This window comes from Haloferax mucosum ATCC BAA-1512, from assembly GCF_000337815.1.
Lineage (GTDB): Archaea > Halobacteriota > Halobacteria > Halobacteriales > Haloferacaceae > Haloferax > Haloferax mucosum.
On record NZ_AOLN01000018.1, the window covers coordinates 506,030 to 561,716 of the forward strand.

A 55,687-nucleotide genomic window follows, 5' to 3' on the forward strand; every position below is an offset into this window, starting at 1 on the left:
TCATTCTCGCACTGTACCGCAAGGAGTTCCTCCCCGACGTCATGATCGTCAAGAAACGACGTCGCAAGTGGGAAGACCTCTACGTCCGCGAGGAAGACGTCGATGGCGTCACTTTCAGCAGCGAGAGTGCGTGGGAACAGGTCAAGCGTGCGGTGTACCCCTACTACAAGCGATAAACCATGAGTCTCGAACGTAAAGACGAATACGACCACAAGGCCTGGATGAAAAAGAAGGACCTCACACCCATCGAGGCGACCTTCCTCACCACGCTCATCTGGCTGGATAAACGATTCCGGATCGTTGACTACCTCGAGCTTCTGGAGACGCTCTACTACCGAGTCAACCTCCAGATGCCGAAGAGTCACACCGAGCAGTACAACCTCGACAACAAGTTCTGGTACTGGTACCCACTGTACACGCTCGGGTTGTTCTCGACGCTTGCGTACGTCGTAGCGGCGATAAGTGGAGCTCTGCTCGGGTTCTACTACTCCCCCGCGACGACCGGCGATCCGACGACCGCGTACAGCCAAATTGAGTTCATCATGCGCGACCTGCAGTTCGGCTTCATGCTCCGGTCCGTCCACCGCTGGGCGGCACAGGTCATGGTTGCGGCCGTGTTCCTGCACATGCTCCGTGTCTACTTCACGGGGTCGTACAAGGAACCCCGCGAGCTGAACTGGCTTCTCGGCATCGTGCTGATCAGCCTGACGATGGTGTTCGGGTACACGGGATACCTTCTCCCGTGGGACCAGCTCGCCTTCTGGGCCGGTCAGATTGGCGTCGAGATGGCTCGTGCTGTCCCGCTCGCCGGCGAGTGGGTCGCACAGCTCCTGTTCGGCGGCTTTACGCTGAGTCAGGCGACGCTCCAGCGCATGTACATCATCCACGTGTTCCTGCTCCCGTTCGTCGTGACGACGCTCATTGCGATCCACATCGGCATCGTGTGGGTGCAGGGCATTGCGGAGCCGCACTGAGGTGACACACATGAGCGACAACGAACCCGAAAACGAGGAGATTCGAACCGACGGCACGGGCATCGTAGCCCCGGACAACGAGACGCCCACGTGGAGCGAACGCAAGGCTCGCAAGACTGGGCTCTCCCGGCTCACGTACGAGTACTTCGAGCGCGCACGTCGTGAAGACCAAGACCTGCGGACGGAGTCCGACTACGTGGAACGCGACGTGCTCGCGTTCCCGACGTGGCCGCACGAGACCGTCCGGAACCTCTCTATCGCGTCGTTCTTCGTCGGGATGATTCTGTTCCTCTCGGCGACGATGCCGCCCCACATCGGCGCGCCCGCAAACCCGTCCAACACGCCGTCTATCATCCTGCCCGACTGGTATCTCTACTGGTCGTTCGGCCTGCTCAAGCTCAACGCGCTGAACCCCGAGCTGGCGATTCTCGGCGGGCAGAAGCTGATGGCCGACCGGACGTACGGTGTGCTGGCAAACGGTGTCGTCGTCGGTGCAATCGCTATCGTCCCCTTCCTCAACAAGGGGTCCGCACGACGGCCGGTCGAACAGCCGTTCTGGGCGGCCGTGGGCGTCTTCGGCGTGGTACTCGCGCTGACGCTCTCACTGCTCGCTATCAAGAACCTCATGCCGATGAACGTCGATCTGCTGTTCGACTTGACGTTCTTCCTGCCGGTCGTCTTCGGGACCGTCACCTACGCGGTGCTCAAGACGATGCGCGAGGGCTACATGTACGACCTCAACCGCCGCTACTACCGGCTTCGACCGCCGAAGTAGAGCGGAACCACTACCAACCGTCCCTTCTTAGGATAGCTAATGACAGACAGCGACGCGACCGGTCGAACGGGTGATTCCGACCAGGCGCGAGGAAGCCGTCGCGGCCGACGAGACATCGTCGTTCCGATGCGACTCTACAAGACGATTACCGTCTTCTCGACGCTTATCGCCGTCGTCAGCGTCGTTCTTGGATTCGTCTTCCTCGACGCCGCGACGCTTCAGGTGAGCGCGCTCAGAGCGGTCATCGCCAACGTGTTCAGCGCCCTGGGTCTCGGCGTTTCGAACGGACTTTTGAGTACGGGACTCGCGGTCGTCGGACTGACCGTCATCGCGTTCGGGGCGGTCGTGTACACACTCGGGACTCGCTTCCGCGCCCAAGGAATGGGAAAGTCTCAAGAGGACTCCGGCGAAGATTCGAACAATGGCTGATGAATTCATCAAGGGGCTGGGTATCCTGTCCGGTTCCGGTCTCGCGTGGATGGTGCTCGCGTCGTGGTACCGGACGAGCAGTTTCGAGAGCACGAAACAGCTCATCGAGCCGCTGTCCTCCGGGGCGAGTGAGGGTATCTTCAACCTAATCGCCGTCTCCCTGATGGACGTGTTCCTCTGGTTCGCAATCCTCGGCGCGCTCACCTTCTGGATACTCATTCCGGCGGGCCGTCAGGTGATGTCCGAACTCGAAAAGCGGCGCAACGCACAATAACGCCCCCACGCGTTTTTCTTCTCATTTCGGTGGTAGTACGTAAGCACCCACAGCATAGCGGTTCCGACGGTGGGTCGGCCCGCATCGGATTGGAAAAACTCTAATGAGTCTCGCACCGACGGTCCTGTATGCAACCACTACAGTTCCTCGTCCCGCTCGACCAGTTGACGGCGGTCGAACCGGTTATTGCTCACGTGGCGTTCGCGTTCGTGCTTGCGAACTTTGCGACGCGCTTCCTCGCCCACCGCGCGCACGTCCGGCAGGCGAAGGAAGGTGGCGACGAAGCGGTCTCGCGGTACCTCCCGCACACGCTCACGACCGGTGCGCTCATCGTGTCTTCGTTCCTGTTCTTGCTCGTCGAGCCGCACGGTGGCATGGTGCTCACCGTGCTGGTCGTCGGCCTGTTCGTGACCGACTTCTTCGAGTTCGAAGCGCGGAAGGTCGAAGCCCGAAACGACCGGTCGCTCGACCGGCCGAACGGTTCGCTCGCCGCATCGGTGCTCGTGTTCCTGTACGCCGCGTACCAGAGTCTCTTCTTCCTCATCGCGGACGTGTGGAACGCCGTCATCTGAGACGGCCGCAACGTTGTTTCTTCTCGACCGCACTTCCCCCGAACAGACGTGGAACTATAGTAGCGTTTGCAACTGGTGACACATCCGATCAAACGACAGCGGTCGGTCGAGAGTGCAATGACTTACAAACGCTACTATAGCGTCGGTATCGAGCGTGCGACGAGGCATTCGTCGAGCACAGAGCGGTAGCGCTCGTGACGAGACGACGCGAGCCGAAGCCTATCCGACGAGAAGAGAGACTGCGTCGCCTCGTTCGACGACGACGGATTCGAACGGTGCCACTTCGCGGGCGATTTCGGTATCGACAACGAGCGAGACCGGGGCGTCGTCGCGTTCGACCGTGAGCCGAAGTGGCGGCTGGAAGGCCCACGAGTTCGTCTGTGTCGCGTACGGGGAGACGGGAACGACGGTGACGCCAGCGTCGGGACCGACGACTGCACCGCCTGCGGCCCGCGCGTAGCCTGAACTCCCGAGCGGCGTTGCGACGACGACGCCGTCGGCGCGGAACTCATCGACCGGCGTCCACGCGTCACCGCCGGGGCCGATGTCGGCGGAGTCAGAGTCAGTACCGTCCGAGAACGGAACGGCTGTACTCGAACGGGCGACGCCGTATTCGGAGATGTGTGCGGGTTCGCTCGTGACGAGCATCGTATCGAAGAGCGCACGGCCGACGCGGTCGCCTTCGACGTGAATCGAGAGCGTCGGATACTCGACGACGCGACCGTTGCCCGCGAGAATAGGAGCGAGATGTGCGTCGAGGTCTCGGTGCGAGACCGACCACGGCGTGCCGCAATCGACGGGGACAATCGGACAGTCCCACGTCGAATCGCGTGCGACTTCGGAGACCGAGGCCTCACCGACCGCGACGACGGCATCGGCATCGTCGCCGTCGGGTGAGACGACCGTCGCGCCGGCGTCTCGAACCGCGGTGCCGACCGACTCGTCACCGACGACTGCGAATCTCATCGTCGTCCACCTCCGGCGAGCACCGGTAACATCGTGCCGTGCTACGCCGCCCCGAATAAAAGCACTCGTGGTTCGCGCCAGCGATGCGCGCAGTTCAGAAGGGCCAGTCGCCGGTGACTTTCATCCCTTCGGCTTGGTCTTCGGCTTCGAGCGCCGCCGCGATGTCGTCGGGGTCGGCGTGCGGAATCTCGCGGTCGTCGCGGGTGAGTTCGACAGTGAGTTCCGTCAGCAGAATCGCCTGCTCGCGGAGCGTCCGCGATTCGAGTTTCTCGATGGTGTCAGCGTGGGTGTGGCCCCATCCGCGGCCGCGACCTTCCTTGACGCTACCCACCATGTAGGCGGGGACGCCGTGGGCGACAAACGACCAGTGGTCGCTGTGGGGGAGTTGCTCAGGTATCGTCGAGATGTCGTGGTCGAAGCGGTCCGAGACGGTTTCTGCGACGGCTTCGAGTTCGTCGAACCCGTGTGTGTGGAGTTTGAGCGTTCGCCCCGCGACGACGCCATCGTTATTGACGATGGCTTTCACGTTCGAACGCTCTGCGTCCAGCCGGTCAGCTTCGTATTCGGACCCGACGAGACCGACTTCTTCCGCGCCGAAACAGACGAATCGGACGCGCGTTTCGAGTTCGTCTTCGCGGGCGGCGAGCGCGCGGGCGAGTTCGACGACCATCGCGGTGCCCGCACCGTTGTCCATCGCTCCCTCGGCGATATCGTGGGCGTCGAGGTGGCTCGTGACGAGGACTTCGTCGTCGGTCTTGGGACCGAGTTCGGCGTGAACGTTTCCGCTGTCCGTCTCGGGAGCCTCACAGGTCACGTCGAGGGTCACCTCGTCGCCTTCGAACCGGCGGCCGAGTCGCGCGCCGACTTCCTTGCTCACGCCGACGGCGGGGATGTCACCGATGGGTGCGTCCGCGGTGCCGACGCTCCCCGTCGGCGGAAGTTGCCCGGGGACGTGATTGGCGAAGATGAATCCCGCCGCGCCCGCTTCGACGGCGTAGTAGTACTTCTCGCGGCGGTGGATGAACCGGTCGTAGTGGTCCGGAACGGTCGACGAGACGACGACGACTTTCCCCGAGAGGTCGCGGTCGAAATCCTCGGGAAGGCCGTATCCGAGGTCAACGAGTTCGCCGGAGGTCGTTCCAGCGGGACTTCGCGGGAGCGCGATACACGATTGGGTCGTGTCGCGGGCGTAGATGGCGCTGTCGCCGCGAACCCACCCTTGAATCTCGAAGGGGTCGATGCGGGCGTTGCGTGCGCCGACGCGTTCGAGCGCGTCGCGCGTTGCTTCCATCGCTTCGCGCTCGCCGGGTGACCCGGCCATCCGGTTGCCGATATCGACCAGCGTTTCGAGGTGCGTCCAACCGACCTCGCTCGTGAATGTGTCACTAATCCAGTCGCTCATACTCGTGGGGTCTCCCGATGCGGTGGTAACGATTGCGGTGACGGAAGGGCCGACCGGATGACCGCAGGGCCGACCGGCGATGCGACGTCGGCGTTGCGCGGCGGCCGCCCTCGTTCGGCAGGTTCAAGGCACATCTATCACGTACGTTCATCCATGAAAGACGTGCGAATCGCCGGGGTCGGACTGACCAAGTTCGGAAGCTACCCCGAGCGGACCGGCCGGGACCTGTTCGCCGAAGCGGCTCTCGCCGCCCGTGAGGACGCCGGTGTCTCCCGGGACGATTACGAGGAAATCTACTACGGCAACTTCATGGGCGAGTTGGCCGAGAGTCAGGGCCACCAAGGACCAGTCATGGCCGAAGCCGCGGGTCTGTCGTGTCCCGCGACTCGGTACGAACAGGCCTGCGCGTCCGCGGGTGTCGCCTTCCGACAAGCCGTCCGGACGATTCGAAGTGGTGCCGCCGACGTGGTACTCGCCGGCGGGATGGAACGGATGAACAATCTCGGCACAGCCAAGGTCACCCAGTCGCTCGCCATCGCGGCCGACGAACTGTTCGAAGTCCGCGCGGGCGTCACGTTCCCCGGGGCCTACGCACTCATGGCGCGCGCCTACTTCGACGAGTTCGGCGGCGACACCGAGGACCTCGCCCACATCGCGGTGAAGAACCACGCCAACGCGATGTCGAACGAGTACGCGCAGTTCCACCGCGAAATCGCCGTCGAAGACGTGATGGAAAGCGCGGTCGTCGCCGACCCGCTTCGACTCTACGACGCCTGCCCCATCACCGACGGTGCGAGCGCTATCGTCCTCGTCAGCGACGACTACGCCGAGAAACACGGTCTCGACGCGCCCGTCTCGGTCGCCGGAACGGGCCAAGGTGGCGACAAGGCGGCGCTACAGGACCGCGAATACCTCGCACGAACGCCCGCGGCGACGAAAGCCGCCGAGGAAGCCTACGCCGACGCCGGTATCTCGCCGGACGACATCGACGTGGCCGAGGTCCACGACTGCTTTACCATCGCCGAGGTGCTGGCGCTGGAATCGCTCGGTCTCTACGACCACGGCGAGGGAATCGGTGCGGCCGCCCGCGGTGAAACGACCCGCGACGGGGACCTGCCGGTGAACCTCTCGGGCGGTCTCAAGGCGAAAGGACACCCGGTCGGCGCGACCGGAACGGCACAACTCGTCGAGATGACAAAACTTCTGCGCGGCGACCACACCAACAGTGACGCCGTCTCTGACGCGGAAATCGGTATCACCCACAACGCCGGTGGAACCGTCTCAAGCGCCGTCGTCCACGTACTGGAGGTGATGAACTGATGACGGACACCGGCTACGACGAATGGATGGCCGCCATCGGCGACGGTGAGGGCTATTACCTCGCCTGTCCGGACGGTCACGGGTCGCTCCCGCCGCGTCACACCTGCCCGCACTGCGGTACAGCAGAACTGACCGAGACGGCGCTTCCGGAGACGGGAGAAATCGTCACGTTCACCGAGGTCAACGTCCCCGCGCCGACCTTCGCGGACGAAGCCCCGTACGTGACGGCGGTCGTCTCGTTCGGTCCCGTCAAACTCACCGGCGTCGTCCGCGACGTGCCGAACGACGACGTCGAACTCGGCGCGACAGTCACCGCAGACGTTGACGTGAACGCGACGACCGACGAGAAACTCCTCGTGTTCCGCCCGGCGGACGCGTAACTCCCGGCTCCGGAGGCGGGGCCGAAGAGAGTCCGAACCCGCGGTTTCGTTTTCTTCGGTGCGACACCGTTTAGTCGATGAACTCGCTCGGCCGCGGCCAGCCGAGGGTGTACACGCCGAGCATCCATACCCAAAACCCGAGCGCGAGAAGCGCGATAGCGGCGTACAAAAGGAGCGATATCGAGTCGAGCATGGGGCGAGACGAGTGTCTGCGTTCGAGAGTCGTTACGCGAGTGCGTCGTTGACGGTATCGACGAATGCGTTCGGGAACTCGACGTGCGGGAGGAGCATCGCGTCGTCGAAGACGACGAGCGTGCAGTCGGCGTCGTCGGCGAGTTCACGGCCGCGCTTCAACGGCGTCACGTCGCTTTCACGGCCCCACACGAGCGTCGTGGGCACGTCGAGGTCCGAAAGCGCCGCACCGAGGTCGATGTCGGTGTTGAGGTACCCTGAGATGAATGACGCCGGTGCGAACCGTGCACCGTCCTGATGGGCCGTCCGCCACTCGTACTCCTGCCACTCTGCGCCCGCTTTCGAGGGGTCGTAGTAGCCGTGGTCGGCGTTGAAGTAGCGAATCGACGGGCGGGAGGCGATGAGATTGAACAGGCCCTCGCCGACGACGGGGGCGCGGACGAGTTCGCGGAGCCACTCTTTCGGGTCGGGACCGCCGCGCACGGTAGGACAGATGAGAACGAACCGCGAGACCGACACGTCGTCGCGGGACGCGGCGGCAACCGTGTACGCCGCGGTGAGCGACGAGGCGATAACGGCCGGGTCGTCGTACTCGGCAAGGAAGTCGCCCACGAAATCCTCGTAGAGCGCCGGTGAGTAGTACAGCGACGGGCGGTCCGAAAGACCGAATCCGGGGAGGTCGGGGGCGACGACGTGATAGTCCTCGGCGAGTTCGTCGAAGATTTCGCGGAACTCACCGGACGACCCCGCCGCGTTGACGCCGTGGAGGAACACGAGCGTCTGGGCGTCTTCGTCGCCCGCTTCGACGTACGAGACGTCCATCCCGCGCCAGCGGTAGGTTCGGTGGTCCCCGTCGAGCGGCGGTTCGAGGGGTCCCACGCGTTTCGAGAGGGCGGCGTTGGTGGCGGCGGCGAGACCGACACCGGCGGCGGCCAGACCAATGGCTCGTCGGAACTTCATGTCACGTAGATAGCGCGCGGAGACCTTAATTCGCCCGCCCGTGGCGGGGTGTGCGAGTCGATTCCGAGTCGAACGTGCGCGCTCGTCTCAGTCTTCGAAACACTCTCGAATCGGTTCGAGTACGTCCTCGGCGACCGCATACGGGTCGGTCTGCTTTTCGACGACGGCGTCCACGAACGCCTCGATACCGCCTCGCCGTTCGAGTTCGGCTTCGAGAAGTTGGTTGACGTCGCTTCGGAGCAGTTGCCGAATCTCCTCGCTCGCGCGCTGACGGGCTTTCACCGTCAACTTGCCCGACTCGGCGAGGTACGCGTAGTGCTCGTCGAGTGCCTCGACGAGCGTGTCGATTCCCTCGCCGGTCGTAGCGACGGTTTGGATGACTTCGGGCGTCCACACGGCGGGCGTGTCGTCCTTCCCGTCTTCCCCCGCCTCCCCGTCGGTGTCGCCGTCGTGGTGTCCGTGACCCGCGTCGCCGCTCTCGTGACCGCCGTCGTGGTGTCCGTGGCCGTTGCCACCGCTTCCGTGGCCGCCCGACCCGCCGAACGCGCCAGCGCCGTGGTGGCCCGTATCGAGATTCGCTCGCGGGTCGTCGCGGAGGTGAATCATCTCCTGTAACTCGGAGACGGTCCGCGAGGCACCTTCCATGTCGGCTTTGTTCACGACGAACACGTCGCCGATTTCGAGGATGCCGGCTTTGAGCATCTGCACGTCGTCGCCGCTTCCGGGTTGGACGAGGACGACGACCGTATCGGCCGTCTTCACCACGTCAACTTCGTTTTGTCCCGCGCCGACCGTCTCGATGATGATGCGGTCTTTTCCGAACGCGTCGAGGGCTTTCACGGCATCCGCGGTCGCGGTCGAAAGCCCGCCGAGTTGCCCGCGGGCGCTCATCGACCGGAAGAACACGTCCATGTCGCCGACGTTCGAAGCCATGCGAATACGGTCGCCGAGGACCGCACCGCCGGTGTAGGGCGACGACGGGTCAACGCCGATGATGCCGACGGTCTCGCCTTGGTCGCGGTAGTGTTTGGCGAGTTTGTCCACGAGCGTCGATTTCCCGGCACCGGGACTGCCCGTGATGCCGACGACTGAGGCGTTGCCGGTGTGCGCGTGAATCTCCGAGACGAGGTCTCTGTAGCCGGGCGTCTGCGATTCGATTTTCGTGATGACACGTGCGAGCGCTCGGTGCTCGCCGTCGAGGAGTCGCTCGACGAGGTCGGATTCGACCGCCCGATTCATCGTCACGTTCGCTCGGGGGCGTTTTCCTTCACGAAGTCGATGGTCTCCTGCATCGGCGTCCCGGGACCGAAGATCGCATCGACGCCCTCTTCGAGCAGTCCGGGGCGGTCTTCTTCGGGGATGATACCGCCGACGATGACGAGCGTGTCGTCGAGTGCGCCGTACTCTTCGAGTCCCGCCATAACCTTCGGGACGAGCGTGTTGTGTGCGCCCGAGAGGATCGAAATCCCGAGCACGTTCACGTCCTCTTGGACCGTCGCTTGAATGATTTCGTCGGGGGCACGGTGAAGTCCGGAGTAGATGACTTCGAATCCTGCGTCGCGGAAGGCACGCGAGATGACGTGCGCACCGCGGTCGTGGCCGTCGAGTCCCACCTTGGCGATGAGACACCGGATCGTTCGCTGTTCGGAGTCCGCGCTCATGGACAGAGCTTCGGTGTGCCGTGGTTTGACTCTAACGGAAGATAAGGAAGTTTCGACCGCTTCGATGCGGTTAGTTCTGTTCGCGGACGACGACAGTTCCAGCGAGTCGGTCGCCGACGCGCTGTCGTTTGTCGCTAATAGCCATCGAAATGAATCCGATGAGGTAGTAGAAGAACCCATCAATGATTCGAAGGAGATTCCGCATCAGCGACGACCCGATATCGCAGGCGGAACCGTCTTCTTTCACGACTTTGATTCCGAAGAGGCGCTTACCAACGGTTTGACCGTCCCACAGCCCTTCGAGCAGGAAGAAGTAACCAACAAACGTCACAAACGCGACAAGAAATCCGAGGAAAGCAATTCCACCCGAACCACCAACCGCACTGTCAACTGCACCGAAGGGTATCAATACGAGATACGAGAGGATGATACCGACGATGGTATCAACGATTTGTGCGCCAATTCTTGAACCGAGGACATCGGTGTCGTCACGATCAGGTCTACGATCATAGCCCTCCATTTGCAAGGGAAAGAGAAATTCACACTAGATAAACATTTTCATCGAATTTCGTCTCTGATACTCACTGACTAAACTGACTCAAGCTGGGCAAAATCAAAGGGAAGAAAATCCCACTTAGACGAACTCGTCGAGGAAGTCGGCGATTTGCGAGTACGCCTCGATGCGATTCTCTAATTTGGAAAAGCCGTGCCCCTCGTCGTCGAAAATAAGTTCGCGGACGTGTGCGTGTTCGCGCGCTTCCGCCACGAGTTGGTGTGCCTCACTGACGGGCACGCGCGGGTCGTTTTCGCCGTGGAGGACGAACAACGGCGCGCGAATCTTCTCGATGTTGTTGAGCGGCGAGATGGATTCGAGGAATTCGCGGTCGTCTTCGAGCGAGCCGTATTCGGCCTCGCGGAGTTCGCGCCGCCAGTCGCCGGTGTTTTCGAGGAACGTGACGAAGTTGGCGATACCGACGACGTCGATACCAGCGGCCCAGAGGTCCGGATATTCTGTCATCGACGCGAGAACCATGAACCCGCCGTACGAGCCGCCCATCGCCACGATTTTGTCTGGGTTGACCGCGGGATGGTCGTAGAGCCACTCGACTGCCGCCTCGATGTCGGCGACCGAATCCATCCGATTTTCCACGTCGTCGAGGTGGCCGTACGCTTTCCCGTAGCCCGCAGAGCCGCGGACGTTCGGTTCGAAGTAGGCGTAACCGCGCGAGAGGAAGTACTGTTTGACCGCCGAAAACGACGGGCGTCGCTGTGACTCGGGACCACCGTGAATGTCAACGATAACCGGCGTCTCGCCCTCAGGTGACTCCTCGGGGAGCGTGAAAAACGCTGGAATGTTGCGGCCGTCGAACGTCGGGTAATGGACGAGTTCGGGCGGGACGAAGGTGTCTTGTGGGATGCCCGCCGTCGCCGCGCGCGTCCAGTGCGTCGTCTCACCGGTCCGCAACTCGACGACGTAAACGTTGGCCGTGTCGGCGCTGGCGGTGACAGTGACGGCCGCTTTGTTCCCGTCCGGCGAAAACGAGACGCCGCCGGCGACGCCGTCTGGAAGGTCCGGTTCGGGGAACGCGTCGATTTCGCCCGACGCGGTGAGTTCGCCGAAGGTGAGTTCGGTGTAGCCCTCGACGTTCCGCGCGTAGGCGAGGCGGCGCGACTCGTGGTCGATGCTGACGCCGTCGAGTTCGTAGTCGCCGCCGGATTCGACGACGGTGAAACCACCGTCTTCGAGGTCGTACCGGACGAGTTCGAGCGTGTCGCTTCCGCGGTCAGTCACCATGTAGACGTGCTCGCCGTCCGGTCCCCACTCGGGACTCTGGAACCGAACGGTTCCCTGATGAGGCGTGATGTGTGTCACCTCGCCGGTTTCGAGGTCGAGGACCGAGACGTCTTGGTCGAAGTTCGAGTATGCTTCCTGGACGATGAGTCTCGAATCGTCGGGCGACCAGCCACCGAGAGTGAGCCACCCGTCGCCCTCGTGGACGAGGTCGGCGTCCGTTCCGGTTTCGTCGCGGGCCTGTACGTACACGTCGAAGACGGCGTTGTCGCGGCGGTTCGAGGTGAACGCGAACCGCTCGCCGTCGTGGCTCCATCCGCCCCACCGGTGTTTGGCGTCGGGGTGTTCCGTCAGGTTCTCGATGACGCCGGTACCGGGTTCGAGACGAAACAACTGTTCGCGTTCGTTGCCGCCTTTGTCCATCCCGAAAAGCACCTCCGCGCGCTCGGGCGACCACGACGCGAACGTGACGCGCTCTTCGTAGAAGGTCCGCTGTTCGGGCCAGACACCGGGACCATCGACCGTCCACACTTGCGGGACGCCCGTCGTGTCCATGAGAAATGAGAGTCGGTCGCCGTCCGGGGCGAATGAGGCACCGTAGGCGCTCCTGATATTCAGGTAGCGCTCGATATCGTACGTTCTCATACCACAATGATTGACGCGGTGACGAGAAATCGGTTTGGGTGTCAGAAGTCCGAGAGCCGTGTGTCTGCTCTGTCGTCCCACCCGCGCATCTTCGCGTACGCGTCGGGGTTGGTGGGGACGCCTTCGGTGTTCAGCAGGCGATCGGGGAACAGTTCGAAGGCGATACCGATGAGTTGGTACTCCAGTTCTTCGAGATACGGGTGTGTGTCGGGGTATGGTCCCTCGGTGCCGACCGTCCACGGCTCGACCCAGAAGTAGACCGGCTCGCGGAGTCGCGGCGGGTCGGTGGCATCGAAGAGTTCCGCGACCCAGTTCGCGTATTTTTCAGGCCCGTCGTCGCCGAAGACGGCCGCCGAGAGGTCGCCGAAGTGGTAGTAGCGTCCGTACCCCCACCGCGCGAGCTTTCCGTTGTTGGTCTCGACGTTCCGGAGGTTGCTGTTGAGGTCGGTCCCCGACGCGCCGAACTTGCCACACTTGCCGATGTATCGCGGTACGACCTCGTCGGCGTCGAGGGTGTACATCATGTAGACGAGTCCCTCGTAGCGACCGTCTCGACGCTCGTGGTCGGTGACGACTGTCCCGCCGGCTTCGCGGAGCGTACGCTCCATCCGTCGGCCTCGGCGGAGGACCGGACGCCCGGAACGGCCGTACTCGATACGTTCGACTGTTCCGTCGCTGGTCGTCTCGAAAAGTGGTGTCGGGTCGGCGGTATCGACGAAGCGGTCGATCCAGCGTTCCCAGAGTGTGCGTTTCGTATCCGTCACGGCGTGGTGCCGTGATTAGAGCATGCCTTCCGCCTTCAGTCCCTCGATGATGTCGTCAACGAGGGTTTCGGCGTCTTCGTACGGGAAGTCCTGGTGTTTACCGAGCTTTGCGGCGAGTTCCATCGCCGTGATGGTGGTGTCACCAGCTTCGAACTTCGTGCCCGGACCGTTCGGGAGCGCGGGGACGAGGGACATCTGGTTTTTGACGGGAAAGCTCGCGTTCGAGAAGGCGTCCATGAACTGTTCGCGGAGTTGAGATTCGGCGTCTGACATACTATCTATCTACGCATTGATGTGGAAAAATATTCCGGAACAACCAAAAACAGATTGGTAGTTTTTCGGCCAACGGCGTTACGGGCGGACTTCGAACAGCGCCGGAACACGAGCGGTGACTCGAGCGGAAGCGATTGCAACCGGCCGGCTACGAGAAACACATTTATGGCGTTGAAGTGTCATTCTTTGGATGTGTCCCTCTTCCGGTCACTCCACAGCACGCTCACGTCTCATCCGTGGGCGTATGCGCTCCCTATCGGCGGCGTCTGTGCGTGGTACGTGTTCGTCACGTCCTGGCAGTCGTCTCCGGGGAGTCTCCCGCTCGGTCCCGTGCTCCTCGCCAGTTTCGTCGGTGGACTCCTGTTCGAACGCGGGTCGGGCAACGTCTCGGGCGTCGGGTTCCGAACCGGGATTGTCGGGGCGCTCCCACTCGTCTGGTATTCGTATCGAGCGTTCCCGTACATCGCCGGATTAGACCAGCCGTCGTGGTTCGGCGTCGTGCAAACGATGCTGATACTCTTCGTCATTGTCGCCATGGTCGTTCTCGCTGGAGTGTTCGGAAAGCTCGGAGCGCTCGTCGGTAGCTGGGTCGCTACCAAAGCGTCTCGGCGCGGTCCCGCCGTGACCGCGGAGTAACCCGATAGACACCCGACGACGGCGGTTGTGAGACAGCACTCGGAGTCACCGTACCGACCGTTCGTCAGAATCGCGGCCACCGCCGTTCCGCGAGAGGCGGCACGGTCGCCCGGGACTGATGGACTTATCTACAACGGCAATTCATGCAAATTCATGGACTTTGATTTCGACCGACTGAAGCAACTCACCGAGACCAGCGGCGTCCCCGGCTACGAAGACCGTATCCGCGCGCTCGTCCGCGAGGACCTCGAAGCGACGACCGACGAAGTTCGCGTGGACGCGATGGGCAACGTCGTCGGCACCATCGAAGGAACGAGCGACTTCGAAGTCGCCGTCGCCGCCCACATGGACGAAATCGGCTTCATGGTCCGCCACATCAACGACGACGGCTTCGTACAACTCGACGCGCTCGGTGGCTGGGACCCTCGCGTGCTCAAAGCACAGCGCGTCACTATCCACACCGAAGACGAGGACCTCACGGGCGTTATCGGCTCTGTCCCACCGCACACGCTCACGGAAGAACAGAAGAAGAAGGACCCGAAGGTCGAAGACGTGTACGTCGATGTCGGCCTGCCCGCTGAGACCGTCGAAGAGACTGTCTCCGTCGGCGACCTCGTGACGATGGAACAGACCACCGTCGAGATGGGCGACCACGTCACTGGCAAGGCCATCGACGACCGCGTCTGTCTGTTCGCCATGCTCGAAGCCGCCCGGCGCATCGAAAACCCCGAAGTCACCATCCACTTCGCGGCGACGGTACAGGAAGAAGTCGGTCTCCGCGGCGCACAAGCGCTCGGTGTTGACCTCAACCCCGACCTCGCGCTCGGTCTCGACACGACCGTTGCAAACGACGTGCCCGGCTTCGACCCGGCCGACTTCGTGACCGAACTCGGCGAGGGTGCGGGTATCAAACTGAAAGACTCCAGTGCCATCGCCAACCCCAAAGTCCACCGTCGCCTGCGCGACGTAGCCGAGGAGCACGAAATCGACTACCAGATGGAACTGCTCCCCGCGGGCGGCACGGACACCGGCGGCTTCCAGAACACCTACGGCGCAAAGCCGGTCGGCGCGGTTTCGATGCCGACGCGCTATCTCCACACCGTCACCGAGAGCGTCCACAAAGACGACGTGGTCGCCTACATCGACCTGCTGACGGCGTTCTTGGAGAGCGAAACGGGCGATTTCGACTACACGCTCTGAATCGAGCGACGGGTTACCCCGCCAAATTGAGGCATGGGTCGCTCCGAGTGGCGGACGCGAACCAAAGTATTCACTACAGGCCCACACTAAGCGGCGGACATGACCGACGGCAACGTGGATATGTCTCGGCGGGCGTTCCTCGGGGCGGCCGCTGGCGGCGCGGCGGTCGCCGCCACTTCCGGCACGGCCGCGGCGCAGACAGAAGAGCCTGACTTCGGCGGCTATCTCGATGGCATCGACGGCGGGTACGAAGACCTCCGCGGCGAAAGCGAGGTCACCATCGAAGTTGGTGCCGCCGGCAACGGTGGGGACCTGGCGTTCGCACCGGCAGGCATCTGGATCGACCCCGGTACGACCGTGACGTGGGAGTGGACCGGCAACGGTGGTGGCCACAACATCAAGATGGAAGAAGGGCCCGCGAGCCTCGACTCCGGCCCGGCAGTCGCCGAAGCCGGCACCACCTACGAGTACACGTTCGAGGAGGCCGACGCCGGCATCTCGAAATACTACTGTTCGCCGCACCAGTCGCTCGGCATGCTCGGCGCAGTCGCCGTCGGCGGCGACGTTGCGACGATTACCAACGAACCAGAGGGCGGCTCGAACCTCCCGCAGGTTCCCGACAGCGCGAAGGCGCTCGGCGTGGCAACGAGCTTTGCGATGGTCGCAACGCTCGGTCTCGCGTACTTCTTCATGAAGTACGGCGGCGACTACGACATCCAAGAGTAAGCTCGCCGTTTCGTTCTCCGATTTTTATCGACGCCGAGCGGTTGCGCTGTCGTTCGAGTGGATTCGCCGGTGTCTGCTGTCACGTCGTCGTCCGAGTGGAGGTTGCGATTTCCGACCGGACACACTGGTTCGGCTCGTATCGTCGGCCCTGTAAATAGCCGGTGGCCAGGGATAGGCAGTGGCCACGGATAGTCGGTGACCGCGGGTGGTCGGCGACCGCGGCCGTCACCGTTCAGAAAAAGCCGTAGTCGTCGATTTCGGCGTCGTACACTGTTTCGTACTCATCGACGATATGTCGGAAGTCGTAGCGGGCGAAGTCATCGTCAATCGTGCAGTGGTCGAACCCGCGTGCGGCGACGATTTCGTCCGCGAGTTCCTGCGGGCTCGTCACGAGCGACCCGCGTTCTCTCCCCTCGACGAGTTCGTGGGCGGACGACCGAGCTTGGTACTCGACGATGCTCACACAACCGCACGCGAGCCCCCAAAGCAGGTTCGTCGCAAACGGCTCCACCGTGGCCGTCTGCGCGAAGACGTGTGCGCCTTTCATAATCGGCACCGCCTCGTCGGCCGGGAGTTCGCCGAGGAACTCCACGCGGTCGTCGATGCGGAGGTCTCGGGCGGTCTGCTCTGCGGTCGAGCGTTCCGGCCCGTCACCGATGACGGCCGCAGACCAGCCCTTGTCGCGGAGTTCCGCGAGCGCGAGCAGGAAGCTCTCGACGTTCGCGTGCTCGTCGAGTTCGCGCGAGTACACCACGTCGGCGCGCTCTTCGACCGAGGAATCCCGGACGAGACCCATGTTGATCGGTTCGGGGACGACCTGCGTCGCGGACACGGACGTGCCCAACTCGCGGACCTGCGTCCGAACCATCTCGGAGGGGACCAAGACGGCGTTGGGCGCTTTGGCCGCGCGCTTGTACGCCCGCGACCCGCCTCGCTTGTCGCGGTTCCACCAGTCGGCGATGACGGGCGTTCGGAGGAATCGCGCCGCGGTTTTGACCGCGGTGACGTGCGACGGCGGATAGCTCGCCACCTGTATCACGTCGGGTGAAATTTCGCGGAGGATGAAGGGGATTTTCGAAGCGAACCGGCCGGACGACGGCGTTTCGGTCACGCGGTAGTAAGTCACGTCGTTCTGTTTGAACTCGGCAACCTCGCCGCCCCACCACTGGGCACAGCAGACGAACACGTCGTGATCGCGCTCGGCGAGGAGTTCCGCCGTCCGTCGCAACCGCCTCGTCGCTCCCGTCTCTTCGTGGTGTGTCGTGTACATCGAGACGAGCGCGACTCGCATAGTCGCCGCCACTACGTGCCGGAATAAAAATCCACAGTTTTCGTGCCCGCAGTTCGAGACCGGAGCCTGGATTCGCGGCCGAGTTCAGATGCCGACGACAGGCGTGACGAGCGCGCTCGCCGCGGAAGCGACGTACTCCCACCCGTAGAGGTGGTTGAGAAGCAGATAGGTCACGACGCCGAGCGCGAGCGAGAGAAGCCACGAGCCGGCCGCGATACGGCCGACCTTCCGGTGTGGGGTCTCGGTCCGGAGTTCACGCTCCGAGTGCGTAAGTCCGAGGACGAGCGCGTAGAGGACGACCGGCACCGACACGATAGAGAGGATGATGTGAATCGCCAGCATCGCCAAGTACGGATAGTACGCGAACGCCGGGCCGACGAACTCCTTGGTGCCGCCGCCGCCGATTTTCGTGAGGTACATCACGAGGAACACGAGGATGAGCGCGAACGACGTGACCATCGCGGCGGCGTGCTTTCGGACTTCGTCGCGTCGAATCCAGCGCCACCCCGCCGCGATGACGAGGACGTTGATGGTGTTAACGACGGCAATCGCGTCCGAAAGGAGGTTCACCTGTTCGAGCGAGAGGTCGGGGAAAATCTGACCGGGGACGAGTCCGAGGAAGGTTCCGACGACGACAGTGTAGCCGACCACCGAGAGGACGGCCGTCACGGCCAACGGGTGTTCCTTCAGCGGATTGTCGGCGCTCGCAGTTGCCATAGCCGGGAGTTAGGAAGACGCTGTATTCCATCTTCGGGTTCCGGACGACGTTCGACCGTCGGACCCTTCGGGGAGACGGAGACGAGAGTCCAGTCAGATGACGCCCGTGATGGTTGCCGCTTCGATAGCCGCGTCTTCGCTCACGCCGTCGCCGAGGATGGTGTAGCGGTCTCGAATCTCGTGTGCCGTCGTCAACGCCTCGATGACGGTCTCGTCGTCGATACCGAGTTCGTCGGCGGTCGTCGGCGCGCCCATGGTCGAAAGCGCGTCGCGGATGTCCATCCACTCGCCGCGTGCGCCGCTGTGGAAGTACTCGGTCAGGATAGACCCGACGCCGACCTGATGGCCGTGGAGCGCGCTTCCGGGGGCGATACGGTCCAACTGGTGCGAAAAGAGGTGTTCGGCTCCGGAGGCCGGCCGTGACGACCCGGCAATCGACATGGCGACACCGGAGGAGACGAGCGCCTTCGTCACAATCCACGCGGACTCTTCGAGACCCGGTTTGATGGAGTCGGCGCTTCCGACGAGCATCTCGGCGGTCATCTGCGAGAGCGCACCCGCGTACTCGGAGTACTCGACGTTCTTCAGGCGGTGTGCGAGTTCCCAGTCTTTGACCGCGGTGTAGTTCGAGATGATGTCCGCACAGCCGGCGGTCGTGAGTTCCCACGGGGCCTCGGCGAGCAGTTCAGTGTCGGCGACGACTGCCAGCGGCGGGTCGGCGGCGACCGAGTGCCGCGTGTCGCCTTCGGGAATCGACGACCGACCGGAGACGATACCGTCGTGACTGGCCGCCGTCGGGACGGAGACGAACCCGCAGTCGAGGTGGTCCGAGGCCATCTTCGCCACGTCGATTGGCTTGCCGCCGCCGAGCGCGATGAGGTAGCCGACGTCCTTCTCGCGCGCGATTTCGACGACGCGCTCGACCGATTCGAAGCTCGCGCGGTCGAGCGAGACCGAAGAGATGCCGTCGAACTGCGCGCGAATCCGGTCGCCGGCGATTCGTTCGGGGGTTGGACTTGTGACGAGAAGTGGGTTCCCCGAGAGGTACAACTCGGCGACCGCGTCCGCGAGGTCGTCGAGCACGCCGTGGCCCTGGAGAACGTTCCGCGGGAGCTTAATCCACGTCGATTTGTCGAACATACGCGGGAATCGGCTACGATGGTTCATAGTGTTTCTCGTCTCGATGGGGCGGCAATCGGGGGCTGTGGGAACTATTCGGCTACATATCAGACCGTAGTTTGATTTATGTCCCCTCGGTGCGCACAAAATCTCACCCGCGACCACGCGGGTTGACAACCCATGGCAAGCAGACGACGATTCCTCACGGCGACAGCAGCAGCACTCTCCGGAGCCTCGGTTTTCGGTGCCGCTCCGGCGACCGCCGCGTCGGTTCCGTACGTCTCGACGCGCGACCACTTCGATGGAAACGGCAACCTCACGTCCGGACACACCGCCCGAGGCTACGACACCTCCGGCGACGTACCCGTCGTTGATACCGGTCGTGTCTCCGACTTAACCGTGTTCGTCCACGGATGGGACAAAAATGGGTCCGACCCCGAACAGCGCGCACTCGACAAGATTTCGAAGGCCGATGCCGAACTCACCGGGAGTGGATACGGTGGGGCGGTCGTCGGCTACACGTGGGACAACGACAAGGGCGGCGGTTGGGACTTCGGATGGGACGTGTCACAGGGCATCGCTCAGCAGAACGGCCGGAAACTCGCGCAGTTCGCCCTCGACGTCAAACAGTCGTCTCCCGGAACGACGCTTCGGTTCGTCAGCCACTCGCTCGGAGCGCAAGTCATCTTCAGTACGCTTCGGACACTCGACGGCCGCAGTGCGTGGACCTCGTCGGGCTACACCATCGAGACGATGCACCCGCTCGGTGCCGCCACCGACAACGAAGTGCCCGGAAAAGAAGAGGGCCGCGCGACCTACGACGCGATTCGGAATCAGGCCGGAGTCGTCCACAACTACCACAACGCCGCCGACGACGTCCTCCAGTGGGTCTACAACACCATCGAGTTCGACCAAGCACTCGGCGAGACCGGCGTCGAAAGCGGCGATACGCCGCCAGCCAACTACACCGACCACGACGTCGAAAATCAGGTCGGCGACGACCATAGCAACTACCTCAACACCGTTGCCGACGATGTCGTCGGCGACATGTAGGTCGTCGGGAGACGATTTCCACAAACCCGCTCGTTTTTTAGATAGATGCGGACGGTGTGAGAGCGGTGGCTCGTGATTCAGAAGGCGAGCGACTGCGCGGCGTCCCAGATAAAGGCGACTCCGAACCCGCCGAGGACGAGCGCACTGAGCGCGGCGACCGCCGGTGCGAACGAGTCAACCCGCTGTTCGGCCGCGACGAGCGCCGCGGGAAAGCCGGTGGCCCAGAGGATGAGACCGGCGAAGAATCCGAGGATGAGAGCCGGGCTTCCAGTCTGGACGACGAGGAAGTTCGACAGCGACTCGCCGAGGTACGGCATGTGCGAAAGCACGTCAACGGTCCCGGTTTCGAGCAGACCGACGCCGATGGTAAGCCAGAAGAGAATCTGGTACGGGTTCGTCAACGCGAGAATAAAGGCCTTCGAGAAGCCGGAACTGTCGGCGTCGGGGTCGGCGGCCTCGCGGAAGGTCGTGTCCATCTCTCGGGCCGCGCCGTAGGCGAAATACAGCATGAGAACGCCGCCGACGCCGATCATCAACGCCTGCACCGTCGGGAACTGGTTGACAAACGCCACGAGACCGAGCGCCGCGAGCACGAAGAAGATAGCGTCGGCGCTCATGGCACCGAGTCCGGCGCGAGCACCGGCCGCCCACCCGCGGACGACACTTTCCTCTGCGATGACGGCGTTCATCGGTCCCGGAGGCGCGGCGAGCGCGAGGCCGAAGACCACCCCGGCACCGAGGGAGGGTAAGACGGAAGACATGAATCAGTCTTAGGCGAGAATCCGTGAAAAACGCCGCGAAATCGACAAGGAACGTCTAAAGCGGCTTAGAATAAGCTGAGGACGACATCGCTTACGGTCCCGACTATCGCCTCCCAAATCGAGATGCCGGTGAAGATGCTGAGAGTCGTATCGAAGGCGAAAAAGCCGAAGAGGGCCGCCGCACCGAGGTACGCTTTCCTCGTGTTGAAATTGTCGTAAAACCGGTGGAAGAAATACGCGTTGGCAATACTCACGGGGATGATTGCGAGCATTTCGCCGACCCAAATACCGGGGTGTGCGCCGTACTGAACTGCGAGACCAATCGTGACGAACTGCGTCTTGTCTCCGAACTCGCCGGCCGCCATCATCGCAAAGATCGGAAAGAAACCACCAAACCGTTGTTCGGAGAGTTCGTGACCGAATACGGTCAGGGAGGGGGCTGACTCTGCAACGCCACCATCGGCGAGTTCGGCGGCGGCACCGCTCGACGGCGCGGCACGGTACAGGAGCACCGCAAACAGCGCGAACAGCGCGGCAGTAATCGCGTCGAGAACGGCCGCCGGAAACGCGTTCTTGAGCGTCATGCCGAGGACGATTTCGAGGGCCGTCCAGCCGGCGAACGCCGACCCGGCCGCGGCGACGACGACCTTCGGGTCGTATCGTGTCGAAAGCCCGGCGATGATAAATTGAACTTTCTCGCCGGGAAGCACCGCGAGTTGCGAGACGAACGCGATAATGACGACTTCCGTCCAGCCAGTCAAGCAGGCGACACCTCTTCGTTATCGCAGGGTTCGTCGGGCGGTCGTACGCGAATCGTTCGGGCGACTGACTCGGGAAGACTCTGTTCGCGGTCGTTGTCAACGACTCGAACCGTGACCATGCCGAACGGTGCGATATCGGTTATTTCGATGGTCGTTCCGGGCGTGACGCCCGCTTCGGAGAGGTACTCTAACTCCGCCGGGTCGCGGTCGCTCACGCGAGAGACGACGAGGCGGTCGCCGACGCCATGGTCCGTCAGCGCCGAGGTATCTGACGAGTCGGGTGGCGTAAGGTCGGCGCTCGGAATCGGGTCGCCGTGGGGGTCAACCTCGGGTTCGCCGAGCGCGGCGGCGACGCGGCGTTCGAACTCCTCGCTGATGTGGTGTTCGAGGGCGTCGGCCTCGTCGTGGACCTCGCTCCACGAGTAATCGAGATGCTCGGTGAGGTACGCCTCCAAGAGCCGGTGGTGTCGAAGCACTTCGAGCGCGACAGTTTCGCCCTCGTCGGTCAGTTCGACCCCCTTGTACTTCTCGCGGTCGAGAAGCCCGCGGTCTTCGAGTTTGCCGACCATGCTCGTTACCGTCGGCGGCGTCTTACCGAGGTACTCCGCGATGTCGGAGGTCGAGACTGGTGGGCCGTGTTCCAGTTGGAGTGTGTAGATAGCCTTCAGATAGTCCTCCATCACGTCGCTCAACATACCCCGGATTAGACGTGTCTAAACCAAATAGCTGATGGAGACGTTCGACGGTCGGAAGCACCGTCACCGCCGAATGCGGAAAGTCACCGCCTGTGCGGGTCCGAACGACCCGCAGTTCGAACCCGTGTTAGATTCCCTGTCCCATCAGATGACTGCGGAGGATGTCGGCGTTTTTCGTTCCGGATTCGGTGTTGACGGCGACGACCGTCTCGTCGTCGAACTCGTCCGCGAGGTCCCAAACGGCCGCCAGAGCGACGCCGCCGGCCGGGCCGACTTCGACACCGGCGGTCTGTGCGGCGGTGACCGCCGATTCGAGGGCGTCGTCGTCGCTGACGGCCACCGCGAGTCCGTCGGACTCGTCGAGTGCGCGGAGCGCGAGCGACCCCCCAGTGGGGTCTGTGACCTCTAATTCGCCGACGATAGTATCCGGTTGGTTCCACGGTTCGTGGGCGTCGCTTCCGGCCTGCCACGCGGTTACGACGGGCGAGCAACCGGCGGACTGTGCGGCGACGAGGCGGGGCACGTCGTCAACGAGTCCCATCTCGGTGAGGTCGCAAAAGCCCTTGTAGACGCCGTAGATGAGTTCGCCGGTGGCAACGGGAACGACCACCCAGTCCGGCACCGACCAGTCGAGGCGTTCGGCGATTTCGTAGGCGATGGTCTTCGCGCCGTCGTGGCGGTAGGGATTGTCGAACTCTTGGAGCGTGAACCAGTCGCTTTTCAGTTGCTCGTGGAGCGCCGAGAGCGCGTCGGGGTAGCGCCCGCCGACGACCTTCATCTGGCCGCCGTGGACGTTCACCATCGCCTTGTTGGGGAAGGGCGTCCGCGAGGGGACGAAGCCGTAAGAGCGTACGTCCACGAGACCGGCGTACGACGCCGCGGACTGCGCGCCGTTGCCTGGCGATGCGTGCGCGACGACCTCGGCATCGGCCTCGCGTGCGGCGGTGACCGCGAGCGAGAAGCCCCGGTCGAGGAACGTGCCGGTTGGGTTCCGACCTTCGTCTTTGATGAGCAGGCTCTCGACACCGGCCTCCTCGCCGAGCGCCGCGGCCTCGACGAGCGGCGTCGCGCCCTCGTTCGCCGTCACCGGGTCCGAAAAGGCAAGGAGTTCGCGGTAGCGCCACATCGTATCGAAGGGTCGTTCCGCGAGCGTTTCGGCGTCCCACTCGACCGCGTCGAGGTCGTAGGAAGGGTCGAGCGGCGCGTCCGCGTCACTCGATCCGGTTGCGGCGGCGTCGTATTCGTCGCCGGTTTCCGTACACACCAGCCCTGAGAACGTGTCGGAAGTTCGCATTGGCGGTCCTTACGGGGGGAGTAACTAAGCCCTTCCCGTCGGGCGATGGCCGCCACCCGCAGGGGCTTTGTGTCACCCGTCCGAGAGAGGCGGTATGGACGATAGCCACATCGTTGTCGTCGGCGCGGGACTCGCGGGCCTCGTCGCCGCACGACACCTCGCCGTCGATGGGGCCGACGTGACCGTCATCGAACGGCGGGACGACGTCGGCGGCCGAGTCAGAACCCGGACGAACGACGGTTTTATACTCGACCGTGGATTCCAGGTTCTTTTCACCGGCTACCCCGCGGTCCGCCGAGAACTCGACCTCGACGCCCTCGACCTCCGGCGATTTACGCCCGGCGCAACCATCTGTCGGCCGAGTCGGCGGTCTGTCCTCTCCGACCCGTTGCGCGACATCGATGGCCTGTTCGACTCCCTCCGAAACCCGGAGGTGACGACGAGCGACAAACTCCGGACGCTGGCGCTCAGACAGGACCTGAGCACGCGCGACGAAGACGAGATATTCGACTCGCCGGACCAGACCATCCGCGCGTACCTCCGGGACTGGGGTTTTTCCGAGGACTACATCGAGCACTTCGTCGCGCCGTTCTACGGCGGCATCACGCTCGACCGGTCGCTTTCCTCCTCGAAGCGCGTGTTCGAATACACCTTCAAGATGCTCTCGACCGGCCACACGGCGGTTCCCGCCACCGGAATGCAGGCGGTTCCCGAGCAACTCGCGGCGACCGCCCGCGACGAAGGCGTGACGATTCGGCTGGGCGAGCGCGTCGAGTCGATTCAACACGATTCGGACGGCGCGGTCGTCACGACGGGCGACGAGTCGGTCGAAGCCGACGCGGTCGTCGTCGCCGCCGACCCCAAAGAGTCCCGCCGCCTGACGGGCGTCGAGTCGATTCCGACGACCGCCAAGGGCTGTGTCACCCAGTACTACACGCTCCCGACCGAGAGCGGACTCGACGCGGGCAAACGTATCATGCTCAATGCCTCGAACCCAGACCCCAACACCATCGCCCCGCTATCGACGGTTGCACCGGAGTACGCGCCGCCGGGGAAAGAACTCATCAGCGCGACGTTCCTCGGGGCGAGCGCGCTCGACGAATCCGACGACGAACACTTCGAGAAGACGCGGCGGACGCTTGAAGCGTGGTATCCCGAGCGCCACTTCGACCACCTCGAACTGCTTCACACTGACACCATCGCGTTCGCGCAGTTCGCCCAACCGCCGGGCATCCACGACGCGCTCCCCGACTGCCGCGACCCGTCGGGCCGGGCGTACCTCGCGGGGGATTACACCGCGTGGTCGTCGATTCAGGGCGCGATACGGAGTGGCAAAGAGGCGGCTGACGTCGTCCGCGACGACCTCCCGACGTAGTTCGGAAGAACGCGACACACCCGCGACCATTGTTGGCCGACACAGAGTGTTGACAGTTGACCGACACAGAGTGCGTTGACAAACTCAGAGGTGTCGCCGAAGCGCTCCGAGCGGGGGGAACGTGAGCGTCTCACCGGCGTTTTCGTCCCGAACGAGCGGGCGGAAACGACTCGCGTCGCGGACGAGCGGCGACTGAAAATCGGCCGCTCGCATGCGGTTTACCTCGACGCCACCGGCGAGACGGGTGAACGCCGGGAGCATCAACACGTCGGCACCGCGGTACGCGTCGGGACCGTAGAGGGCGCACGGTCGCGTCCGCCCCTCGATGGTAATCGTCGGGTGGTCGTGTCCGACGACGTGCAACTGCGACTCGCCGTCTGGATGGCGATGACCGTGCGAGACGAGCGTCCCGTCGTCCAGCGCGAACTCGTCGTAGACCGTGCCAGCCCACGCTTCGACGAGCATCGTGTCGTGGTTGCCGGCGACGAACACCGGGGTCGCGCCGACGTCGGAACACGCCGCTTCGAGAGCCGAAAGGGCCGTCTCAGAGCGCTCGGTCACGCGGTCGAATCGGTGGAGCACGTCGCCCGCGAAGACGACCGTCTCCGGGTCGAACTCGTCGCAAAGTGCGGCCAGTCGCTCGGTGAGGTCGGCGCGTTCGCCGAGCGGGAACTCGACGGTGGAGGCGTCGGCGCGGCCGACGTGGAGGCGTCGGCGCGGCCGACGTGGAGGTCGGCGAGGACGAGCGCGTCGCCGTCGGGGAGGAAGACGGCGCGGTCGCGGACGGTGACGCGTGGCACAGAAGAGACGACGGTCGGAACAGACAAAGCCCCACCGACCGCCCGAATGCGACCCTCGACTGTCACGAACAGAGGCGAGAGAGCGGGGGCCTTTTTACTCGGTGCGCCCTACTTCTATGACATGACCGGCGCCCTGGAGGACAAGCGCACCGCGACCCGTTTTCGCATCCTCGCCGAGATTGCCGACCGGCAACCGGCAGTGAGCCAAGGAGAGATAGCCGTTTCGGTCGGCGTGACGAGTCAGGCCGTCTCCGAGTACATCCGCGACCTCGTCGAAGACGGACTCGTCGAGAAGGAAGCCCGCTCGCGCTACCGCGTGACCAAGGAAGGCGTCGATTGGCTCTTTCAGGAGGCGCGGTCCCTCCAGCGATTCGCCGAGCACGTCACCGGCGACGTGTTAGAGAGCGTCAACGAGGACGCGGCCATCGCCACCGAAGCCGTGTCGTCCGGCGAAACGGTGACGCTCTCGCTCCGCGACGGACTGCTTCACGTCACGCCCGGCGACGACGGCCCGGCAATCGGCGTCTCGACCGTCGAAGCCGAGGCGGGCGACGACACCAGCGTCACCGGTTTCGAGGGCGTCATCGAGATGGACCCGGGTTCCGTCCACGTCTTACAGGTCCCACCGTCTCGACTCGGCGGCGGAAGCGACGTTGACGCCGAGGCGCTGGCCGAGGCGTGCGCGGATGCGGACATCATCACCGCCAGCGGCGTGGAAGCCGTCGTCGCTTGCCGCCGCGCCGACGTGGACCTGCTGACGTGGTTCGCACCGGGTGAAGTCGCGGCCGACGCCGCCGCTCGCGGATTAGAGGCCGTCGTCGTCGCCAGCACCGACGCCGCCGGACGCGTCATCGACGCACTCCGAGACGCGGGCGTGATGTTCGAAGTCACAGAGCCGTAACGTCGGCGTCTTCGCCGTCGGTCACCAGTCTGAGACCCCAGTCGCCGACCCCCCACACCAGTCGCCGACGTTCCCTGCCAGTCGCCGGTCGAGGATTTCCGGTGACGACCACAGGGTGCCTTCAAGCGCGCCAGACGTGAGAACAGAGTTCTATTTTCACGGGCACGTTCGTCAGTTCTAGTCTTCGGCGTGTTCTCGTGCCATCGTGTACGCCTCTCGAAGCTCTCGGAAACGTTCTCTGTTACCGCCGTGGTCAGGGTGGACGTGTTTCACTCGCTTGCGGTAGGCGTCGCGGACCGCGTCGGACGAGGCGTCCGCCGAAAGGCCGAGTCGGTCGAACGCCGCCGAGATAGGGTCGTCGAGGTCGGCCAGTTCCGGTTCGAGTTCGGGCACGTCGAATGGTAGTCGCCGACCGAGGTGTCCGCCCGGCATCTCGTGTTCACACAGGACGGCGAAGACGCCCGCGCGTTCGAGGCGGAAAAACGCCTGCGCGTCGAACGTGATTGCGACACCGCGGTCGGGCAGGTAGAACGCGACCGTCTCGCCGTGAATCGGCCGGTCTTCGGCGAATCGCTCGTCGATTGCGGAGAGATACTCGCGGATTTCGGCGCGACGGCGATTCACCCCGTCGATGCGCGGGCCGCGCGAGACCTCACGGTCCGGGAACAGACGGCCTCCAACGACGAAGACGCCAGCGACGACCACAGAGGCAATTGCACCCACCACGAGGCCGAGGACGAGCCACGAAGGGAGGAGCGAGACCCACTCCGGAAGCACGGTAGAAACCACGTGACGAGTGACCATGAACCCCTCGCTGGCCAACCTCGATTGCCGCCGGGACTGCACCGCTCTTTGGGGATGGCTGACCCGGAATATGTTCTTGAAACGTCACTTTTTCGGTCGCACTCGAACGACGTTGAAAACTTCCCGCGGTCGGTATGTCGGAAACCGCCGTATAGCGATTCGAGCGGCCGTCTTTTGGATGATGCAACAATTTCATACTCACCTCCGAGTGAGTTTTCATTCACTCGCTCCCCGTTCGCAAACTTCTTTATTGGTGTGGGGGACCATACAGATACCACATGGCTGTAGTCTGGCTGGACGACGTACGGGCCGACGACCTCGACTTGGTCGGCGGCAAGGGCGCGTCGCTGGGCGAACTCACCGGTGCGGGACTCCCCGTCCCGCCGGGATTCGTCGTGACGGCGAACACGTACCGCGCCTTCATCGAAAACGCGGGAATCGACGACGAACTCTTTTCTGCGGTCGAAGTTGACCACGAGGACTCCGCGGCACTGAAAGAAGCCCACGAGACGGCCCACGACCTCATCATGGGCACGCCGATGCCGGCGGAAGTCCGCGAGGAGATTCTCGACGCCTACCGGAGCACCGGTGAGGGCGACGCCTTCGTCGCCGTTCGGTCGTCTGCGACCGCAGAGGACCTGCCGGACGCCTCCTTTGCGGGCCAACAGGAGACGTTCCTCAACGTCACCGAAGAAGAACTCTTAGAGCGCGTCAAGGAGTGTTGGGCCTCGCTGTTCTCCGAGCGCGCCATCTACTACCGCAACCGCAAGGGCTTCCCACACGACAAAGTCGATATCGCCGTGGTCGTCCAGCAGATGGTCGATTCGGAGAAGTCGGGCGTGATGTTCACCCGTCACCCCTCGACCGGCGACAAGAAGATCATCATCGAGGCCGCGTGGGGACTCGGCGAGGCAGTCGTCTCCGGAACCGTCTCCCCCGACAACTACGTCGTCAGCCGCGACACCGGCGAGGTCGAAACCGCGACCATCGCAGACAAGAAGACGATGTGCGTCCGCGACGAGGAGACGGGCGAGACCGTCATGCGCGACGTGCCGAACGACCGCCGCCACGACCGCGTTCTCACAGACGGTGAAGTCGATCGACTCCTCGAACTGGGTGAACTGGTCGAAGACCACTACGAATCGCCGCAGGACGTCGAGTGGGCCGTCTACGACGGCGAGGTGTACATGCTCCAGTCGCGTCCCATCACGACCATCTCCGAAGACGGTGGCGCCGACTCGACGGAGACCAAGACCGCGAGCGCGACCAATGTGGGCGACGACGTCATCATGCGCGGCCTCGGCGCGAGTCCGGGCATCGCCTCCGGACGCGCCCGCATCGTGACGAAACTCGACCACCTCGACCAAGTCGCCGAAGGCGACATCATCGTCACCGAGATGACGATGCCCGACATGGTACCCGCGATGAAACGCGCCGCCGGCATCGTCACCGACGAGGGCGGCATGACCTCCCACGCGGCCATCGTCTCGCGCGAACTCGGCGTTCCCGCGGTCGTCGGTACCGGTGACGCGACCACGACGTTCGAAGACGGCGAGGTCATCACCATCGACGGCGACAAAGGGACCATCCGCGAGGGCGAAGAACCCGAAGAGAACCAGCGTCAACCGGTCGAAGAAGCTCGTCCCAAGACGCCGGTCAAGCCCATGACCGCGACGGAGGTCAAGGTCAACGTCTCCATCCCCGAAGCGGCCGAACGCGCCGCGGCGACGGGCGCAGACGGCGTCGGTCTCCTCCGCATCGAACACATGGTGCTCACGCTCGGCAAGACGCCGGAGCGCTTCATCGAGCAGAACGGCGAGCGCGCCTACGTTGACGAAATCGTCTCGGGCGTCCGCGAGGTCGCAGAGGAGTTCTACCCGCGGCCGGTCCGCGTCCGCACGCTCGACGCGCCGACAGACGAGTTCCGACAGCTCGAAGGCGGCGAGAACGAACCCCGCGAACACAACCCGATGCTCGGGTACCGCGGCATCCGTCGTGGTCTCGACAACCCGAACACTTTCCGCCTCGAACTGCAGGCGTTCCGCCGCCTGTTCGACATGGGCTACGACAACGTCGAGGTCATGTTCCCGCTCGTCAACGACGCGGAAGACGTGTTGCAGGCCAAAGAGCACATGATCGAAGCTGGCATCGACCCCGAAAAACGCGAGTGGGGCGTCATGATAGAGACGCCTGCGGCCGCGCTGAGCATCCGCGAACTGGCCGACTCGGGCATCGACTTCGCTTCCTTCGGCACGAACGACCTGACGCAGTACACGCTGGCGGTCGACCGAAACAACGAGCACGTCGCCAACATTTACGACGAACTCCACCCGGCCGTGCTCAAGCTCATCGGCGACACCATCGAGACGTGCCGCGAGGTCGGCGTGAAGACGAGTATCTGCGGACAGGCCGGGTCGAAGCCCAAGATGGTCCAGTTCCTCGTCGATAACGGCGTCAGTTCCATCTCGGCCAACATCGACGCCGTCCGCGACGTGCAACACGAGGTCAAACGCGTCGAACAGCGACTCCTCCTCGATTCCGTTCGCTGACACTCCGGAAACCGGTCAGACGCGCGTCTTTTTCTCCGTTCCGCCCGTCTCACTACGCGAGGGTTCTGATTCAGTATGTCCGTCGCACCCGATAGGTCACAGACTCCGCGGGCGAGTGTGGTCGCGCAACTCCGCGCCGTCCTCGTCGCGGTCGGGGTCGTCGTCGCCGCGGTCCTCCTCGGTGCTGTCTTCACCATCGCCGTGTTCGTCCCGCTCATCGCGGTCGGGGCCGTGCCGGAGACGGCCACGTCGATAGTCGTGATTGCGGCGTTAATTCCGTCCCAACTCGCTTTCGCGGCCGTCGGTCTCCTCGTCATGGTCGTCCTCCTCGGCGACGTCTCGGTCCGCCTTCCGACTCGAACCGACGCCACGTGGGTCGCACTCGGTCTCGGCGGAAGCTTTAGCGCCGTCGTGTTGCTCCTCGTCGCCTCGACGGTCGTAGACCTCACCCCGGTTCAGTCGGTTGTCGGCGAGGCGGCAACGGTTGACCCGATGGTTCTCGTCGCGCTCGCGGTCCTGTCCGTCCTCGTCATCGCGCCCGCAGAGGAGTTCCTGTTTCGCGGGGCCGTCCAAGGCCGCTTGCGACAGACGTTCGGCCCGGTCGGTGCCGTGGGCATTGCGAGCGCCATCTTCGCCTCGCTTCACGTGTTCAACTTCATCGGCGGCGGAATCGTCGTCCTCGTGCCAGTGACGGTGCTGTTTGTCGTCGGCTCAGTCCTCGGCTACGTCTACGAGCGAACCGGGAACCTCGTCGTCCCCATCGCGGTACACGCGCTCTACAACGCGACGTTGTTCCTCTCGTCGTTCGTGGTCGGATGAGTTCGTCCGCCGAGGACACATTCATTCGAATTCGAGTACCAATTTGCGCGTGAGAGCGCGCGTCGCACTGGAGCGGAACCGATATACTGGGTGTGGTTTTACACAGAGTCATGCAGCGCGCGGCACCGCAGGAGTTCGACCGCGTCCTCTCTTCGATGTGTACCCAGCCGCACCCGGCCGCCCGCGAGGCCGCAGAGCGGTTTTTGGCCACCAACCCCGGCGACCCCGCAACCTATCAGGCCGTCGCCGCCCTCGAAGAAGACGCCCTCTCGTACCTCGGCGAAATCACCGGGCTTTCGGCCCCCCACGGCTACATCGCCAGCGGTGGGACTGAAGCCAATATTCAGGCCATCCGCGCCGCGCGGAACCACGCCCGCGACGACGACCCGAACGTCGTCGCACCCGAGAGCATTCACTTCAGTTTCCAGAAAGCCGCCGACGTACTCGACGTAGAGTTGCGAATCGTCCCCGTCGATTCGGACTATCGCGCGAGTATCGGTGCGGTCCGAGAAGCCACAGACGACAACACGATTCTCGTCGCCGGCGTCGCCGGAACGACCGAGTTCGGTCGCGTTGACCCGATTCCGGAACTGACGGCTATCGCCCACGACGTCGGCGCGCTGATGCACGTCGATGCCGCGTGGGGCGGCTTCATTCTCCCCTTTACCGACCACGAGTGGTCGTTCGCCCACGCTCCCGTCGACTCGCTGACTATCGACCCGCACAAGTACGGACAGGCGGTCGTCCCCGCGGGCGGACTCTTGTTCCGCGACAAGGAGGTCGTCGATTCGCTCGCCGTCGATACGCCGTATCTCGAATCCGCGTCGCAGGCGAGTCTCACCGGCACACGAAGCGGTGCCGGCGTCGCCTCCGCGGCCGCCGCGATGCGCGAACTCTGGCCCGACGGCTACCGCGACGTGTACGAACGCCAGCAAGCAAACGCCGACTGGCTCTACCGCGAACTCCGCGCCCGCGGCTACGACGCCGTCGAACCGGAACTCCCGCTCGTCGCCGCTGACCTCCCCGATTCGGAGTTCGCGTCGCTCCGCGACCTCGGATGGCGAATCTCGCGGACGGCGACTGGCGAACTCCGAATCGTCTGTATGCCCCACGTCACCCGCGAGTCGCTTCGGGCGTTTCTTTCGGACCTCGACGACGTGCGAACGGACCCGGCGCGAAACTGATCAGTGCGGTCGTCCCGAACCTGAAAACTTACAACTGACTGGCTTCGACCCTCCCTTGTGTCCCTGACTGCGCTCGCACCGCTCGCCGACCTGCCTCTCAGCCTGTTTCCTGACTTCTCGTGGCTCTCGTCGCTCGTCGAGACCGCGACGGGGTGGCTCGGGTTGGTCGTCATCTTCGTGTATTCGTTCCTCATCGCCTTCGCCCTCCCCGGAGTGAGCGAAATCGTCCTCGCGGCACCCCTCGACCTCGGTCTCTCGCGCGGCGCGCGCCTCGCGCTCATCATCCTCATCAGCGGGGCCGGTAAGTCCGCAGGAAGCGTCTTCGCGTTCCACATCGGTCACCAGACCAAGGAGTCCGGCTACTTCGAGAAGGCGCTCGCTCGCCTCCCGGTTGACGTGATGGGCTGGACCGAACGCAAGGCCGTTACAATCGCACAAGATTGGGGCTTCGCGGGACTCGCGGCCGCACTCTGTGTCCCCGGCTTCCCCGACACGCTCTCGATTTACGCCTTTTCGGTTCTCGAAGACGACTACTTCAAGTTCGCGGCCGCGACGTTCGTCGGTTCCTGCGGCCGCCTCATCGTGACGCTCGTCGGTATCGAAGCCGTCCTCACGTTCCTCTGAGTGAACGCTCGGAGTGCGCGTTCTCCGGCGACGCGATTAGTTCGGTGATTCGGTGATTCGGTGATGTGGCCCACGTGGTGACGGGGTCCACTTAGTGAGGAGGTCACGTGGCGACAAAGCCCGGTACGTTACTCACTAGTCGATTTCTCCTCCGGTACGTTCCGTCGCTTTTCGTTCTCGCGGGGCTGTACGCACTCGTCGCCAGCAGCTTTCGGAACGTCGGTGGCCCGCTACTTCTCGTCGCCGTCGCAGGCGCGTGGCAAGCCGTCGCGCTCGACCCCGTCACCGGGTCGCAGATGATTTCGCTCTGGCCGACGCTCCTCATCATCCTCGGGCAATCAATCACCGTCGGACGCATCAGGTCGTCCATCGAGCTGATTACCGGGGACCGCGTGGACCTCATGGCCGTCTTCGGCGGCCGCGACGCTCGCGCGACGACCGGTCGCGTCACCGGCGGCGACGTGACGGTCCTCTTCGGCGGTGTCGAGTTGGACCTCCGCGACGTCGTCGAACTCGACCAGCCCGCTCGAATCAACACCACGTCGATTTTCGGCGGGGTAGACATCACCGTCCCGCGCGATTGGAACGTGCAACTGGACGTGTTGCCGGTGTTGGGCACGGCCGAAGACGAACGCCCGCGGCGCGAGGCGGAACACGTCACTGTTGACCTCGTCGTCTCCGGCTTCTGTGCGTTCGGCGGCGTCACGGTCAAGGACTGATGCCGAAAGCCGCGTCTTTTATATTCGTCCTCGCACTCACTATCGGTGTGACCGCGATGGGTCTCCCCGACAACATGCGTATGCGTGTTTCCTTTTAGCCACGGGTGGACCCCGCTTTCGACCGTCGTCTCGGTAACGCGAGGCGAGGCCGAACCCGGCGAACCTCGGGGCGATTGTGTATCGACCGACAGACACATCCGAAACGGCGGGCTTTAGGCCCGCATCTGAGATAGACGACACATATGAGTCACGAGGACTTTCCCACGGAACACCCGGCAGTGGTGACGTGTGGGTTGCCGTACGCGAACGGCGACCTCCACATCGGTCACCTCAGAACGTACGTCGGCGGCGACATCTACAGTCGCTCGCTTCGAACACTCGGCCAAGAGACGACCTTCGTCAGCGGTTCGGACATGCACGGGACGCCCGTCGCCGTCAACGCCGAAAAAGAGGGCGTCACGCCCGAGGAGTTCGCGCTCCGGCACCACGAGAAGTACGAAGCGACGTTCCCCAGGTTCAACATCGAGTTCGACAACTACGGCCACACCCACGACGAGACGAACACCGAACTCACCCAAGAAATCGTCAGAATACTCGAATCGGAGGGATACGTCTACGAGAAGGTAATTCAGGTCGCCTACGACCCCGACGCCGACCAGTGGCTTCCAGACCGGTTCGTCGAGGGTACCTGTCCGTACTGCGGCGCGCACGCCCGCGGCGACGAGTGTGACGAAGGCTGTGGTCGCCACCTCGAACCCGGCGAAATCGAGAACCCGACCTCGGTTCGGACCGGAAACCGCGCCGAATACCGCGAGCGCGAACACAAGTTCTTCGCCGTCTCCGACCTCCAAGAGTACCTTCAGGAGTTCATCGACCGCCTCGAAGGGACCTCGAACGCGCAGAACCAGCCCCGCGAGTGGATCGAAGGCGAACTGCAAGACTGGTGTATCACCCGCGATATGGACTGGGGCATCGACTACCCCGACGGCGGCGAAGAGGACTTCGTTCTCTACGTCTGGGTCGATGCGCCTATCGAGTACATCGCCTCGACGAAGCAGTACACAGAACGCGTCGGTTCCGATACCTTCGACTGGGAGCAGGCGTGGCGCACGGAAGGCGACATCGTCCACATCATCGGCCGCGACATCATCCAGCACCACACCGTCTTCTGGCCGGCGATGCTCCGAGCCGCGGGCTACGTCGAACCGCGTGCGGTCATGGCCTCCGGGTTCATCACGCTCAACGGGAAGGGCTTTTCCACGTCGCGCAACCGCGCCGTCTGGGCCGACGAGTACCTCGACGAGGGCTTCCATCCCGACCTGCTTCGGTACTATCTCGCCACGAACGGCGGGTTCCAGCAGGACGTTGACTTCTCGTGGTCGAAGTTCAGAGAGCGCGTGAACAGCGAACTCGTCGGGACGGTCGGCAACTTCCTCTACCGGTCGATGCTCTTTGCGTACCGCAACTTCGAGGGCACCCCGGACACGGACACCTCCGAGGAAGTCGAATCCCGTATCGAGGAGGCGGTCGCTGAGTTCCAAGCCGGTGTCAACGACTACTCGGTCCGCAAATCCGGTAACGCGGTCGTCCGACTCGCCCAGTTCGGCAACGAGTACATCCAGCGGAACGAACCGTGGAGACTCACCGACGAGGACCCCGAAGCGGCCGCACAGGTTATCCGCGACTGCGTCCAGATTGCGAAGGCCATCGCGGTCCTGTTTTATCCGGTCACTCCCGGCAAGATGCAGGCGCTCTGGGAGCAACTCAGCGAAGACGGCGCTGTGGCCGACACGGGCGTCGATGACGCCTTCGAAGCACCCGCCGACACCTTCAGTGAACCCGAGGCGCTGTTCGAGAAAATCGAAGACGAGCGCGTCGAAGAACTCAACGAGAAACTCGCCGAGCGCGTCGCGGCCACGGCGTCCGAAGACGAAAGTGAAAGCGAAAGCGACGAGTCCACTGCCGACTCCGAAGAGAGTATGGACGACGCAGACCTCGAATTCGAAGCCATCGCCGACGACCGCATCTCCTTCGAGGAGTTCCAGAACCTCGACCTTCGCGTCGGCGAAATCGTCGCCGCCGAGGGTATCGACGGCGCGGACAAACTCGCCAAGTTGACCGTCGATATCGGCGTCGAAGAGCGTCAAATCGTCGCCGGCATCAAGCAACTCCACGACCTCGAATCGCTCCCGGGCACGAAAGCTATCATCGTCGCCAACCTCGAACAGGCCGAACTGTTCGGCGTCGAGTCCAACGGCATGCTCCTCGCCGCCGGCGACGAGGCGGACATCCTGACGACTCACGGCGACGCGGTTCCGGGCACGAAGGTCCAGTAAGCGCCGAGAGTCGGTATCGACGCGCGACCACTATTTTTCGGATACCAGACGCGGACCACAGCGAATAACTGCGCCGACTCCCGAGCGTCGCCCATGCGAATCGGAGGACGGGAAGCAATCGGAATCGTCGTCGCGCTCGCGGCCATCGTGGGTGTCGTTGCCGCCGTCACCGGCGGCGGCGCAGGAACGCTGACCGTCGAGCGAGTCGAGACGCTCCCACAGGGACAAGGGGCAGTCGCCTTCGGGAACCTCGACCCCGGCCAGCGAGCGACGTTCGAGAAAGCCGTCTCGACAGGCGAGCGCGTCCAAGTCCCGAACGAAGCCGCGAGAAACGAATTCGTCGAACCCGGCTACGTCCGTTATGACGGCGGTATCTACCGGACGACCGTCTCGTCTTGAGTCGGGGGCGCTCTACGTCTCGAACGTCACGGCGCAACCGGAGTCACTTTGAGTAGCTACTCTGAGCACCGTCTATGCGATACAGCATCGTACTCGCCGTGGCACTCGTCGTCCTCTCGACGGGCTGTCTCGGCGGAAGCAACGGCACGGGATATCTAACGGTCGAACACGTCGAGGAACTCCCGCAAGGCGAAGGGGCAGTCTCGTACGCTAACCTCTCGCCGGACCAACAAGCAGTGTTTCACCGGGCGCTCGACGAGGGTGGACGCGTGACACTGGAAAAGCGGACCGACCGAAACGAGTTCATCGACCCCGGCTACGTCCGTTACGACGGCGGTATCTACCGGACAACCGTCGAAGTGCCCTGAGATGCGGACTACCTCGGCGGCCGAAGCCGGTAGTAGCGGCGGTTGAGGTTGTACATGTAGCCCTCGCGCATCGTCTTGAGCACCGCGTAGGTGACGATGCCGAACACCACCGGTAAGAGGAACGTCAGGTCGAACAGCAAGCCGACGTTCATCGGCATGAGGTTCTGGATGGCGATGAGCGAGAGCGTCAGCGCGAACACCACGCCGAAGACGCCCACGGCCGCCCAGAACGGCTGTTCGACCGGCCGTCGTGCGGACCCCTTGTTGAGGAAGGGAACGATGGCGATGACGCCGACAACGACACCGTTTGCAAGCACGCCGAACGTCCGGTCGGCCATCAGCTTCTGCCCGCCGAGAATCGCCAGCTCGGGGTTCAGCGGTTCGAGTTTGAGCAGACCGAACGACCAGTAGAGGTACCAGTCCGGCAGGATGATAGCCGGCGTATCGGACGGATTCGCGGGTTCGCCGATGTGGGGTGGCATCGTCGCCGAGAGGAACAGAATCATCCCGACGAAGAACGCCGCGATAGAGAGGTTTCGAACGGTCTCGTGCGGCCACGTCGGGAACGCGAGCACGTCGCGTTCGATGTAGTCGGATGATTGTCGGAGCGTCTGGTCTTCGTACCGAGAGCGCTCGAAGTACTCGTAGGTCAGGCGGGCGAGTCCAGTCCGGCGGGCCTTCCGCTCGTAGAACGTCGGTGTCTCGTCGTCCGGCGGAACTGGACCCACCGGCGCACCACCATCGACGGCGGGACCCACCGTTCCACCAGCGGCACCGCTCTCAGTTTCTTCCCCACCATCCGTCCGTCGTGGATGGTCGTCAGTCGGACACATACCTGTACATTGGGCTGAGGGAGCAAAAATCGTGCTGTGTGCCCACATGGACCAAACCCAATATTTATTATGATGTTTTGGCGTCGCAGTCGGCTACATAGACTACGTATGTGAACCTCTTACTCGACACCGAGTTCATCATCGGGCTTTTTTATTCATCACTCGTAGGTCGGGCTATGCGAAACGCAAAAATCGTCTGTACACTCGGTCCGGCATCGTTCGACCGGGAGACGATTCGTGATCTCGCGGACGCCGGGATGAGCGTTGCCCGAATGAACGCGAGTCACGGAAACGTCGAACACCGGTCCGAGGTCATCGACAGTATCCGCGCCGTTGATGACGCGACCAAAGACCCGCTCGCGGCCATGCTCGACCTGCAAGGTCCCGAAGTACGAACCGCCCCCATCGAGGAGGATATCTACCTCGAAACGGGAAGCGAGGTTCGGTTCTACGAGGGTGACGACGCCACGCCCGAAGCGGTCGGTCTCTCGTACTCTATCGCGGCCGCAGAATCCGGTGACACTATTCTCCTCGACGACGGCCGCATCGAAGCGACCGTCAAACGCGTCGAAGACGGGACCGTCTTCACGCGCATCAACTCCGGCGGGCAACTCGGCGCGCGCAAGGGCGTGAACGTCCCCGGCGTCGACCTCGATATCGACCTCATCACCGATTCGGACTACGAGAACCTGAAACTCGCCGCCGAGAAGGAAGTCGATTTCGTCGCCGCCTCGTTCATCCGCGACGCCGACGACGTGTACACCATCAGCGACACGCTCGAAAGTCTCGGCGCTGAGATTCCCATCATCGCCAAAATCGAGCGCGCCGGTGCCGTCGAAAACCTCGACGAGATTATTCAGGCGGCTCACGGCGTGATGGTCGCTCGCGGCGACCTCGGCGTCGAGTGCCCGCTCGAAGAAGTGCCGATTATCCAGAAGCGCACCATCCGCAAAGCGCAGGCCGCTGGCGTGCCGGTCATCACCGCGACCGAGATGCTCGACTCGATGGTTCGGTCCCGTCGGCCAACCCGCGCCGAAGCCTCCGACGTCGCCAACGCCGTCCTCGACGGCACCGACGCCGTGATGCTCTCGGGCGAGACGGCCGTCGGCGACCACCCGGCCCGCGTCGTCGGGACGATGTCCCGGATCGTCAAGGAAATCGAAAACAGCCCCGAGTACGACGAGAGCCAAGAACAGCGCGTCCCGACCGCAGACGAAGGCTCCCGAACCGAGGCGCTCGCTCGCTCCGCGCGCTACCTCGCACGCGACGTGAACGCCGCGGCCGTCGTCGCCGTCTCCGAATCCGGTTACACCGCCCGAAAGACCGCGAAGTTCCGCCCCGGCGTTCCGGTCGTCGCGGTCACGCCGAACGACCGGACGCGACGCCAACTCGCCGTCTCGTGGGGTGTTTCCGCCGAGTACTGCGACTACAGTTCGAGCGTCGAAGCCGTGATGGACGACGCCGTCACCGCCGCGCTCGACGCTGGCGTCGCCGAATCCGGCGACACAATCGTCGTCCTCTCCGGCATGATGACGGAACTCGAAGGGACGAACACGACGAACATGCTCAAGGTCCACGTCGCCGCCGAGCCGATCGCCACCGGTCGCAAAATCGTTAGCGGCCGCGTTGCAGGTCCGCTCTACCGAACCGAAGACGGCGACCTCTCGGACGTTCCCGAGGGCGCTGTACTCGCGCTCTCGGCCGAATTCGACGGCGAGTTTGACGGCGACGCTGACAAACTCGCGGGCATCATCGACGCTCGCGCCGGTATGACCGGCTACCCGGCGCTCGTCGCACGCGAACTCGACATCCCGATGATCTCCGGCGCGCCGCTTCCGAAGGTCGTCGAGGAAGGCGCGCTCGTCACGCTCCACGCGGAACGCGGCATCGTCTACGAAGGCGACGTCATCAGCTACAACCGCGGCAGTCGGTAATCGAAGCGAACGTGACGAACGGAGTGCGGTAGCCCTTTCCCACCGCATCTCGTATCCGTAACTAATGTCCCGCGGTCCCGCCTCCGAAACAGACGACGAGATACGAAGCGGAGAGGAGTGGCGAGACGACGAATCCGGTCCTGCCGACACCGAACAGTCGCCGGCGGTCGAACAACTGCCGATTGAACCGGGGTCGCCACAGACCGAGAACATCGTTTTCGTGCTCCTCGGCGTGCTCCTCGCAACGAGCCTCATCGCAATTACGATCTTCCCGACAGGATAGCGACCGACCGAGTCTGATTCGGAAGCCGGAGACGCCGCCGAGTCGGAGGAATTCCGACGCCAACTTTACATTTTGATAATCGGGCCTATTGGTTTATGTAACCGCGACGGGAACCACCGCCAACTCCCCAACTGGGATATACGAAATGAGTTACGCAGCCCGCGCACCCCCCGTGTTGGCCGCCGCGTTGATTCTCTTCGCGGCGCTCTGGGTTCCGACGCCCGCAGTCGCGGCCGACGAGCCGACTGCTTCGTTCGACCAAGACGTCACTACCGTCACGCGTGGTGACGTCGTCGAGATACGTGTCTCGCACTCAGAGCCGGGCACGCTCCACATTGGCGGCGACGATTACGGCTACCATCTGGCCGTCAACCTCTCCGGGTCGGGAACGACGACCATCACTATCGACACCTACAACTCGACCGGAGCGCCCGAGACGTACGTCTCCGGCGGCGGGAACAAGACCCTCCACACCGCCGAGCTTCGGCGGCCTCTCGAACCGGCAACGTACATGATGAACGTGACAATCGGCGGCGTCGAGCGCGCTATCGGGCAACTCGAAGTCGAGACCCGCGGCAACTCGTCGGCGACGACCAACGCCGCACCCGCGAGTGTGAACGAGTCCGACTCGAAGCCGAAGCCCGAAGACATCCGCGAACTCCTCACGCCCCGAGAGAAGGTCGCAAAGGGTGACCTCGCGGTTATCCAACTCAACGAGAGCGGTCTCGAATCGGCGCTGAATCCCAACGACGTGTCCGGCGGGGCGAACGCGAGCGGTATCGAACTCTCGTTGAACCAGCTCGAAGTCCGACCGAATCACGAACAAAAGACGTTCATCGCCACTCCCGAAAACGGGACGACGGTCGTTCCCGACTTCGACAACGACGTCGTCTACGTCCTCTGGGACACCACAGACCTCCCGATTGAGGGCGACGAGGAGACCTACGAGGCGCGGTTGACGCTCAACGGAAATCACAGTGATTTCGTCGAGGAAGACACCATCACGGCTCGGTCTCGGGTTCGTCTCGTGGAATCGACTGTCTCGCTGAACGTCGATAACGAGACAGTCTACCCGTGGGAATCGCTCCGAGTTGACGTAAACGGGAAGACGACACTCGCACCCGGCACGACAATCGAACTCCGGGCGCGCGAACCCGGGGAACCGTTCTTGAAACTCGTCCCCATCACGGTCGAGAAAGACGGGACGTTCAAACAAAATCTCACGTTCGCACCCAAGGACCGCGGACAGTCGTTCCCGATGTGGATTCGTGACTACCGCGACGAGACCGAACGAACGATGCGACTCCTCGAAGCCGACGCGAACCTCCGGTTTGTTGATCAGGAGACGGACGGGACGTTCGTGACGATTAGCCAGGTGAACCTCTCTGTCGGCGGCTTCGTCACCGTCGAAACCGCAGACGAAGAGCAGTTGGGAACGAGTTCGTACCTCCCACCGGGGTCGCACAAGAACGTCGTCGTCGATTTCGACCGTCGCCAATTAACCGACAGCGGTCTGCTCGCAATCGCCTACGCCGACCGCAACCGCGACGAGAACTTCTCGCGGGCGTTCGACGCGCCGTACCGAACGGGCGGGTTCAACGTGACCAACACGACGAACACGACGGATTCGACCAACGTGACGAACGAAAGCGCCGGAACCATCGTCGCAGACGACGCGCTGGTTCGTCTCGAACCCGGCGCGAAGACGCCAACACCGACGCCGACGGCCGAACCGACTTCGACAACGACGCCGACCGCGACGCCCTATCCGGTCGTCGAGCGGACAGCGCTGGACCCCGACGACTCCGGGACCAACGCCGGCATTCCGCTGTCACCCGGACTCGCGGTCGTCGCGCTACTACTGACGGGGCTTTTGGCACGACGACTGTGACATCGATTGATATTCGCGGCGGTAGGTTTAATTTCGACCCTGCACGCCGATTCGACGAACACGAACGCGATATGACCACACAGGACGGACTCGGACCGAACGCGATGGGGGGAGAACAGTGACGGTGCTTACCGAACTCGAAGGGACGAAATTCGTTCGCTTCCTCTCGGACCTCTGGACGCAACGAAACTGGCAGACCAACATACAACCCCGCGGAGACGGTCGCTACCTCGTGCAGGGACAACGTAGCGATGGCTCGAAGGGGATGATGCTGGTGCTTCCCGCCGTCGAGATGACGGTCGAAAAAGAGCACGTCAAGGGGTTCGTCGCGCACGCGAAGAAGCGACAGATAGACGTTATCGTCGTTGCAACCCAAGGCGAGTTTGCAGACGAAGTTCGGGGCTTCGCAACGAACCACGACATAACCCTGTTCGACCGGGAATCGCTCGGGGAGACGGTCGCCGAAGAGGGTCTCGAAGAGACGGTCCGACAGCACACCGACGGCGACGTCTTCGAGACCGCCGAGGTCGAATTCGAATTGCCGTTCGACCTCCCCGAACCGGTAGCGAATGCGCTGGCTTCGCTTCCAATCGAGGCGATCCGCGACCGACTCTCGGGACTCACGGGCGACGGCGACGGGGGGGGAGACACCCCACTCCGGGAGCGATTGCCGTCTTCCATCGACGACCTCAAATCCGGGTCGCCGCCGAGCGTCCGCGTCGTCGTGGTCGCCGTCCTGCTTCTCGTCCTCGCACTCGGGTCGGTCGCCGCGCTCGGGCCGATGGTTGATGGACTCGGCGGGTCCAGTAGTGCCGGCGGCGTCGGTATCTCAGCCCTCTCAAGCGCACCCAGCGACTCGGCGACGATGGTCGCGCGGTGGAACGCGAAACCGACCGACTCCGTACAGGTCGGCAACAACTCGTACACCGCACCCGATGGCGAGCAGTTCGTCGTCGTTGCGCTCAACGTGACGACACAACAGGCCGCGCCGGGGTCGCTTTCACAGTCCTCGCTCGTCTTCGAATCCGACGGGGTCCGATACGCCCATCAACCGCTTTCGAACACGACCGGGTTCGCAAACGGCGGGCTGTTCGCACCGAACGAAACCGAGACCGTCTGGACCGTCTTTACCGTCCCGAAGAACGCGAGCACCGGAACGGTGCTCGTCCGCGAAGCGAACAACGACACCGTGGCGTTCGTCCACGACGAGTCGGTCGCGGCCGAACCGAGCGTTTAAGCCGGGGCTGAGAGCCGCCAGACCCTCAACCCTTAATCAGGCGACGGCCCTAGGGCCGGTATGGAACTCCCGCTGTTCGCGTTGCAGACCGGTCTCATCACTCCCGAGACGTTGCCGTTGCTCTTGGTACTCGCCGGTCTTGGTCTCTCTCTCGCAGAGGCGTTCGCGCCGGGCGCACACTTCGTCGTTCTCGGCGTTTCCCTCCTCGCCGCAGGACTCGTCGGACTGCTCCTTGGACCGTTTGCGAGTCCGCTCATTCTCGGCTTGCTCGTCTTCGTCTTCGGCGGACTCGCCCTGTACGGCTACCGCGAGTTCGATCTCTACGGCGGCAAAGGACAAGAACAGACGAGCGATTCGGACGCGCTGACCGGAAAAATCGGACGTGTCACGGAGCGCGTCACCCCGACGAACGGCGAAGTAAAACTCGACGAAGGCGGCTTCAACCCGTACTACGCCGCTCGGTCGGTTCACGGGGAATTAGAAGAAGGAAGCGAGGTGGTCGTCGTTGACCCCGGCGGTGGAAACGTCGTAACCGTCGAGGGAATCGGGCCGGGCGAAGACGAAATCGACCGCGAACTTGCGAGAGAACGGGCGCGTCGCCGACGCGAGCAACTCGAAGAAAACCGAGAACGCGAACGAGGGCGAGAACAAGAAGACCCAGAGCAGGCGTAGAGCGATACAGCGTGGGGGTTCGACCGCCGTGAGTGGTGAAAACCGTCGGACGTGACGAGCTCATCACACTAATACTTATCATACGGCCAACCCTAGACCGAGTTATGGAACTACTAGCTCTCCAAGCACTGGGATTCGGAGGAGTCGTCGCCGGCTTCCTCGTTCTCATCCTCGCCATCGTAATCGTGTACCAGATGGTGGAAATCGTAGACGCATACGAGAAGAAGACACTCACCGTCTTCGGGGAGTACCGACGCCTCCTCGAACCCGGTATCAACTTCATTCCGCCGTTCGTCTCTCGGACGTACCCGTTCGATATGCGGACACAGACTCTCGACGTTCCCCGTCAAGAGGCCATCACCCGCGACAACTCGCCCGTGACCGCCGACGCCGTCGTCTACATCAAGGTCATGGACGCGAAGAAGGCGTTCCTCGAAGTCGATGACTACAAACGCGCTGTTTCGAACCTCGCACAGACGACGCTCCGCGCCGTCCTCGGCGACATGGAACTCGACGACACGCTCAACAAGCGTCAAGAAATCAACGCGCGCATCCGCAAAGAACTCGACGAGCCGACCGACGAGTGGGGTGTTCGCGTCGAGTCCGTCGAAGTCCGCGAAGTCAACCCGAGCGCCGACGTGCAACAGGCGATGGAGCAACAGACGTCCGCCGAGCGCCGTCGCCGTGCCATGATTCTCGAAGCGCAGGGTGAACGCCGCTCCGCCGTCGAGACGGCCGAAGGTGAAAAGCAGTCCAACATCATCCGTGCGCAGGGTGAAAAGCAGTCGCAGATTCTCGAAGCACAGGGTGACGCAATCTCGACCGTCCTTCGCGCGAAATCCGCCGAATCGATGGGCGAGCGCGCCATCATCGACAAGGGGATGGAGACGCTCGAACGCATCGGTCAGGGCGAGTCCACAACGTTCGTCCTCCCGCAGGAACTCACCTCGCTCGTGGGACGCTACGGGAAGCAACTGACCGGCTCTGACGTACAGGACATGGAAGGTCTCTCCAGCATGGAGTTCGACAAAGAGACGCGCGAACTCCTCGGTCTCGACGACATCGACGACATCCTCGGCCAAATCGACGAGGCGGCCGAGATGAACGTCGAGCAACTCGAACAGGAAGCAGAGGCCATCAAGGCCGGTGCCGAAGTTAACGACATCAAGTCACCCGACGAGGTCATCGCCGAAGCCGACGAGGAAGAAGAACCCATCAAGTCGCCTGACGAAGTCGTCTCCGAAGGCGAATCGCAAGACGGAGCGGCCGACGAGATGTCCGCGAACAACGGACAACAAAGCGACGACACGGACGACGACGGCGACGGCGAAGCCGAGATGTCGTTCGAAAAAGACCTCGAATAGGCCACCCGGTCCTCGTTTTACGGCCCGCAGTTCGAACCTGTCGCATCGACAGACCGTCTTTGTTTTCAGACGATTGATATGCCGAAGCGTTTTTCTTTAACCCGTCTCCTATGTGAGAGTAGATGTCGAACCGCCGGATAGACGAAGACAAGCGGGCCACACTCCGCCGCTTCGCCGCACTCGGAGCCGCCACGCCGTTGGTCGGTCTCGGAGCGAGTGACGACGAAGACGACGGCTCCGGCTCCTCCTCCAGTGATACCCGGGATGCGATTATCGGCTACCTCGCCGCCACACCGGGCGCGCACTTCTCCAAAGTACGCGACGATTTGCAGTTAGGAACGGGAGAGACGCAGTATCACCTCCGGAACCTCGTCGACGAGGGAACGCTCGACGTTCGCCGTGACGGAGACTACAAACGGTTTTTCCCCGCGAGTCGATTCTCCGACTTCGAACAGGTCGCACTCGGCTATCTCCGACGTGAGACGCCGCGTGGGATGCTCATTCACCTCCTCCGCGACCCCGACGCGACGGGGAGCGCACTCGCCGACAAACTCGGTGTCTCGCGGGCGACGGTGAGCACGTACGCGAAGAAATTAGACGCCGTTGGACTGCTCTCACGCGAAAACGGCTACGAAGTCCGCAATCCAGAGACAGTCATCACGCTGTTGATTCGGTACGCCGACTCTTTTGGCTCCGACGCCGCGTCGTTTGCCAACGACGCCGCCGGGTTCATTCGATTCGAACCCTAATTCGTCGCGGAGACCAGTTCCGCTTTTCGAGGCTGTGCTGTTCCGTTCCACTCTGTTCCGCCTGCTCCGACCCGCTCCGTTCTGTCCCGCCCGTTTTGTCCCGTCTTCGTCGTTTCACTTGAGCGACGACTGGCAACGCTGTGTACTTCGGCAGTCACGAGCGACGCCGCTGGTCGTCGATGAAAACCCGAAAAGCGGGGGGAACGCGAAGTGGGAGACGACGGCGTTCCGGTGTGATGGCGCTGTTACAGCGTCAGGAGGATTCAGACGGTGACTTTCCACGTCGTTCCAGACGAGTAGCCCCACTTTTCGACGGTCACGTCGAAGTCGCCGTCGAGGATGGGGCGCATGTTCGCACCGACTTCCTTCGCCGAGAGGTCGAGGTCTTCGGCGATGAGGCGCGATTTGAAGTACGTCTGCGTGCCGGCGTTGGTTCGGAGGTATTCGAGGATGCGGCGCTGTTTCTCGGAGAGGTTTCCTGCGGCATCGAGGACGTCGCCCTCGACCGCGGATGTGGTGGCGGTCGTGCTCATATCTACACACAGGAGCGAGACGACTATCAGGGGTTTGGTACGGGAGGTTAACACGGCGCTGTCTTGCGATTTCCGTCGATGAAAGGCGCTTCGCAGGGGGTGCGTACACCACCGCAGGTACAGTCGCCTAACAGGGTGTGTACTGTGACGACTCCCGGCAATTGTCTCTGGTGGACGAACGGTGAGAAACTGCCAGAGAACCAGTCGCGTTCGACGACGCGAGACAGAAAATACATACGCAGATAGCGGCCATACGACGACAATGGGTCGCCCGACAGACCGACGCTCGCCCGACATCGCGTCGGCCGGCGTCGAAGTGAGCGTCGTCCTCCCCGCGTACAACGAGGCGCAGACCGTCGAGAACACGGTCCGCGTCACGGTCGAGACGCTCGAATGGTTCCTCCCGTCCGACGCGTTCGAGGTTATCGTCGCCGAGGACGGCTGTGACGACGAGACGCCGGCGATTGCCGACCGGCTGGCCGCCGAAGACGACCGAATTCGCCACTATCACAGCGACGAACGGCTCGGTCGCGGCGGCGCGCTCGAACGCGCGTTCGAAGCCGCCGACGGCGACACGCTCGTCTACTTTGATACCGACCTCGCAACGGACATGCGACACCTCGAAGAACTGGTCGAATGCGTTCGCTCCGGCGAGTACGACGTGGCGACCGGCTCCCGCTGGATGCCCGAGAACGTCGCGGACCGGCCGTCGAAACGCGGGGTCCCGAGCCGCGCCTACAACGGGCTGGTTCGGTTTTTCCTCCGGTCGGACCTCCGCGACCACCAGTGCGGATTCAAGGCGTTCAGTAGAGAGGTGTTCGAAACGCTCCGCGACGACGTCGAAGACAACCACTGGTTTTGGGACACCGAGATGCTCGTCCGCGCACAGCGCGGCGGGTTCCGCGTCGCCGAGTTCCCGGTCGATTGGGAACCGAAAGGCGACACGAAGGTCGATCTCGTCCGCGACATCCTCGGGATGGGAAGCCAAATCATGCGCACGTGGTGGCAACTGTCGGTTCGGCCGCGAATCACCCGCCGGGTGACCATCGTCGCCAGCTTGCTCCTCACTGTCGCCGCACTCGCGTTGATGACGCTCTACATCGACCCGAGCGAGGTTCTGGCGGTTCTGAGCGGTGCTGACCCGACGCTCGTCGCGGTCGCCGCAGTCGTCTATCTCGCGTCGTGGCCGCTCCGCGGCGTCCGCTACCGCGACATCCTCAGAGAACTCGGCTACCGCGAAAAATCGGGGTTCCTCACTGGCGCAATCTTTATCAGCCAGACCGGAAATCTCGTGTTTCCAGCCCGCGCGGGCGACGCCGTCCGCGCGTACGTGGTGAAAGCCAGACGCGGCATCCCGTATCCGTCCGGTTTCGCCTCGCTCGCCGTCGAGCGCGTCTTCGACCTGCTCACTATCGCTGGCCTCGCTGGCGTCGTCCTCATCGGTCTCGCCGCGACCGGCGGTCTCGAAGACATCGCAACCGTCCTCGCAACCGGCGTGAGCGGCGGCAGTGTTGACGTGTCCGCTGAGGACGTGCGGACGGTCGCCTACGTCGCCTCCGGCGTCGGCGTCGTCGCCATCCTCGGCGTCCTCGGCATCGCGCTGTCGGCGCGGGCGGACCGCAACGTCGTCCGGGCGTTCGTCGGCCGGTTCTCCTCCGACTCCTACGTCGAGTACGTCGCGGGCGTCATCGAGCAGTTCGTCTCCGACCTACAGGCGGTCGCGGGCAACCGAAGCGCCTTCGGACGCGTCGGCCTGACGAGCCTCGCCATCTGGACGATCGACGTCGTGACGGCCGTCGTGGTTCTCCTCGCGCTCGGCGTTTCTATCGACCCGGTGCTCCTCGTCGGCGTCTCCTTTTTCGCCGTGAGCGTCGGGAATCTCGCAAAGGTGCTCCCACTCTCACCGGGTGGCGTCGGACTCTACGAAATCGCCTTCACCGTCTTCATGGCGGCGTTGGCCCCGGTCGCACCGCCCGCGGCGCTCGCCGCGGCGGTACTCGACCACGCGGTGAAAAACGGCGTCACCATCGTCGGCGGCGTCGCCTCGATGCTCTCGCTCAACGTCTCGCTGACGACAGCAGTCGAAGAGAGCGCTGACGTTCGAGACCGCGAACACGAACTCGCAGAATCAGAGTAGGTACAAGTCACAACGGAACGGCGCGAGCGCGCCCGTGACCGCGGCTTCGAGCGCGTCCGTCCGGGTAACTCGCCCGCCGGTGAACACGCCCGCCGCGCCCTCTTTTTTGGCGATTTCGTCAGTCCCGAGCACGTCGTCCATCACCGGACCGAGTTCTTCGCCCGCGCGGATTCTGTCGGCGATACGGTCCGGAAGGAGGAAGCTCGGGCCGGCCGCGCGGCCGACTCGCTCACCGTCGGTGACGGCCGCCCACATGACGAGGTAGCGGTCACTCTCGGACGTGTCCGTGCTATCGGAAAACGTCGAAACGCCGCCTTCGATGCCGACGCCGAGGTCGGAGTCCGTCTCAGACCGGGCGCGACGCGCTCGGTTCACCGCACCCGTGATCGTTTCGTCGTGGCCCGTCGGTTGCTCCGAGACGCCCGAATCGACTGCGACTGCCACGACACTCGCATCGGGACAGGTTCGTTCGACCGCGCGTCGCTTTACCGGGTTGCCGCTTCCGACCGCGATGTCCATATCGTCACGGCGTCGCGGCGGTCATATCTCTCCATCGGATTCCGTTTCGGTCGGCGGTGACCACTGCGCCGGGAGGTCGGCGTCGGGGTGGAAGAGACGCGCGAGCGTGTCCACGCCGGACATGAGTGCGGGACTCGGCTGATTGAGAAGCGAGTCATCGACCGCGTGAACCGCGGCATCGACATCCCATTCGCGGGCGGCAAACGCCGCCGGGTCGCCACGCTCGCCTTTTCCGCACGGGTGGAGCACCACGTGGTCGGGGTCGGCGGCCGCAACGTCGTCGGCGGTGACCTCGCGGGAACGCACGCCAGCGTCGAGGAACGGGTAGGAGCCACCAGCGGCGCGAACAACGTCCGGAACCCAGTTACCCGCGGCCATCGGCGGGTCGGCCCACTCTTCGCAGTAGACCGACGGTCGAGAGGCGCTCTCGACGGCCGCGGCGACGCGGTCGAGATGTGCGCGACAATCGACTGCGAGCGCCGCACCAGCGGTTGCGTCGCCAGCGGCGTCGCAGACGACGGCGAACGTGTCGAGAACGTCGTCGAGTGTCTCGGGAGTGACGTGGACGACGTCGAAGCCGCGGTCGCGGGCGTCCGCCGCGACGTCCGACTGGAGGTCGTCGCAGGTACAGAGCGCGTCCGGTTCGAGCGCCGCAATTCGTTCGAAATCGGGGTTCAACCAGCCGCCGACGGCGGGGCGGTCCAACGGTGAGTGAACGGTCGCCCCGACGACGCGCGATGCGAGCCCGGCGGCGTCGAGGATGGCCGTCGCGCTCGGAGCAAGAGAGACGATACGCGGAGTCCCGGTCATACGTACACCGCAGAACGAACGGCCGTGAAAAATAGGTGTCGCGTCCGCGCGTTGGGCTTTGTAACTACGTTTCGTACGAACCTCAATTATCCCGTGCGACCGGCTCACACGTGCAAATATCGCCGACCGACGAGACCGATACCAAACCATTTATGCGTTCGTCTGCGGTCGTTCGTGTTACGGACCGCATCCGGGATTCTAGTCACCTCTAATCCATCTCCCGGAGCACCCGCCGTCGTATCCATGAGTGAACGAATCTGGACCCGAAACCCCGGCGCACAGGAACGCAACCAAGAACAGCAGAACGGCCGACAGCAGAGCGAAAGCGAACAGGAGTCCACGAAGGGCGACAGCCTCGAATGCCCCGAATGTGGCGGTCACGTCGTCACCGACGACGAACACGGCGAAACCGTCTGTAACGACTGCGGTCTCGTCGTCACCGCAGACTCCGTTGACCGCGGCCCGGAATGGCGCGCGTTCGACGCCCGCGAGAAGGACGAAAAATCCCGCGTCGGTGCACCGACGACGAACACGATGCACGACAAGGGGCTTTCGACCAACATCGACTGGCGCGACCGCGACGCGTACGGGAACTCGCTCGGCGCACGCCAGCGACAGAAGATGCAACGACTCCGCAAGTGGAACGAGCGGTTCCGCACCCGCGACTCCAAGGAACGGAACCTGAAGCAGGCGCTCGGCGAAATCGACCGCATGGCGTCCGCGCTCGGTCTCCCCGAGAACGTCCGCGAAACGGCTTCGGTCATCTACCGCCGCGCGCTCGACGACGACCTGCTCCCCGGCCGTTCCATCGAGGGCGTCGCCACGTCGTGTACCTACGCCGCCGCCCGCATGGCCGGCGTTCCACGCTCGCTTGACGAGATTGCGGAAGTCTCGCGCGTCGAAAAGAGCGAAGTCGCCCGCACGTACCGCTACATCGCGCGCGAACTCTCGCTGGAAGTCAAGCCCGCCGACCCCGAACAGTACGTGCCGCGGTTCGCCAGCGAACTCGGTCTCTCCGACGAGTCGAAGATGCGCGCCCGCAAACTCCTGAAGAACGCCAAAGAAAAGGGCGTCCACTCGGGTAAGTCGCCGGTCGGTCTCGCGGCCGCCGCGGTCTACGCGGCCGCCCTTCTCACCAACGAGAAGACGACGCAGGCCGCCGTCAGCGACGTCGCAGACATCTCCGAAGTGACCATCCGCAACCGCTACCACGAACTCCTCGAAGCCGAAGAGAACCTCGGACTCGTCTGAGCAACGACCACTCGACGGCGGCGCGAATCAGTTACGGCCGTTCAAACGTGATTTGATTTTGCGAAACAAAGACCGCATCACCACCGAGAGCGACGCTCTCGGTCGATAGCGGCGTCTTTCGACGACCGGAGCGACGCGAACGCGGTTGGTCGGAGACATCGCCACCGAGGCGAACCATTTTGTCGCGGGGCGAACACCTCCGTACGATGCGCACGAAGCACACCCTCAGGGTGGGCGATGCCGCCGACACCGGACTCCCCGACGAGAGCGTGAACCTCGTCGTCACCTCACCGCCGTATCCCATGATAGAGATGTGGGATAGTCTCTTTGCGACCCGCGACGAGGGAGTCGCAGACGCACTCGATTCGGGTGACGGCGACGCCGCGTTCGAGGCGATGCACGAGCAACTCGACGCGGTGTGGGCAGAAGTCGAGCGCGTTCTCGCGCCCGGCGGGATTGCGTGTGTGAACGTCGGCGACGCGACGCGGAGCCTCGACGGGTCGTTCCAGCAGTACTCCAATCACGCGCGCGTCCTGACGGCACTCTCCGAGTGCGGGTTGACGCCGCTTCCGGACGCCATCTGGCGAAAGCCGACGAACCGACTCACGAAGTTCATGGGGTCAGGGACGTTGCCGCCGAACGCCTACGTCACGCTCGAACACGAGTACGTCCTCGTCGTGCGCAAAGGCGACTCGCGGTCGTTCCCGCCGGGTGACGAGAGACGCTACGAGAGCGCCTTCTTTTGGGAGGAACGAAATCGCTGGTTTTCGGACCTCTGGGAGTTCGCCGGCACCGACCAACAACTCGACGCGGGAGCGGGAGCCAGAGAGCGCTCGGCGGCGTTCCCGGTCGAACTCCCGCTTCGCCTGATTCGAATGTACTCCGTCTACGGGGACACCGTCTTCGACCCGTTTACCGGGACAGGGACGACGACGCTGGCGGCGATGCTTGCAGGGCGAGGCTCGGTCGGATACGACCTCGACGCCGACCTCGTCGCGGCGTTCGAAGACAGGCTCGACGGCATCGAATCGCGGTCGATCGCGGAAGTCAGTCGCCGCCTCGATGCGCATCGGTCGTTCGTCGCCGACCGCGACGAAACACCGGGACACGACGCCGAATACTACGACTTCCCCGTCGTCACGAAACAAGAGCGAAATATCCGTCTCTACGCCGTCTCGTCTGTCACGCGGTCTCCGGACGACGCCGACAGCGAACTCGGAGCCAACAGGGCTGGTGACGACGGTGAAGACCGAGCGTTCACCGTCGAACACGAGCCGGTGGACACCTCCGCTGAAGGAGTAGACGTTCCTCCGGCCGCAGGGACCGGCGATGCTTCCGACAGTACCGCGGCGTCAGACCCTCAAACGACCGACTGACGGCGACGACGCCTCAATTGCAGGCACGGACACCGATTTACTGCCGGAGACACAGAGACGGGTATGAACCTCTCGTTCGACTCGTTCGTCCTCGCGGCGAGCACCGCGGACCTCGACGACGAACCCGCCGCCCGAGGCGTCGCGGACGCGGTCGAGTTCCGAATGGACCTCGCGGCCGACCCGCTCGGCGCACTCGACGCGTACGACGGTGCGCTTCCGGTTCTCGCAACGAACCGTGCCGAATGGGAAGGCGGCGACGCCGACGGCGACGAGGACGACCGCCTCGACGCGCTCGTTTCGGCCGCCGAAAACGACGCCGTCGCCGCGGTCGATATCGAACTCGAAAGCCTCCGTACCGAACGCGGCGGTGACGCCGCCGAGCGCGCTCGTGCCGCGGGCGCAACCGTCGTCGCGTCCGCGCACGACTTCGAGCAAACGCCCGCGCGGTCGGAACTGGTTCGTCTCCTACACGACGCGGCGACACTCGGCGATGTCGGGAAACTCGCCGTCACCGCCGAAACGCACGCCGACGCGCTCCGGGTGCTCGACGTGACGCGCGCCGCGACGGCGTGGGACGACGCGGTAGCGACGATGGCGATGGGCGAGGCCGGACGACACACGCGGGCCGTCGCGCCGGTGTACGGTTCGAAAGTCGGCTACGCACCCGTCGAACCCGCTGACGCAACGGCTCCGGGGCAGTACGACGCGAAGACGCTCCGGTCGCTCGTCTCAAACCTGTCGCACAATCCAGACGTTTAAGAGTGCGGGCGACGACGCCAACGCACGATGCCGGATGCTCGTCGTCGCGCGGTTGTCGCGGCCCTCGTCGGAGTCGTTGGTGCGTCTCTCGGAATCGCCGGTGCAGGGCACGTCTATCTCCGGGAGTGGCGACGCGCAATCGCGTGGTTCACGTTCGTACTCGGCGCCGTTCTCGTCCTCATTTCCCGGTCTGCCGCGCAGATATCGGTAGAAGCACTCACCACGGTCGAGTCGCTCAGTTCGCTCCCGAACGAAGTGACCATCCCTATCGTCGGTCTCCTGTTTCTCAGCGCGCTCGACGCGTACCGCGTCGGCATGCGGAGCCGCCGCTACAACGCCAACGGCAACCCTACCTGCCCGGTCTGCGGGGGCGAACTCGACCAGCAACTCGAATTCTGTCCTTGGTGTGCGACCGAACTCGAATGGTTCACCGTCGAGGAGTAAACTACATTCCAGCCGTTTCACGCGGCAGAACGAGTCGAAAGCCAGCGCTCGAACGCGTTACCCCCGAAGTATTCGACAACTCCGAAGTGTTCGACAATCCAACCGGGAGCGCGGGCGACGCTACTTTTCGATGATGCTCTCTTCGACCGCTTCGCCGAAGTGCCGCGCGGTATCTTCGTAGTAGATGAGCATCTCGTCGCCGGGTTCGAGGTCGGTGACGGCGGTTCGGCCATCACGGGTGTGGACCTTGATGGTCTCGGCGTTCTGTAGGAGCGTCGTTACCTTGTCGCCGTCGTAGTCGGCGGAGACGCGGAACATCGGTCGCTTTTCGATTTTGACGCGGCCGACGATGGCGTCGCGGGTTCGGCCGTTCGTATCGACGAGTTGCACTTGGTCGCCGCTTTCGAGTTCCGAGAGGTAGGTCGTCCCACCGTCGGGAGTCCGCGCGTAGGCGTGGACCGCGCCCGCGTTGACCCTGAAAGGACGCGACGCGACGTAGGGAGACTCGGCGGTTTCGGCGTGGACGAAAAAGAGACCGCGAGACATCGACCCGACGAGCATCCCCTCGTCGTGGTCCATAATCGACCCGGTATCGACGCAGACGCGGTCGGCCATCCCCGTCCGTTCGACTTCTTGGACTTCTGCCCACACGAGGTCGAGCGATTCGCGCTCGGCTTCGTCTCGGATTTCGACGGTCCTGCGAATCTCGTCTGGGTCGTCGCTGTCGAGGAGAACGCCGTCAGAGCCGATTTCGAGCGTTTCGAACGCGGCTTTGGCTTCTTCGGCGCTCGTCACGCCGGCGATGAGGTCGGTCTCCTCGCCGATGCGGGCGATGAGGTTCTCCAGCGGGATGATAGTCCAATCCTCGCCGACGACGATGGTGTGGTCGCCGTCGCGGGCGGCCTCTTCGGCGAACGCCTCGTAGTCCTTGCTCAAGATGCGGACGTACGACCCGTTCGTGTGGTCGTCGCCGCGACGGAGCGTAGTCAAGTCGGCGGACCCAGAGAGATCCGATGGAAGGTCAACGGTGGCGTCGCCTTCGCCGTCTTTCCCGACGATGTAGGCGTCTGCGAGCGCCGCCGCGCCGTCGTCATCCTCTGCTTCCATCACGTGGACATCGGCACCGCTTCGAAACGCGGCAATCTTGACGTCACCGAGTTCGCGCACCCGTTCGACGTCGTCCTCGTCAACGAGAACCCAGTCGATACCGGCTTCGAGACCCGACGTGATACGTCGCTTCCGCGTCTCCCAGTCGCCGACCGTGTCGTCGGCTTTGAGCCAGACGCTTCGTGTCATTATCGACTGCACTCGGTGGTCAGGCTTGAACGTGGCGAATGAATCAACGGACTGCGGGCGAAAGAGCCGAACCTGCGTTCGAATCGAGAATGTCGATTTTGTATCGTAGTATGCGATTTATCGAATCAGTATGGCACAAATAGAGGTTCGGGCGGGCGGCTGAGCGCGGTACATCTGGAAAGCGACGCTGGCACGCGGGACAGCCATCAAGACCACGGTAGAGCGTATCGAGGTGCGATGCAGAACCGGTCCGGTCCAGTCCGTTCGGTACCTTCTCTATCGCAAGAGTGACCCACGGTTGTCGAGTTCCGCCCACCCCGTTCGTCAGGTGGGGGGTTCCGCGGCCTCGGTAGCGCCCACGCAGAACGATAAACGACGCCCGGCCGATGGTTCGTGAGCACCGCGATTCAGTACGCAACTCGGGGGTTCACACCCGGACGAGGCCGTTCCGCGTTGGCAGTGATTCGTACGAAGTGACTCCGTAATTCGGTAACAACCCTCTCCATCGTACGGGTTCCTCGGTTTCAGAGCGTGTTACTTCTCTGCGTGACGGTCGGCGATCCACCGAACAGTGCCGATGGAGCACAACACGATGGCGTACACACTCGTCGAGACCCCATCGACGAACCCAAGATAGTCCGCACCCGCGACCAAGATGACCATCACGCCGACGAGTTACATCCCTCTCCCGAGGGGAGCCTCAGAGACTAGACGCTCGACACTGAGTGACATCAGGCTCTCGTATTCGACACATGTTCTTTAATCCTCATTTCGAGTGGGCGTCGTGGATATCTCGCTACGGTATCCGACAACGACTTGTCTCGAACCAGAAGGTGCTCTTTGTCCCACGACCCAGATTCGACCCCATTTTGGGACGAGCGCCAACGGACGCTCTGATCGAGTTCAACGGCATACAACCGGCGTCAGGACCTCAAAAGGGGTTTCTTGAGAAGTACAGGTTCCCAACCAGTCCGTGAAGTAAATCACATACCGCGATATAGAATACCAAGATCAGGCTACTCACAGTTTCGGAGGATAGACTATTTTCGCATGTTTTCGGGACTTATCGTGGATTGAATGACCCACATT

Annotated in this window: 58 protein-coding genes and 1 pseudogene (1 of these 59 only partly in view); 34 read left to right on the top strand and 25 right to left on the bottom strand. The window is 63.5% G+C overall.

The genetic code is table 11. The features are described from left to right. From C440_RS15235 to C440_RS15260, 6 genes are all read left to right on the top strand, one after another. On the top strand, positions 1-176 hold the end of the coding sequence (locus C440_RS15235; RefSeq protein ID WP_008321533.1) for a DUF7318 family protein. 214 nt of this gene lie to the left of the window's left edge; the window shows 176 of its 390 coding nt (coding positions 215-390); the start codon falls outside the window, past its left edge; its stop codon occupies positions 174-176. A 3-nt stretch (positions 177-179) separates the two neighbouring features. Further along, entirely contained in the window at positions 180-974 is a 795-nt protein-coding gene (locus C440_RS15240) for a cytochrome b (RefSeq protein ID WP_008321535.1), read from the top strand. Between the two features lie 10 nt (positions 975-984). Beyond that, positions 985-1,749: a cytochrome b family protein gene (locus tag C440_RS15245; RefSeq protein ID WP_008321536.1), complete on the top strand. Its 765-nt coding sequence runs from the start codon at positions 985-987 to the stop codon at positions 1,747-1,749. A gap of 39 nt (positions 1,750-1,788) precedes the next feature. Next, the gene (locus C440_RS15250; protein ID WP_008321538.1) at positions 1,789-2,178 is read left to right on the top strand and encodes a DUF7315 family membrane protein; all 390 of its coding nucleotides are present in this window, start codon (positions 1,789-1,791) and stop codon (positions 2,176-2,178) included. Further along, positions 2,171-2,452: a DUF7314 family protein gene (locus C440_RS15255; RefSeq protein ID WP_008321539.1), complete on the top strand. Its 282-nt coding sequence runs from the start codon at positions 2,171-2,173 to the stop codon at positions 2,450-2,452. Before C440_RS15250 ends, C440_RS15255 begins: the two co-directional genes overlap by 8 nt. A 128-nt stretch (positions 2,453-2,580) precedes the next feature. Next, a complete protein-coding gene (locus tag C440_RS15260; protein ID WP_008321540.1) occupies positions 2,581-3,024 on the top strand; it encodes a DUF7313 family protein in 444 nt (147 codons plus the stop codon). A 219-nt stretch (positions 3,025-3,243) separates the two neighbouring features. Here the strand turns inward: C440_RS15260 and C440_RS15265 are convergent, their stop codons facing one another. Then, the gene (locus C440_RS15265; RefSeq protein ID WP_008321541.1) at positions 3,244-3,990 is read right to left on the bottom strand and encodes an NAD(+)/NADH kinase; all 747 of its coding nucleotides are present in this window, start codon (positions 3,988-3,990) and stop codon (positions 3,244-3,246) included. A gap of 94 nt (positions 3,991-4,084) precedes the next feature. Continuing rightward, positions 4,085-5,392 (bottom strand): M28 family peptidase, encoded by a 1,308-nt coding sequence (locus C440_RS15270; RefSeq protein WP_008321542.1) that lies wholly within the window; start codon positions 5,390-5,392, stop codon positions 4,085-4,087. A 153-nt stretch (positions 5,393-5,545) separates the two neighbouring features. Here C440_RS15270 and C440_RS15275 point away from each other — a divergent pair, with 153 nt between their 5' ends. Continuing rightward, positions 5,546-6,712 (top strand): thiolase domain-containing protein, encoded by a 1,167-nt coding sequence (locus tag C440_RS15275; protein ID WP_008321543.1) that lies wholly within the window; start codon positions 5,546-5,548, stop codon positions 6,710-6,712. After that, positions 6,712-7,092 (top strand): Zn-ribbon domain-containing OB-fold protein, encoded by a 381-nt coding sequence (locus C440_RS15280; RefSeq protein ID WP_008321544.1) that lies wholly within the window; start codon positions 6,712-6,714, stop codon positions 7,090-7,092. Before C440_RS15275 ends, C440_RS15280 begins: the two co-directional genes overlap by 1 nt. Before the next feature lie 70 nt (positions 7,093-7,162). On the opposite strand, the gene C440_RS18165 is transcribed toward C440_RS15280, so the two are convergent. The 8 genes from C440_RS18165 to C440_RS15315 all read right to left on the bottom strand — a co-directional run bounded on the left by C440_RS18165 (position 7,163) and on the right by C440_RS15315 (position 13,379). Then, positions 7,163-7,285 (bottom strand): hypothetical protein, encoded by a 123-nt coding sequence (locus C440_RS18165; protein WP_275040249.1) that lies wholly within the window; start codon positions 7,283-7,285, stop codon positions 7,163-7,165. Positions 7,286-7,317: 32 nt separating this feature from the next. Further along, on the bottom strand, positions 7,318-8,244 hold the full coding sequence (locus C440_RS15285; RefSeq protein WP_008321547.1) for an alpha/beta fold hydrolase: 927 nt from the start codon (positions 8,242-8,244) through the stop codon (positions 7,318-7,320). An 87-nt stretch (positions 8,245-8,331) separates the two neighbouring features. Then, positions 8,332-9,483 (bottom strand): methylmalonyl Co-A mutase-associated GTPase MeaB, encoded by a 1,152-nt coding sequence (meaB, locus tag C440_RS15290; RefSeq protein ID WP_008321548.1) that lies wholly within the window; start codon positions 9,481-9,483, stop codon positions 8,332-8,334. A 2-nt stretch (positions 9,484-9,485) separates the two neighbouring features. Next, on the bottom strand, positions 9,486-9,905 hold the full coding sequence (locus tag C440_RS15295; RefSeq protein WP_008321549.1) for a cobalamin B12-binding domain-containing protein: 420 nt from the start codon (positions 9,903-9,905) through the stop codon (positions 9,486-9,488). A gap of 70 nt (positions 9,906-9,975) precedes the next feature. Continuing rightward, positions 9,976-10,425 carry an RDD family protein gene (locus C440_RS15300; RefSeq protein ID WP_008321551.1) on the bottom strand — a complete coding sequence of 150 codons (450 nt, stop codon included), beginning with the start codon at positions 10,423-10,425 and terminating at the stop codon, positions 9,976-9,978. 114 nt (positions 10,426-10,539) lie between these two features. Continuing rightward, positions 10,540-12,342 (bottom strand): S9 family peptidase, encoded by a 1,803-nt coding sequence (locus C440_RS15305; RefSeq protein ID WP_008321552.1) that lies wholly within the window; start codon positions 12,340-12,342, stop codon positions 10,540-10,542. Positions 12,343-12,383: 41 nt separating this feature from the next. Further along, positions 12,384-13,106, bottom strand: coding sequence for a hypothetical protein (locus C440_RS15310; RefSeq protein ID WP_008321554.1), 723 nt, complete (start codon positions 13,104-13,106; stop codon positions 12,384-12,386). A gap of 15 nt (positions 13,107-13,121) precedes the next feature. Next, positions 13,122-13,379: an MTH865 family protein gene (locus C440_RS15315; RefSeq protein ID WP_008321555.1), complete on the bottom strand. Its 258-nt coding sequence runs from the start codon at positions 13,377-13,379 to the stop codon at positions 13,122-13,124. A gap of 192 nt (positions 13,380-13,571) precedes the next feature. Between C440_RS15315 and C440_RS15320 the strand changes: the two genes are divergently transcribed. From C440_RS15320 to C440_RS15330, 3 genes are all read left to right on the top strand, one after another. Then, a complete protein-coding gene (locus C440_RS15320) occupies positions 13,572-14,015 on the top strand; it encodes a DUF5518 domain-containing protein (protein ID WP_008321556.1) in 444 nt (147 codons plus the stop codon). Between the two features lie 153 nt (positions 14,016-14,168). Next, positions 14,169-15,215, top strand: a complete 1,047-nt coding sequence (locus C440_RS15325; RefSeq protein WP_049915907.1) for a M42 family metallopeptidase — start codon at positions 14,169-14,171, stop codon at positions 15,213-15,215. Positions 15,216-15,314: 99 nt separating this feature from the next. After that, positions 15,315-15,941, top strand: coding sequence for a halocyanin domain-containing protein (locus tag C440_RS15330; protein WP_008321559.1), 627 nt, complete (start codon positions 15,315-15,317; stop codon positions 15,939-15,941). Between the two features lie 232 nt (positions 15,942-16,173). Here the strand turns inward: C440_RS15330 and C440_RS15335 are convergent, their stop codons facing one another. From C440_RS15335 to C440_RS15345, 3 genes are all read right to left on the bottom strand, one after another. Continuing rightward, a complete protein-coding gene (locus tag C440_RS15335; protein ID WP_008321560.1) occupies positions 16,174-17,232 on the bottom strand; it encodes a glycosyltransferase in 1,059 nt (352 codons plus the stop codon). Between the two features lie 84 nt (positions 17,233-17,316). Continuing rightward, positions 17,317-17,949 carry a DUF420 domain-containing protein gene (locus C440_RS15340; protein ID WP_008321561.1) on the bottom strand — a complete coding sequence of 211 codons (633 nt, stop codon included), beginning with the start codon at positions 17,947-17,949 and terminating at the stop codon, positions 17,317-17,319. A 93-nt stretch (positions 17,950-18,042) separates the two neighbouring features. Beyond that, on the bottom strand, positions 18,043-19,089 hold the full coding sequence (locus C440_RS15345; protein ID WP_008321562.1) for an NAD(P)-dependent glycerol-1-phosphate dehydrogenase: 1,047 nt from the start codon (positions 19,087-19,089) through the stop codon (positions 18,043-18,045). 159 nt (positions 19,090-19,248) lie between these two features. On the opposite strand from C440_RS15345, the gene C440_RS15350 reads away from it, so the two are divergent. Then, positions 19,249-20,121, top strand: a complete 873-nt coding sequence (locus C440_RS15350; protein WP_008321563.1) for an alpha/beta hydrolase — start codon at positions 19,249-19,251, stop codon at positions 20,119-20,121. Positions 20,122-20,198: 77 nt separating this feature from the next. Here C440_RS15350 and C440_RS15355 read toward each other — a convergent pair whose 3' ends face one another. The 4 genes from C440_RS15355 to C440_RS15370 form a co-directional block, all read right to left on the bottom strand. Beyond that, positions 20,199-20,882 (bottom strand): LysE family translocator, encoded by a 684-nt coding sequence (locus tag C440_RS15355; protein ID WP_008321564.1) that lies wholly within the window; start codon positions 20,880-20,882, stop codon positions 20,199-20,201. 65 nt (positions 20,883-20,947) lie between these two features. Continuing rightward, a complete protein-coding gene (locus C440_RS15360; RefSeq protein WP_008321565.1) occupies positions 20,948-21,643 on the bottom strand; it encodes a TMEM165/GDT1 family protein in 696 nt (231 codons plus the stop codon). Continuing rightward, positions 21,640-22,338: a metal-dependent transcriptional regulator gene (locus C440_RS15365; protein ID WP_008321567.1), complete on the bottom strand. Its 699-nt coding sequence runs from the start codon at positions 22,336-22,338 to the stop codon at positions 21,640-21,642. Before C440_RS15365 ends, C440_RS15360 begins: the two co-directional genes overlap by 4 nt. Positions 22,339-22,465: 127 nt before the next feature. Next, positions 22,466-23,632, bottom strand: a complete 1,167-nt coding sequence (locus tag C440_RS15370; protein ID WP_008321568.1) for a threonine synthase — start codon at positions 23,630-23,632, stop codon at positions 22,466-22,468. Between the two features lie 94 nt (positions 23,633-23,726). Between C440_RS15370 and C440_RS15375 the strand changes: the two genes are divergently transcribed. Beyond that, positions 23,727-25,007 (top strand): NAD(P)/FAD-dependent oxidoreductase, encoded by a 1,281-nt coding sequence (locus C440_RS15375; protein ID WP_008321569.1) that lies wholly within the window; start codon positions 23,727-23,729, stop codon positions 25,005-25,007. 84 nt (positions 25,008-25,091) lie between these two features. On the opposite strand, the pseudogene C440_RS15380 reads toward C440_RS15375, so the two are convergent. Further along, positions 25,092-25,807: pseudogene (locus C440_RS15380) on the bottom strand (metallophosphoesterase). 121 nt (positions 25,808-25,928) lie between these two features. On the opposite strand from C440_RS15380, the gene C440_RS15385 reads away from it, so the two are divergent. Then, positions 25,929-26,708, top strand: coding sequence for a DUF7839 domain-containing protein (locus C440_RS15385; protein ID WP_008321571.1), 780 nt, complete (start codon positions 25,929-25,931; stop codon positions 26,706-26,708). A gap of 177 nt (positions 26,709-26,885) precedes the next feature. Here C440_RS15385 and C440_RS15390 read toward each other — a convergent pair whose 3' ends face one another. Then, entirely contained in the window at positions 26,886-27,485 is a 600-nt protein-coding gene (locus C440_RS15390) for a J domain-containing protein (protein WP_049915908.1), read from the bottom strand. A gap of 305 nt (positions 27,486-27,790) precedes the next feature. On the opposite strand from C440_RS15390, the gene ppsA reads away from it, so the two are divergent. From ppsA to C440_RS15430, 8 genes are all read left to right on the top strand, one after another. Beyond that, positions 27,791-30,061, top strand: coding sequence for a phosphoenolpyruvate synthase (gene ppsA / locus C440_RS15395; RefSeq protein WP_008321573.1), 2,271 nt, complete (start codon positions 27,791-27,793; stop codon positions 30,059-30,061). 75 nt (positions 30,062-30,136) lie between these two features. Next, positions 30,137-30,880: a CPBP family intramembrane glutamic endopeptidase gene (locus tag C440_RS15400; RefSeq protein WP_049915909.1), complete on the top strand. Its 744-nt coding sequence runs from the start codon at positions 30,137-30,139 to the stop codon at positions 30,878-30,880. 110 nt (positions 30,881-30,990) lie between these two features. Beyond that, on the top strand, positions 30,991-32,064 hold the full coding sequence (gene mfnA / locus C440_RS15405) for a tyrosine decarboxylase MfnA (RefSeq protein WP_008321575.1): 1,074 nt from the start codon (positions 30,991-30,993) through the stop codon (positions 32,062-32,064). Positions 32,065-32,121: 57 nt separating this feature from the next. After that, complete coding sequence (locus tag C440_RS15410) at positions 32,122-32,688, top strand: YqaA family protein (protein WP_008321576.1); 567 nt, start codon at positions 32,122-32,124, stop codon at positions 32,686-32,688. Positions 32,689-32,795: 107 nt separating this feature from the next. Beyond that, complete coding sequence (locus C440_RS15415; RefSeq protein ID WP_008321578.1) at positions 32,796-33,407, top strand: LiaF transmembrane domain-containing protein; 612 nt, start codon at positions 32,796-32,798, stop codon at positions 33,405-33,407. Positions 33,408-33,649: 242 nt separating this feature from the next. Beyond that, positions 33,650-35,743, top strand: a complete 2,094-nt coding sequence (gene metG / locus C440_RS15420; protein WP_008321579.1) for a methionine--tRNA ligase — start codon at positions 33,650-33,652, stop codon at positions 35,741-35,743. A gap of 93 nt (positions 35,744-35,836) precedes the next feature. Next, the gene (locus C440_RS15425) at positions 35,837-36,142 is read left to right on the top strand and encodes a hypothetical protein (protein ID WP_008321580.1); all 306 of its coding nucleotides are present in this window, start codon (positions 35,837-35,839) and stop codon (positions 36,140-36,142) included. Between the two features lie 74 nt (positions 36,143-36,216). Beyond that, positions 36,217-36,510: a hypothetical protein gene (locus tag C440_RS15430; protein WP_008321581.1), complete on the top strand. Its 294-nt coding sequence runs from the start codon at positions 36,217-36,219 to the stop codon at positions 36,508-36,510. Between the two features lie 8 nt (positions 36,511-36,518). On the opposite strand, the gene C440_RS15435 is transcribed toward C440_RS15430, so the two are convergent. Beyond that, complete coding sequence (locus C440_RS15435; RefSeq protein ID WP_008321582.1) at positions 36,519-37,343, bottom strand: cytochrome b family protein; 825 nt, start codon at positions 37,341-37,343, stop codon at positions 36,519-36,521. Between the two features lie 176 nt (positions 37,344-37,519). On the opposite strand from C440_RS15435, the gene pyk reads away from it, so the two are divergent. From pyk to C440_RS15470, 7 genes are all read left to right on the top strand, one after another. Beyond that, on the top strand, positions 37,520-39,277 hold the full coding sequence (gene pyk, locus C440_RS15440) for a pyruvate kinase (RefSeq protein ID WP_008321583.1): 1,758 nt from the start codon (positions 37,520-37,522) through the stop codon (positions 39,275-39,277). Between the two features lie 64 nt (positions 39,278-39,341). Beyond that, positions 39,342-39,560 carry a DUF7312 domain-containing protein gene (locus tag C440_RS15445; protein WP_008321584.1) on the top strand — a complete coding sequence of 73 codons (219 nt, stop codon included), beginning with the start codon at positions 39,342-39,344 and terminating at the stop codon, positions 39,558-39,560. A 145-nt stretch (positions 39,561-39,705) separates the two neighbouring features. Beyond that, positions 39,706-41,451 carry a DUF7282 domain-containing protein gene (locus tag C440_RS15450; protein ID WP_049915910.1) on the top strand — a complete coding sequence of 582 codons (1,746 nt, stop codon included), beginning with the start codon at positions 39,706-39,708 and terminating at the stop codon, positions 41,449-41,451. A gap of 118 nt (positions 41,452-41,569) precedes the next feature. Next, entirely contained in the window at positions 41,570-42,688 is a 1,119-nt protein-coding gene (locus C440_RS15455; protein WP_008321586.1) for a restriction endonuclease, read from the top strand. Positions 42,689-42,748: 60 nt separating this feature from the next. Beyond that, complete coding sequence (locus tag C440_RS15460) at positions 42,749-43,360, top strand: NfeD family protein (RefSeq protein WP_008321587.1); 612 nt, start codon at positions 42,749-42,751, stop codon at positions 43,358-43,360. Between the two features lie 104 nt (positions 43,361-43,464). Next, positions 43,465-44,724: an SPFH domain-containing protein gene (locus C440_RS15465; RefSeq protein ID WP_008321588.1), complete on the top strand. Its 1,260-nt coding sequence runs from the start codon at positions 43,465-43,467 to the stop codon at positions 44,722-44,724. Positions 44,725-44,846: 122 nt separating this feature from the next. Next, positions 44,847-45,473, top strand: a complete 627-nt coding sequence (locus C440_RS15470) for a winged helix-turn-helix transcriptional regulator (protein ID WP_008321589.1) — start codon at positions 44,847-44,849, stop codon at positions 45,471-45,473. Positions 45,474-45,736: 263 nt separating this feature from the next. Here C440_RS15470 and C440_RS15475 read toward each other — a convergent pair whose 3' ends face one another. Next, positions 45,737-46,006 (bottom strand): DUF7123 family protein, encoded by a 270-nt coding sequence (locus C440_RS15475; RefSeq protein ID WP_008321590.1) that lies wholly within the window; start codon positions 46,004-46,006, stop codon positions 45,737-45,739. 262 nt (positions 46,007-46,268) lie between these two features. On the opposite strand from C440_RS15475, the gene aglD reads away from it, so the two are divergent. Beyond that, on the top strand, positions 46,269-48,143 hold the full coding sequence (gene aglD, locus C440_RS15480) for a flippase domain-containing glycosyltransferase AglD (RefSeq protein ID WP_008321591.1): 1,875 nt from the start codon (positions 46,269-46,271) through the stop codon (positions 48,141-48,143). On the opposite strand, the gene yjjX is transcribed toward aglD, so the two are convergent. Both yjjX and C440_RS15490 read right to left on the bottom strand, forming a co-directional pair. Beyond that, positions 48,135-48,662 carry an inosine/xanthosine triphosphatase gene (gene yjjX, locus C440_RS15485; RefSeq protein ID WP_008321592.1) on the bottom strand — a complete coding sequence of 176 codons (528 nt, stop codon included), beginning with the start codon at positions 48,660-48,662 and terminating at the stop codon, positions 48,135-48,137. The two genes, aglD and yjjX, sit on opposite strands and share 9 nt — an antisense overlap. A 21-nt stretch (positions 48,663-48,683) precedes the next feature. Then, entirely contained in the window at positions 48,684-49,472 is a 789-nt protein-coding gene (locus C440_RS15490) for a helical backbone metal receptor (RefSeq protein WP_008321593.1), read from the bottom strand. A 243-nt stretch (positions 49,473-49,715) separates the two neighbouring features. On the opposite strand from C440_RS15490, the gene C440_RS15495 reads away from it, so the two are divergent. The 4 genes from C440_RS15495 to C440_RS15510 all read left to right on the top strand — a co-directional run bounded on the left by C440_RS15495 (position 49,716) and on the right by C440_RS15510 (position 53,302). Continuing rightward, entirely contained in the window at positions 49,716-50,723 is a 1,008-nt protein-coding gene (locus C440_RS15495) for a transcription initiation factor IIB (protein WP_008321594.1), read from the top strand. Positions 50,724-50,929: 206 nt separating this feature from the next. After that, positions 50,930-52,099 carry a DNA-methyltransferase gene (locus tag C440_RS15500; protein ID WP_049915911.1) on the top strand — a complete coding sequence of 390 codons (1,170 nt, stop codon included), beginning with the start codon at positions 50,930-50,932 and terminating at the stop codon, positions 52,097-52,099. A gap of 63 nt (positions 52,100-52,162) precedes the next feature. Beyond that, the gene (locus C440_RS15505; RefSeq protein WP_008321596.1) at positions 52,163-52,858 is read left to right on the top strand and encodes a type I 3-dehydroquinate dehydratase; all 696 of its coding nucleotides are present in this window, start codon (positions 52,163-52,165) and stop codon (positions 52,856-52,858) included. Positions 52,859-52,885: 27 nt separating this feature from the next. Further along, the gene (locus C440_RS15510) at positions 52,886-53,302 is read left to right on the top strand and encodes a DUF7575 domain-containing protein (protein ID WP_008321598.1); all 417 of its coding nucleotides are present in this window, start codon (positions 52,886-52,888) and stop codon (positions 53,300-53,302) included. A 120-nt stretch (positions 53,303-53,422) separates the two neighbouring features. Here C440_RS15510 and C440_RS15515 read toward each other — a convergent pair whose 3' ends face one another. Beyond that, positions 53,423-54,598 (bottom strand): 3-dehydroquinate synthase II, encoded by a 1,176-nt coding sequence (locus C440_RS15515; RefSeq protein ID WP_008321600.1) that lies wholly within the window; start codon positions 54,596-54,598, stop codon positions 53,423-53,425. Between the two features lie 534 nt (positions 54,599-55,132). Next, positions 55,133-55,261, bottom strand: coding sequence for a hypothetical protein (locus tag C440_RS18170; RefSeq protein ID WP_275040250.1), 129 nt, complete (start codon positions 55,259-55,261; stop codon positions 55,133-55,135). Positions 55,262-55,687 lie beyond the last annotated feature (426 nt).

Excerpts from the sequence above, each read along its gene's own strand:
- C440_RS15255 (WP_008321539.1), top strand. The coding sequence starts at position 2,171 with ATGGCTGATGAATTCATCAAGGGGCTGGGTATCCTGTCCGGTTCCGGT.
- C440_RS15400 (WP_049915909.1), top strand. The coding sequence starts at position 30,137 with ATGTCCGTCGCACCCGATAGGTCACAGACTCCGCGGGCGAGTGTGGTC.
- C440_RS15335 (WP_008321560.1), bottom strand. The coding sequence starts at position 17,232 with ATGCGAGTCGCGCTCGTCTCGATGTACACGACACACCACGAAGAGACG.
- C440_RS15295 (WP_008321549.1), bottom strand. The coding sequence starts at position 9,905 with ATGAGCGCGGACTCCGAACAGCGAACGATCCGGTGTCTCATCGCCAAG.
- C440_RS15250 (WP_008321538.1), top strand. The coding sequence starts at position 1,789 with ATGACAGACAGCGACGCGACCGGTCGAACGGGTGATTCCGACCAGGCG.
- C440_RS15330 (WP_008321559.1), top strand. The coding sequence starts at position 15,315 with ATGACCGACGGCAACGTGGATATGTCTCGGCGGGCGTTCCTCGGGGCG.
- C440_RS15515 (WP_008321600.1), bottom strand. The coding sequence starts at position 54,598 with ATGACACGAAGCGTCTGGCTCAAAGCCGACGACACGGTCGGCGACTGG.
- C440_RS15505 (WP_008321596.1), top strand. The coding sequence starts at position 52,163 with ATGAACCTCTCGTTCGACTCGTTCGTCCTCGCGGCGAGCACCGCGGAC.
- C440_RS15510 (WP_008321598.1), top strand. The coding sequence starts at position 52,886 with ATGCCGGATGCTCGTCGTCGCGCGGTTGTCGCGGCCCTCGTCGGAGTC.
- C440_RS15300 (WP_008321551.1), bottom strand. The coding sequence starts at position 10,425 with ATGGAGGGCTATGATCGTAGACCTGATCGTGACGACACCGATGTCCTC.
- C440_RS15460 (WP_008321587.1), top strand. The coding sequence starts at position 42,749 with ATGGAACTCCCGCTGTTCGCGTTGCAGACCGGTCTCATCACTCCCGAG.
- C440_RS15285 (WP_008321547.1), bottom strand. The coding sequence starts at position 8,244 with ATGAAGTTCCGACGAGCCATTGGTCTGGCCGCCGCCGGTGTCGGTCTC.
- C440_RS15435 (WP_008321582.1), bottom strand. The coding sequence starts at position 37,343 with ATGTGTCCGACTGACGACCATCCACGACGGACGGATGGTGGGGAAGAA.
- C440_RS15500 (WP_049915911.1), top strand. The coding sequence starts at position 50,930 with ATGCGCACGAAGCACACCCTCAGGGTGGGCGATGCCGCCGACACCGGA.
- C440_RS15425 (WP_008321580.1), top strand. The coding sequence starts at position 35,837 with ATGCGAATCGGAGGACGGGAAGCAATCGGAATCGTCGTCGCGCTCGCG.
- meaB (WP_008321548.1), bottom strand. The coding sequence starts at position 9,483 with ATGAATCGGGCGGTCGAATCCGACCTCGTCGAGCGACTCCTCGACGGC.
- C440_RS15490 (WP_008321593.1), bottom strand. The coding sequence starts at position 49,472 with ATGACCGGGACTCCGCGTATCGTCTCTCTTGCTCCGAGCGCGACGGCC.
- C440_RS15385 (WP_008321571.1), top strand. The coding sequence starts at position 25,929 with ATGACCGGCGCCCTGGAGGACAAGCGCACCGCGACCCGTTTTCGCATC.
- C440_RS15495 (WP_008321594.1), top strand. The coding sequence starts at position 49,716 with ATGAGTGAACGAATCTGGACCCGAAACCCCGGCGCACAGGAACGCAAC.
- C440_RS15445 (WP_008321584.1), top strand. The coding sequence starts at position 39,342 with ATGTCCCGCGGTCCCGCCTCCGAAACAGACGACGAGATACGAAGCGGA.
- C440_RS15245 (WP_008321536.1), top strand. The coding sequence starts at position 985 with ATGAGCGACAACGAACCCGAAAACGAGGAGATTCGAACCGACGGCACG.
- C440_RS15325 (WP_049915907.1), top strand. The coding sequence starts at position 14,169 with ATGGACTTTGATTTCGACCGACTGAAGCAACTCACCGAGACCAGCGGC.
- C440_RS15345 (WP_008321562.1), bottom strand. The coding sequence starts at position 19,089 with ATGTTCGACAAATCGACGTGGATTAAGCTCCCGCGGAACGTTCTCCAG.
- C440_RS15370 (WP_008321568.1), bottom strand. The coding sequence starts at position 23,632 with ATGCGAACTTCCGACACGTTCTCAGGGCTGGTGTGTACGGAAACCGGC.
- C440_RS15265 (WP_008321541.1), bottom strand. The coding sequence starts at position 3,990 with ATGAGATTCGCAGTCGTCGGTGACGAGTCGGTCGGCACCGCGGTTCGA.
- C440_RS15450 (WP_049915910.1), top strand. The coding sequence starts at position 39,706 with ATGAGTTACGCAGCCCGCGCACCCCCCGTGTTGGCCGCCGCGTTGATT.
- C440_RS15240 (WP_008321535.1), top strand. The coding sequence starts at position 180 with ATGAGTCTCGAACGTAAAGACGAATACGACCACAAGGCCTGGATGAAA.
- aglD (WP_008321591.1), top strand. The coding sequence starts at position 46,269 with ATGGGTCGCCCGACAGACCGACGCTCGCCCGACATCGCGTCGGCCGGC.
- C440_RS15365 (WP_008321567.1), bottom strand. The coding sequence starts at position 22,338 with ATGTTGAGCGACGTGATGGAGGACTATCTGAAGGCTATCTACACACTC.
- C440_RS15470 (WP_008321589.1), top strand. The coding sequence starts at position 44,847 with ATGTCGAACCGCCGGATAGACGAAGACAAGCGGGCCACACTCCGCCGC.
- C440_RS15465 (WP_008321588.1), top strand. The coding sequence starts at position 43,465 with ATGGAACTACTAGCTCTCCAAGCACTGGGATTCGGAGGAGTCGTCGCC.
- C440_RS15270 (WP_008321542.1), bottom strand. The coding sequence starts at position 5,392 with ATGAGCGACTGGATTAGTGACACATTCACGAGCGAGGTCGGTTGGACG.
- pyk (WP_008321583.1), top strand. The coding sequence starts at position 37,520 with ATGCGAAACGCAAAAATCGTCTGTACACTCGGTCCGGCATCGTTCGAC.
- C440_RS15280 (WP_008321544.1), top strand. The coding sequence starts at position 6,712 with ATGACGGACACCGGCTACGACGAATGGATGGCCGCCATCGGCGACGGT.
- C440_RS15375 (WP_008321569.1), top strand. The coding sequence starts at position 23,727 with ATGGACGATAGCCACATCGTTGTCGTCGGCGCGGGACTCGCGGGCCTC.
- C440_RS15350 (WP_008321563.1), top strand. The coding sequence starts at position 19,249 with ATGGCAAGCAGACGACGATTCCTCACGGCGACAGCAGCAGCACTCTCC.
- metG (WP_008321579.1), top strand. The coding sequence starts at position 33,650 with ATGAGTCACGAGGACTTTCCCACGGAACACCCGGCAGTGGTGACGTGT.
- mfnA (WP_008321575.1), top strand. The coding sequence starts at position 30,991 with ATGCAGCGCGCGGCACCGCAGGAGTTCGACCGCGTCCTCTCTTCGATG.
- C440_RS15305 (WP_008321552.1), bottom strand. The coding sequence starts at position 12,342 with ATGAGAACGTACGATATCGAGCGCTACCTGAATATCAGGAGCGCCTAC.
- C440_RS15340 (WP_008321561.1), bottom strand. The coding sequence starts at position 17,949 with ATGGCAACTGCGAGCGCCGACAATCCGCTGAAGGAACACCCGTTGGCC.
- C440_RS15275 (WP_008321543.1), top strand. The coding sequence starts at position 5,546 with ATGAAAGACGTGCGAATCGCCGGGGTCGGACTGACCAAGTTCGGAAGC.
- C440_RS18170 (WP_275040250.1), bottom strand. The coding sequence starts at position 55,261 with ATGGTCATCTTGGTCGCGGGTGCGGACTATCTTGGGTTCGTCGATGGG.
- C440_RS15430 (WP_008321581.1), top strand. The coding sequence starts at position 36,217 with ATGCGATACAGCATCGTACTCGCCGTGGCACTCGTCGTCCTCTCGACG.
- C440_RS18165 (WP_275040249.1), bottom strand. The coding sequence starts at position 7,285 with ATGCTCGACTCGATATCGCTCCTTTTGTACGCCGCTATCGCGCTTCTC.
- C440_RS15260 (WP_008321540.1), top strand. The coding sequence starts at position 2,581 with ATGCAACCACTACAGTTCCTCGTCCCGCTCGACCAGTTGACGGCGGTC.
- yjjX (WP_008321592.1), bottom strand. The coding sequence starts at position 48,662 with ATGGACATCGCGGTCGGAAGCGGCAACCCGGTAAAGCGACGCGCGGTC.
- C440_RS15475 (WP_008321590.1), bottom strand. The coding sequence starts at position 46,006 with ATGAGCACGACCGCCACCACATCCGCGGTCGAGGGCGACGTCCTCGAT.
- ppsA (WP_008321573.1), top strand. The coding sequence starts at position 27,791 with ATGGCTGTAGTCTGGCTGGACGACGTACGGGCCGACGACCTCGACTTG.
- C440_RS15315 (WP_008321555.1), bottom strand. The coding sequence starts at position 13,379 with ATGTCAGACGCCGAATCTCAACTCCGCGAACAGTTCATGGACGCCTTC.
- C440_RS15355 (WP_008321564.1), bottom strand. The coding sequence starts at position 20,882 with ATGTCTTCCGTCTTACCCTCCCTCGGTGCCGGGGTGGTCTTCGGCCTC.